48 protein-coding genes and 1 pseudogene (2 of these 49 cut by a window edge) are annotated in these 57,671 nt (G+C 69.8%); 33 read left to right on the top strand and 16 right to left on the bottom strand.

The genetic code is table 11. The annotated features are described in order from the left end of the window. The 5 genes from HWX55_RS04240 to HWX55_RS04260 form a co-directional block, all read right to left on the bottom strand. Positions 1-32, bottom strand: partial view of a hypothetical protein gene (locus tag HWX55_RS04240; protein ID WP_175974225.1) — the 5' end (the start) only. 2,116 nt of this gene lie to the left of the window's left edge; the window shows 32 of its 2,148 coding nt (coding positions 1-32); the start codon lies at positions 30-32; its stop codon lies off the left edge, out of view. Positions 33-366: 334 nt separating this feature from the next. Continuing rightward, positions 367-1,137 (bottom strand): hypothetical protein, encoded by a 771-nt coding sequence (locus tag HWX55_RS04245; protein ID WP_175974227.1) that lies wholly within the window; start codon positions 1,135-1,137, stop codon positions 367-369. A 13-nt stretch (positions 1,138-1,150) separates the two neighbouring features. Next, positions 1,151-2,161, bottom strand: a complete 1,011-nt coding sequence (locus tag HWX55_RS04250; protein ID WP_175974229.1) for a YaiO family outer membrane beta-barrel protein — start codon at positions 2,159-2,161, stop codon at positions 1,151-1,153. A gap of 10 nt (positions 2,162-2,171) precedes the next feature. Further along, entirely contained in the window at positions 2,172-3,167 is a 996-nt protein-coding gene (locus tag HWX55_RS04255; RefSeq protein WP_175974231.1) for a polymer-forming cytoskeletal protein, read from the bottom strand. A gap of 3 nt (positions 3,168-3,170) precedes the next feature. Next, positions 3,171-4,703, bottom strand: coding sequence for a glycosyltransferase (locus HWX55_RS04260; protein WP_175974233.1), 1,533 nt, complete (start codon positions 4,701-4,703; stop codon positions 3,171-3,173). Between the two features lie 1,171 nt (positions 4,704-5,874). Here HWX55_RS04260 and wecB point away from each other — a divergent pair. The 5 genes from wecB (at position 5,875) to HWX55_RS04285 (ending at position 13,452) form a co-directional block, all read left to right on the top strand. After that, positions 5,875-7,092 carry a UDP-N-acetylglucosamine 2-epimerase (non-hydrolyzing) gene (gene wecB, locus HWX55_RS04265; protein ID WP_050013729.1) on the top strand — a complete coding sequence of 406 codons (1,218 nt, stop codon included), beginning with the start codon at positions 5,875-5,877 and terminating at the stop codon, positions 7,090-7,092. Between the two features lie 451 nt (positions 7,093-7,543). After that, positions 7,544-8,005 carry a (2Fe-2S)-binding protein gene (locus HWX55_RS04270; RefSeq protein WP_050013730.1) on the top strand — a complete coding sequence of 154 codons (462 nt, stop codon included), beginning with the start codon at positions 7,544-7,546 and terminating at the stop codon, positions 8,003-8,005. Then, positions 8,002-10,326 carry a xanthine dehydrogenase family protein molybdopterin-binding subunit gene (locus HWX55_RS04275; RefSeq protein WP_175974235.1) on the top strand — a complete coding sequence of 775 codons (2,325 nt, stop codon included), beginning with the start codon at positions 8,002-8,004 and terminating at the stop codon, positions 10,324-10,326. Before HWX55_RS04270 ends, HWX55_RS04275 begins: the two co-directional genes overlap by 4 nt. 176 nt (positions 10,327-10,502) lie before the next feature. Further along, a complete protein-coding gene (locus HWX55_RS04280; protein ID WP_175974237.1) occupies positions 10,503-12,329 on the top strand; it encodes an acyl-CoA dehydrogenase in 1,827 nt (608 codons plus the stop codon). Positions 12,330-12,471: 142 nt separating this feature from the next. After that, entirely contained in the window at positions 12,472-13,452 is a 981-nt protein-coding gene (locus HWX55_RS04285; protein ID WP_175974239.1) for an NADPH:quinone oxidoreductase family protein, read from the top strand. Between the two features lie 159 nt (positions 13,453-13,611). On the opposite strand, the gene HWX55_RS04290 is transcribed toward HWX55_RS04285, so the two are convergent. Beyond that, positions 13,612-14,163 (bottom strand): PadR family transcriptional regulator, encoded by a 552-nt coding sequence (locus HWX55_RS04290; protein ID WP_175974241.1) that lies wholly within the window; start codon positions 14,161-14,163, stop codon positions 13,612-13,614. 153 nt (positions 14,164-14,316) lie between these two features. Between HWX55_RS04290 and HWX55_RS04295 the strand changes: the two genes are divergently transcribed. The 6 genes from HWX55_RS04295 to HWX55_RS04320 all read left to right on the top strand — a co-directional run bounded on the left by HWX55_RS04295 (position 14,317) and on the right by HWX55_RS04320 (position 22,026). After that, on the top strand, positions 14,317-16,341 hold the full coding sequence (locus HWX55_RS04295) for an NADPH-dependent 2,4-dienoyl-CoA reductase (protein WP_175974243.1): 2,025 nt from the start codon (positions 14,317-14,319) through the stop codon (positions 16,339-16,341). 50 nt (positions 16,342-16,391) lie between these two features. Further along, positions 16,392-16,832 (top strand): nuclear transport factor 2 family protein, encoded by a 441-nt coding sequence (locus HWX55_RS04300; protein WP_175974245.1) that lies wholly within the window; start codon positions 16,392-16,394, stop codon positions 16,830-16,832. Between the two features lie 280 nt (positions 16,833-17,112). Then, complete coding sequence (locus HWX55_RS04305; RefSeq protein WP_175974730.1) at positions 17,113-19,203, top strand: TonB-dependent siderophore receptor; 2,091 nt, start codon at positions 17,113-17,115, stop codon at positions 19,201-19,203. Positions 19,204-19,223: 20 nt separating this feature from the next. After that, complete coding sequence (locus HWX55_RS04310; protein WP_175974732.1) at positions 19,224-20,000, top strand: ABC transporter ATP-binding protein; 777 nt, start codon at positions 19,224-19,226, stop codon at positions 19,998-20,000. Then, positions 19,997-20,989 carry an ABC transporter substrate-binding protein gene (locus HWX55_RS04315; protein WP_175974247.1) on the top strand — a complete coding sequence of 331 codons (993 nt, stop codon included), beginning with the start codon at positions 19,997-19,999 and terminating at the stop codon, positions 20,987-20,989. Before HWX55_RS04310 ends, HWX55_RS04315 begins: the two co-directional genes overlap by 4 nt. After that, entirely contained in the window at positions 20,986-22,026 is a 1,041-nt protein-coding gene (locus HWX55_RS04320) for an iron ABC transporter permease (protein ID WP_175974249.1), read from the top strand. The genes HWX55_RS04315 and HWX55_RS04320 overlap by 4 nt, the downstream gene beginning before the upstream one ends. A gap of 45 nt (positions 22,027-22,071) precedes the next feature. Here HWX55_RS04320 and HWX55_RS04325 read toward each other — a convergent pair whose 3' ends face one another. Both HWX55_RS04325 and HWX55_RS04330 read right to left on the bottom strand, forming a co-directional pair. Further along, the gene (locus tag HWX55_RS04325; RefSeq protein WP_175974251.1) at positions 22,072-23,454 is read right to left on the bottom strand and encodes an ATP-binding protein; all 1,383 of its coding nucleotides are present in this window, start codon (positions 23,452-23,454) and stop codon (positions 22,072-22,074) included. Further along, positions 23,455-24,180, bottom strand: a complete 726-nt coding sequence (locus HWX55_RS04330) for a response regulator (RefSeq protein WP_175974253.1) — start codon at positions 24,178-24,180, stop codon at positions 23,455-23,457. A gap of 244 nt (positions 24,181-24,424) precedes the next feature. Between HWX55_RS04330 and HWX55_RS04335 the strand changes: the two genes are divergently transcribed. Together HWX55_RS04335 and HWX55_RS04340 are read left to right on the top strand one after the other, a co-directional pair. Beyond that, complete coding sequence (locus HWX55_RS04335) at positions 24,425-25,171, top strand: MipA/OmpV family protein (RefSeq protein ID WP_175974255.1); 747 nt, start codon at positions 24,425-24,427, stop codon at positions 25,169-25,171. Between the two features lie 281 nt (positions 25,172-25,452). Further along, a complete protein-coding gene (locus HWX55_RS04340; protein ID WP_175974257.1) occupies positions 25,453-25,788 on the top strand; it encodes a hypothetical protein in 336 nt (111 codons plus the stop codon). Positions 25,789-25,931: 143 nt separating this feature from the next. On the opposite strand, the gene HWX55_RS04345 is transcribed toward HWX55_RS04340, so the two are convergent. After that, positions 25,932-27,143: a transglycosylase SLT domain-containing protein gene (locus tag HWX55_RS04345; protein WP_175974259.1), complete on the bottom strand. Its 1,212-nt coding sequence runs from the start codon at positions 27,141-27,143 to the stop codon at positions 25,932-25,934. Between the two features lie 406 nt (positions 27,144-27,549). Continuing rightward, positions 27,550-28,710 carry a porin gene (locus HWX55_RS04350; protein ID WP_175974261.1) on the bottom strand — a complete coding sequence of 387 codons (1,161 nt, stop codon included), beginning with the start codon at positions 28,708-28,710 and terminating at the stop codon, positions 27,550-27,552. 426 nt (positions 28,711-29,136) lie between these two features. Between HWX55_RS04350 and HWX55_RS36000 the strand changes: the two are divergent. Continuing rightward, a pseudogene (locus HWX55_RS36000) lies at positions 29,137-29,346 on the top strand (hypothetical protein); the annotation flags it as partial. Here the strand turns inward: HWX55_RS36000 and HWX55_RS04355 are convergent. Further along, the gene (locus HWX55_RS04355) at positions 29,319-30,209 is read right to left on the bottom strand and encodes a LysR family transcriptional regulator (protein ID WP_175974263.1); all 891 of its coding nucleotides are present in this window, start codon (positions 30,207-30,209) and stop codon (positions 29,319-29,321) included. The pseudogene HWX55_RS36000 and the gene HWX55_RS04355 overlap by 28 nt on opposite strands. Before the next feature lie 119 nt (positions 30,210-30,328). Here HWX55_RS04355 and HWX55_RS04360 point away from each other — a divergent pair, with 119 nt between their 5' ends. Beyond that, a complete protein-coding gene (locus tag HWX55_RS04360; RefSeq protein WP_175974265.1) occupies positions 30,329-30,754 on the top strand; it encodes a VOC family protein in 426 nt (141 codons plus the stop codon). A 132-nt stretch (positions 30,755-30,886) separates the two neighbouring features. Beyond that, positions 30,887-31,468 (top strand): flavin reductase family protein, encoded by a 582-nt coding sequence (locus tag HWX55_RS04365; RefSeq protein WP_175974267.1) that lies wholly within the window; start codon positions 30,887-30,889, stop codon positions 31,466-31,468. 36 nt (positions 31,469-31,504) lie between these two features. Here HWX55_RS04365 and HWX55_RS04370 read toward each other — a convergent pair whose 3' ends face one another. After that, entirely contained in the window at positions 31,505-32,401 is an 897-nt protein-coding gene (locus HWX55_RS04370) for a LysR family transcriptional regulator (protein ID WP_175974269.1), read from the bottom strand. A 97-nt stretch (positions 32,402-32,498) separates the two neighbouring features. On the opposite strand from HWX55_RS04370, the gene HWX55_RS04375 reads away from it, so the two are divergent. Genes HWX55_RS04375 through HWX55_RS04385 form a run of 3 tightly spaced genes read left to right on the top strand, consistent with a single transcriptional unit; the run spans position 32,499 to position 35,510 of the window. Then, positions 32,499-33,797, top strand: coding sequence for a citrate:proton symporter (locus HWX55_RS04375; protein WP_175974271.1), 1,299 nt, complete (start codon positions 32,499-32,501; stop codon positions 33,795-33,797). Between the two features lie 40 nt (positions 33,798-33,837). Beyond that, complete coding sequence (locus HWX55_RS04380; RefSeq protein WP_175974273.1) at positions 33,838-35,199, top strand: acyclic terpene utilization AtuA family protein; 1,362 nt, start codon at positions 33,838-33,840, stop codon at positions 35,197-35,199. After that, positions 35,199-35,510 (top strand): hypothetical protein, encoded by a 312-nt coding sequence (locus HWX55_RS04385; RefSeq protein ID WP_175974275.1) that lies wholly within the window; start codon positions 35,199-35,201, stop codon positions 35,508-35,510. Before HWX55_RS04380 ends, HWX55_RS04385 begins: the two co-directional genes overlap by 1 nt. Positions 35,511-35,564: 54 nt before the next feature. On the opposite strand, the gene HWX55_RS04390 is transcribed toward HWX55_RS04385, so the two are convergent. After that, a complete protein-coding gene (locus tag HWX55_RS04390) occupies positions 35,565-35,726 on the bottom strand; it encodes a hypothetical protein (RefSeq protein WP_175974277.1) in 162 nt (53 codons plus the stop codon). An 89-nt stretch (positions 35,727-35,815) separates the two neighbouring features. Here HWX55_RS04390 and HWX55_RS04395 point away from each other — a divergent pair, with 89 nt between their 5' ends. Both HWX55_RS04395 and HWX55_RS04400 read left to right on the top strand, forming a co-directional pair. Then, on the top strand, positions 35,816-36,547 hold the full coding sequence (locus HWX55_RS04395; RefSeq protein ID WP_244140484.1) for a hypothetical protein: 732 nt from the start codon (positions 35,816-35,818) through the stop codon (positions 36,545-36,547). 51 nt (positions 36,548-36,598) lie between these two features. Then, positions 36,599-37,423: a topoisomerase IV gene (locus tag HWX55_RS04400; RefSeq protein WP_175974279.1), complete on the top strand. Its 825-nt coding sequence runs from the start codon at positions 36,599-36,601 to the stop codon at positions 37,421-37,423. Between the two features lie 40 nt (positions 37,424-37,463). Here HWX55_RS04400 and HWX55_RS04405 read toward each other — a convergent pair whose 3' ends face one another. The 3 genes from HWX55_RS04405 to HWX55_RS36005 all read right to left on the bottom strand — a co-directional run bounded on the left by HWX55_RS04405 (position 37,464) and on the right by HWX55_RS36005 (position 39,411). Further along, the gene (locus tag HWX55_RS04405) at positions 37,464-38,393 is read right to left on the bottom strand and encodes a phosphatidate cytidylyltransferase (RefSeq protein WP_175974281.1); all 930 of its coding nucleotides are present in this window, start codon (positions 38,391-38,393) and stop codon (positions 37,464-37,466) included. 39 nt (positions 38,394-38,432) lie between these two features. Continuing rightward, positions 38,433-39,065, bottom strand: coding sequence for a lysophospholipid acyltransferase family protein (locus HWX55_RS04410; RefSeq protein ID WP_175974283.1), 633 nt, complete (start codon positions 39,063-39,065; stop codon positions 38,433-38,435). A gap of 112 nt (positions 39,066-39,177) precedes the next feature. After that, positions 39,178-39,411: a hypothetical protein gene (locus tag HWX55_RS36005; RefSeq protein WP_244140485.1), complete on the bottom strand. Its 234-nt coding sequence runs from the start codon at positions 39,409-39,411 to the stop codon at positions 39,178-39,180. Positions 39,412-39,534: 123 nt separating this feature from the next. On the opposite strand from HWX55_RS36005, the gene HWX55_RS04420 reads away from it, so the two are divergent. The 12 genes from HWX55_RS04420 to bcsG form a co-directional block, all read left to right on the top strand. Then, positions 39,535-40,140 carry a CDP-alcohol phosphatidyltransferase family protein gene (locus HWX55_RS04420; RefSeq protein ID WP_175974285.1) on the top strand — a complete coding sequence of 202 codons (606 nt, stop codon included), beginning with the start codon at positions 39,535-39,537 and terminating at the stop codon, positions 40,138-40,140. A gap of 57 nt (positions 40,141-40,197) precedes the next feature. Beyond that, positions 40,198-41,967: a bifunctional alpha/beta hydrolase/class I SAM-dependent methyltransferase gene (locus HWX55_RS04425; RefSeq protein WP_175974287.1), complete on the top strand. Its 1,770-nt coding sequence runs from the start codon at positions 40,198-40,200 to the stop codon at positions 41,965-41,967. Then, positions 41,964-43,376 (top strand): phosphatase PAP2/dual specificity phosphatase family protein, encoded by a 1,413-nt coding sequence (locus HWX55_RS04430; RefSeq protein ID WP_175974289.1) that lies wholly within the window; start codon positions 41,964-41,966, stop codon positions 43,374-43,376. The genes HWX55_RS04425 and HWX55_RS04430 overlap by 4 nt, the downstream gene beginning before the upstream one ends. Then, complete coding sequence (locus HWX55_RS04435) at positions 43,376-43,828, top strand: hypothetical protein (protein ID WP_175974291.1); 453 nt, start codon at positions 43,376-43,378, stop codon at positions 43,826-43,828. Before HWX55_RS04430 ends, HWX55_RS04435 begins: the two co-directional genes overlap by 1 nt. Positions 43,829-44,506: 678 nt before the next feature. Then, the gene (gene bcsB, locus HWX55_RS04440) at positions 44,507-46,828 is read left to right on the top strand and encodes a cellulose biosynthesis cyclic di-GMP-binding regulatory protein BcsB (protein ID WP_175974293.1); all 2,322 of its coding nucleotides are present in this window, start codon (positions 44,507-44,509) and stop codon (positions 46,826-46,828) included. A 3-nt stretch (positions 46,829-46,831) separates the two neighbouring features. After that, a complete protein-coding gene (gene bcsZ / locus HWX55_RS04445) occupies positions 46,832-48,061 on the top strand; it encodes a cellulose synthase complex periplasmic endoglucanase BcsZ (protein WP_175974295.1) in 1,230 nt (409 codons plus the stop codon). Beyond that, positions 48,046-51,963 carry a cellulose synthase subunit BcsC-related outer membrane protein gene (locus tag HWX55_RS04450; protein ID WP_175974297.1) on the top strand — a complete coding sequence of 1,306 codons (3,918 nt, stop codon included), beginning with the start codon at positions 48,046-48,048 and terminating at the stop codon, positions 51,961-51,963. Before bcsZ ends, HWX55_RS04450 begins: the two co-directional genes overlap by 16 nt. Positions 51,964-51,972: 9 nt before the next feature. Further along, positions 51,973-53,952: a cellulose biosynthesis protein BcsE gene (bcsE, locus tag HWX55_RS04455; protein ID WP_175974299.1), complete on the top strand. Its 1,980-nt coding sequence runs from the start codon at positions 51,973-51,975 to the stop codon at positions 53,950-53,952. Next, positions 53,949-54,194 (top strand): hypothetical protein, encoded by a 246-nt coding sequence (locus HWX55_RS04460; RefSeq protein WP_089488344.1) that lies wholly within the window; start codon positions 53,949-53,951, stop codon positions 54,192-54,194. Before bcsE ends, HWX55_RS04460 begins: the two co-directional genes overlap by 4 nt. After that, complete coding sequence (gene bcsQ, locus HWX55_RS04465) at positions 54,191-54,970, top strand: cellulose biosynthesis protein BcsQ (RefSeq protein ID WP_175974301.1); 780 nt, start codon at positions 54,191-54,193, stop codon at positions 54,968-54,970. Before HWX55_RS04460 ends, bcsQ begins: the two co-directional genes overlap by 4 nt. Next, entirely contained in the window at positions 54,967-57,504 is a 2,538-nt protein-coding gene (bcsA, locus tag HWX55_RS04470; RefSeq protein WP_175974304.1) for a UDP-forming cellulose synthase catalytic subunit, read from the top strand. Before bcsQ ends, bcsA begins: the two co-directional genes overlap by 4 nt. Before the next feature lie 27 nt (positions 57,505-57,531). After that, positions 57,532-57,671, top strand: partial view of a cellulose biosynthesis protein BcsG gene (gene bcsG, locus HWX55_RS04475; protein ID WP_050018049.1) — the start only. The gene runs 1,417 nt beyond the window's last position; only the first 140 of its 1,557 coding nucleotides appear in the window; the start codon lies at positions 57,532-57,534; its stop codon lies off the right edge, out of view.

Consider the following 57,671-nt stretch of genomic DNA (forward strand, 5'->3'; position numbering starts at 1 on the left):
ATCCGCAAGAACTTGCCTGACTTTGCCAACATGGTGTGCTCCTCGCTCAAGGAATGGGGGCGTGCGGCAGTCGGGATACGCGTGCCGCCAGATCGAGCATTCCAGCCCCGTAGGTGTGTTGCGGCTGTCCGGTTCGTCGGGTATCGAGCGGCGTGTGTCACGGCGGTCCGACGGCGCCAATGCGCCGGTGCGCCGCGCTGCCTTCGCCGGTGAGAGGACTCGATGCGACGCATGGAAAGAAGCGAACAACGTGCCATTGGCGCAGGAGGCGCGGTCCTGCTGGCTTCCTGCACTGCCGGTCGCGCGGCACGGTCGCAAACCCGACGGATTCGTTTCATCGCTGATACGGCGCGTTGGGACGCGCTATCAGCAGACGGAATCGCGATCGCGCGTCAGCGCGCCGGGCCAGCTCGCGCAGTAGGTATAGAGCGTGACCAGCAGGGCGATCAGCAGCGGGCCGCCGAGCAGGAAATAGCAGAACGGCAAAAACAGCAGCGAGCCGTGATGGACGATCGTCGCGTGCAGCAGCATCACGAACGGCAGCGCGAACACGAAGTAGCCGAGCACCAGCAGCGACGCGAAGGCCTTTTGCGGCAGCGAAAAATCGAGCGGGTAGTACAGCGCGGCCATGACCAGCGGAATCAGCGCGATCGCCGCGCCGTGCAGCACGAACATGTCGCGCAGATGCAGTTGCGGGACGTACGGGAACGTGCCGGGCGCGAGCCAGAAGTACGCGCAAATCAGCAGCTGGGTGAAGCTCGCGATACGTAACAGATATGCAACGGGCAGCCAGCGCGCGCGCCGGATGAACGATGCGGCGAAGCCGATCGTGCAGAGCGCGGCGGTGGCGACCAGCAGCGTGCCGCCAGGCATGCGGGCCGCGACGTCGATCGACAACAGCGGCACGCGCGGTGCGTCGGGCGGATAGCCGATCACGATCACGTGAAGCGCCGGATCGATCTGGCGCGCGCCCCACGCCATGACCGCGCGCCAGTAGCGCCACGCCATCGGCAATCCGAACCACAGCGACGCGTACAGCGCGGGCGTCAGCAGCGCGATCGACGAAAGCCAGCGCTGCGGGTGCGCGTGGGTGCGCAGCGAACGGTCGACGGGAGGACGGACGGGATGCGTCTGCATGGCGCCCGTCCGCTTACCAGCGATAGAAGACGCTGAGCTCGCCGCCGATTCGTGAGTAATACGGGTTGTGGTAGTACGCGAATTCGAGTTGCGTCCCCCACTTGCGCGTGACCCAGTAGCGCCATTTCGCGGTGATCTCGTGGCTGCGGAAATCCGCGATCTGCGAGCCCGAGCCGGTGACCTGATACGCCTCGCGGCCGACGCCGCCGCGCAGCACGATCACGCTCTTGCCGACTTCGCCGTAGGTGACGGCGCCGTAGTAGGCGGGCGCCTTCACCGATCCGGGCGAATCGACCGTATAGTTCGCGCCCGCCTCGAAAATCCACTTCGGCAATGCGTACCAGATCACGCCGGCGTGATAGAGCTGGTCGCGGTGGCCGCTGCGGTTCCACGCGTAGCCGGCGCCGAGCGACACGACCAGCGAACGATCGGACAATAGCTTGCGGTTGATCGATACGTCGACGCGCGCACTCGGCAGGATCGTGCCTGACGTGGTGCCGGAAAAGCCGATCCCGCCGAACCAGTCGGGGCCGAGGTTCTGCACGTAGGTCAGCGCGCCGAGCTGCGTGTTCTCGCCGAAGCGGTGCAGTTGCGCCAGTTCGCCGAGCACGGTGCGGCTGCCGTCCTGATAGACGCCGCGCAAATGCACGCCGTACCAGTCGCCGTAGCCGTGCGTCAGATGTGCGCTCGAATAGCCGAGCGACAGCTCGGTGTGCGATTCCTGCGGCGCCTGCACATGGGTGACGACCGCATCGGGCAGCGGCGGCCGGTTCGTATCCTCGGGCGTGAACTCGGCGAGCGGCACGCCGTCCGGCAGGCCTTCGGCGTCCACGCGCACGAACATCGATTCGTCGCGCATCCGCGGCGTGATGACGGTCGCGGGCGGCGGCTGCACGGCGGGCGCGGCGGCGGCATCGTCCGGTTGCTCCGCCAGCGCCGCGGGCGCGCCGAAGGCGACGCCGCACAGCATCGCGAGGGTGGCAACCGGCACGCGGGGGCCGCGATGGCTGGGGCGATCGGACATGAGGCGCTCCTTAACGGGATGTGTGGAACCAGCCGCTGCGCCACGCGACGAGATCGCCATGCACGCAGGCATGATTGACGATCGATACGTCGCGCGCGCACGCGCTGACCGGATGACCGGCGACGCCGATGCGCGCACCCGTCAGTCGCAACAGGCCGCCGGCCGACACGACGCCGTCGATGCAGCTCGCGTGGGCGAGCAACACGTCGTCGCGCGCGAATACCGCGCCGTGCAGCAATGCGTGACGTTCGAGTTCGACGCGATGCGCCTTGACGCTGCCGCGCAGCACGCAGCCTTCGCCGAGGACGAGCGTCCCTTCGACGATCAGGTTGCCTTGCACGACCGTGTGCGCGGGCAGGCGAACGTCGCACGGCAGCAGGTAACGACCGTGCAGGAAGCGGTGCGGCAGCGACGCGAAGTGGCGGGTGAGCGTGATCGCGCGGCGCGGAGCGGCCGGTGTGTCCGCGGGCCGTGGGCCGGGCGCCGCGCCGAAGACGAGCGGCTCGCCATACAGGCACGCGAAGCCGCCGGCGCCGCGCAGGCGCACCGTGTCGCCGACCACGACGCCGCGCAGCACCGCATCGTCGACGTCGATCAGCGGCGCATGCGCGAGCGTGCCGATCGTCGCGCCGGCATGGATGTCGATGCGCTGGTCGGCGAACGCGTACGCGGCCCGCGCGCCGTCGTCGAGCGTGATCGAACGATCGGCGTAGAGCACGTCGTCGCGATGCGCGTCGCGTGCGACCTGGATCGCATCCGCATGCTCGACGGCGAGCCCGAGCGCTTGCCACGGCGGCGCGCCCGATAGATCCGCCGGCGGCGTGCCGGCCACGTGCGCGCGCAGCGCGTCGTGCCAGCGCGCGGCGAGCAGCGCCTGGTCGACGAACGGCCCGTCGCCGATCGGCAGCGCCGCGACGTCGCTGCGCCGGATCAGTTCATGCAGCATCGGCAGGAACGGCAGCGTGAGCACGCCGGCCACCGGCACCATCACGTTGAAGGTCGTCATCGCTCATCGCTCCGGTTTCAATTGCCGGCGAAAACGCTCGGTCTTGTCCCACTTCAGTTCGCGGCGGAACGCCGCGTCGAGCGCGAGTCCCCACAGCGCGGAGACGACCGCCGCGATCGTCACGCAAAAGCCGACGACGTTGACCGGCACGAGCCGCAGCCGCGTCGCGCGGCCGTCGAGCCGCGCGGCGACGACGATCTCGAAGAACACGCCGAAGTTGCCGAAGGTGCTGAACGAGAACAGCGCGAACAGCGACAGCAGCAGGCCGAGCGCGGTCGAGTTGACGCCGTTGAACAGGTAGAGCGCGAGCGCGGCGCTCCACGCGATCGCGAGCAGCGCGGGCATCGTGAACACGCCGAGCAGCAGCGCACCGTCGAGCCGGCAGCGGCGCGAGATCAGCGGGTTGCGCAGCACCGGAACCAGATAGCGCAGCATCGTCTGGTTGTGGCCCTTCGCCCAGCGCGTCAGTTGCCGCGCGCGGACGGCCCAGCGCTCCGGCACTTCCTCGTAACATTCGGCGTGGTTCAGATAGACCGTGCGCCAGTCGCTCAGCAGCAGGCGGTAGGTCATGTCGGTATCTTCGGCGAGCGTGTCGTCGCACCAGCCGCCCACGGCGTCGAGCGCGCCCTTGCGGATGCCGCCGACCGTGCCGCCGTATTGCGGCACCAGGTTCAGATTGTTGCGGGCTTGCTGGTTGACCTGATAGCCGCCCGCGCGCTCGAGATCGAGTAGCCGTGCGAGCAGGTTGCTGTCGGCGTTCTGCGGCACGACACGGCCCATCACCGCGCCGACTTCCGGGTCGAAGAATGGCGCGACCAGTTCCTTCAGCAGCCCCGGGCGCGGCAGGTAGTCGGCATCGAATACCACCATGATGTCGCCGCGGATGAGGCGCAGCGCATCCTTCAGCGCGGCTGCCTTGCCCGGCTTGCCGGTCTCGCGGTGAAACGGCTGAATCAGCTCGGGCGCGAGTGCGCGGACTTCGTCGATCAATGCGCGCGTGTTGTCGGTCGAGCGGTCGTTGACCGGAATGATCGTCAGCCGGTCGCGCGGGTAGGTCGTCGCCAGCAGCGCCATCAGGCAATCGACGATGACGGTTTCCTCGTTGTGGGCGGCGACGAAGACGGTGAGCCGCGGCCAGTCGCCGTGGGTCATCGTCCGGTAGGGCGCGTGCTGCGGCTTGAACAGGCGGTCGAGGCTGAATACGTAATGCCGGGCGGCATACGCGCACGTCAACAGCGTGAACAGCCACAGGTACGTGACGCACGGTATCAGCAGCAGCTCGGGGTCGAATGCGACGCCCGGCGTGGCGGCGGGCGGCGGCTCGAGCGACGCGTCCGGATCGGGCGAGGCCGGCGCGACGAGCGCGGTGCGCTCCATCGCGATCCCGGTGGTTGAGGCCGTTGCGGCGGGCACGCCGAACCGGGCCGGTTCGGCGATCGCCTGCGAGGCGGTGTCGCGCACGATCAGCGAGCACGCAAGCACGATCAGCAGCAGGATGCCTTGCTCGCAGAATGACGCCGCCCGCGTTTTCTTCATGTCCCCATCCCCGTGCCCGCAACGACGACCGATGCGCGCTGAAGGCGCTCCGTGGATCGCGCGGACGTCAATGGGAAACGGTGGCGCGTTCGTCGCGGGGCGGTTGTCGGCTGCCCCGGACGGATGCGTCGCATCGTCTCCCGGCTTCGTTGCTTTGGCGTCCCCATCTGTCTGCTGCGATGCGAGTGCTTCGGGACGCACGTGTCCGACATCAAGCAAGGGGTGAGCCATCTGCCGCGATGCCCCGCGCAGCAAGGAGGCCCGCGCGGGAAGCGGATGCGGCATGCGTGCAGCCGGCGTGTTTTGATTCACTGACGAATCAGCATGCGCGCGTCGCATCCGACCCCGCACGGTCGGCCGCGCGGCTCGAGCGCGTCGCGCGGCGCCCGGACCGTTTCAGCTGCCGATGCCGCGTGGCCGGGTGCGGCTTGGCATGGCTGGCCGTCGCGTGTCGCTCTCGGCGTACACGCGTCGGCCCGCGATCGCTGCTTTCATATGAGATGAATCGACCGGACTCCGATGTATTCGCCGGTTTCGAATCCGCGTTACACGTTCGCAACATTTCCCGAGCCCCGATTCGTGTGATGCAACGCGCCGTCGGATGTGGCGAAATCCTGCGCGCGCGATGGGGGTCGACGCTCGCGTGCGCGCTGCGCACTGCACAGACGAAAGGGGCGAATCGAGGCGACGCAACGCGCGTCGAAAGGTCCGTGCGATTCGCTTCGTCACGCGTGCTCGACATGCATGCGCGATTCGTCGGACGACGTCGTCAGACGGATCGCGCGAGCGTCCGGCTGTTTATCGTTGTCGCGTCGATCCGGCGATGCGGGTGTCCGTAGCAGTTGTGAAACATTCCATGACGCACCGTTCGCGGGCAATGGCCGCGGAGCGAAGCGGGCCGCGACGCGAGCCGGCTGGTTTGAATATTGCTGGTGTGGAGGACGTGACGCTCGACACAGCGAGGAACGACTCATGACGTGATTGATTGAGTGCAACGGGACGCCGGTAGTACGACGATTCGCGCGGCCTGGACCGCGCGGACGCGGCAGCGCGCTCGCCCCGCCACACCGCCGCATGTCGATCGCGTGCGCGTACGGGATGCGCCGCCCGAATACATGCTTCGCGCCGCGTGCAGGATCGCCGGGCGCGAAGCGGCTAAACGAGGATAACGATGAAGAAGATCTTGCTTGTGTTCGGGACTCGGCCGGAGGCCATCAAGATGGCGCCGCTGGTGCGTGCGCTGAAGGCGCAGACGGATGTCGACGCCCGCGTGTGCGTGACCGCGCAGCATCGGCAAATGCTCGATCAGGTGCTGACGCTGTTCGACATCAAGCCCGACTACGATCTCAACCTGATGCGGCAAGGCCAGACGCTGACCGACGTGACGACCGGCATTCTTCATGCGATCGGCGTCGTCTTCGACGATTTTCGGCCGGACGTCGTGCTGGTCCACGGCGATACGACGACCACGCTCGCGGTGAGCCTGGCGGCATTCTATCGCTATCTGCCGGTCGGTCACGTGGAGGCCGGCCTGCGCAGCGGCGACATCTGGTCGCCGTGGCCGGAAGAGCTGAATCGCCGCGTGACCGATGCGGTATCGTCATGGCATTTCGCGCCGACCGGGCAGGCCCGCGACAACCTGCTGAGCGAGGGCGTGCCGGGCGGGGGCGTCTCGCTGACCGGCAATACCGTGATCGATGCGTTGCACGAGGTCAAGCGCATGCTGGATCGCACCGCCGCGCTGTCGGACAAGATCGCCGCGTACTTCCCGTTTCTCGAACCGTCGCGGCGCGTCGTGCTGATCACCGGCCATCGCCGCGAAAGTTTCGGCGAACCGTTCCGGCATTTCTGCGACGCGCTGTGCACGCTGGCGAACCGCTATCGCGATGCGCAGTTCGTCTATCCGCTGCACCTGAACCCGAACGTGCAGGAGCCGGCGCGCGCGCGGCTCGGCGGCGTGCCCAACATCTACCTGATCGAGCCGCAGGAATACCTTTCGTTCGTATTCCTGATGTCGCGCGCGCATTTCATCATCACGGATTCGGGCGGCATTCAGGAAGAAGGGCCCGCGCTCGGCAAGCCGGTGCTCGTCACGCGCGAGACGACCGAGCGGCCCGAGGCGATTCAGGCCGGCACCGCGCGGCTCGTCGGCACCGATCAGGACCGGATCGTGTGGGAGGCGTCGCGGCTGTTCGACAGCGAGAGCGCGTACGAGGAAATGTCGCGCGCGAGCAATCCTTACGGCGACGGCCATGCGAGCGAGCGGATCGTCCACGCGCTGATGCGTACGCCCGGCGTGCCCACGAAGACGACCAGCTTCTCGATGGGCGCCGCGGAGATGCCGTTCAATGCGCTCACGCTCGGGTTGCAGGCGCTGCGCTCGCCGTGAGGAAGACCGTGCGGTAGTGCGTTGCGTCGCGTTCGGCGCAACCATCAAGCATCCGGTCCGGCCGCGAGGTCGGCCGGATGTTTGCCTATGTGCGACCCGGAACGCGCGCTCGCGATGCACGCTAAAGCCCCGCCAATGACACGGCCATCCCCGGCCGTGCGTTCTCCCCGCTTGCCTAAAACTCCCGAATCGCCGCGACCCGACGTCAAATCCGAAATGGTTCGATAATGCGGGCGGCGATCCATGCGGACGAGCGCCGGCCGGGCAGAGGCGAAAGGTTGCGCAGGCAACCGGCCGACGGCATCGTTCGCAGCATTCGCCCGACCGTGCGTGCACGCGACACGGTCGACGAAACGGCGCCACGCCTGCCTGATCGTTCGGAATGTGCGCCGCGCCGTTCGAATCCCCACTCGATGCCTGCCCGGCGGGCATCGCAACCAGGAGGTGAACGATGATCACGCTGACCGTCAACGGTAGCGAGCAGCACTTCGACGGCAATCCCGACATGCCGTTGCTCTGGTATCTGCGCGATGTGCTCGGCCACACCGGCACCAAGTTCGGCTGCGGGATGGCGCTGTGCGGTGCGTGCACCGTGCATCTCGACGGCGTCGCGATCCGCGCGTGCATCACGCCGGTCGCGGCGGCGGCGTCCAGGCGCGTGACGACGATCGAGGGGCTGTCGACGGATCTCACGCACCCGCTGCAGCAGGCGTGGCAGGAACTGAACGTCGCGCAATGCGGCTACTGCCAGTCCGGGCAGATCATGCAGGCCGCGTCGCTGCTGAAGACGAATCCCCATCCGACCGATGCCGACATCGACGATGCGATGTCCGGCAACATCTGCCGCTGCGGCACCTATACGCGCATTCGCGCGGCGATCCGGCTGGCCGTGCGCCGCGGAGGTGACGCATGAGCGCGCCCGAACTCTCCGTCCACAACGAAAGCCGTCGCGCGCTGCTGCTCGGCTTCGCGTCGGGCGGGCTGCTGCTCGCGTTCGGCGTGCCGTCGCTCGCGCAGGCGGCCGCGCCGGCGCAGCCGCCCGTCAGCGCGAATCCGCAGTACGGCGGCGCGGGGATGCCGCACGGCTTGCGCGACGATCCGAACCTGTTCGTTGCGATCGCACCGGACGGCACCGTCACGGTGACCTGCATCCGCTCCGAGATGGGCCAGGGCGTACGCACGAGCGTCGCGCTCGTGGTCGCCGACGAACTGGGCGCGGACTGGGCGCGCGTGAAGGTCGCGCAAGCGGTCGGCGACGAGCCGCGCTACGGCAACCAGAACACCGACGGTTCGCGCAGCCTGCGCCAGAGCTTCGCCGCGCTGCGCCGCGCGGGGGCGGCCGCGCGCACGATGCTCGCGCAGGCGGCCGCCGCCGTGTGGGGCGTCGACGTGCGCCAGGTGAAGGTGACGGTGCACGAGGTCGTCGACACGAAAACCGGACGCAAGCTCGGCTTCGGCGAACTGGCCGAGAAGGCAGCCGCGCTGCCGGTGCCGGATACGAAAAGCGTGGCGTTGAAGGCGCCGGCCGAATTTCGCTATATCGGCAAGGGCAAGACGGCGCTGATCGACGGACGCGACATCGTCGGCGGCCGCGCGCGGTACGGGATCGATACGCGCCTCGACGGCATGCTGTATGCGGTCGTTGCGCGACCGCCGGCCTACGGCGACACGGTCGCGTCGTTCGATGCATCGGCCGCCGAGAAGCTGCCGGGTGTCGTCAAGGTCGTCCAACTGGCGTCGACGCCGCTGCCGTCCGGCTTCCAGCCGCTCGGCGGCGTGGCCATCATCGCGCGCGATACGTGGACGGCGATCCAGGCACGCGCGCAGTTGAAGATCGACTGGAAGCGCGGCCCGCATGCGGGCTACGACTCGGCCGCGTATCGCAAGACGCTCGAAGCGGCCGCCGCGCAGCCGGGCGACGTGATCCGCAACGACGGCGATGCGGCGGCCGCACTCGCCGGCGCCGCGAAACGCGTGCGCGCGACGTACTACGTTCCGCATCTCGCGCACGCGACGATGGAGCCGCCCGCGGCCGTCGCGCGGGTGGCCGACGGCCGCTGCGAAGTGTGGACCTGCACGCAGGCGCCGCAGACCACGCGCGACGAGATCGCGAAGGCGCTCGGCGTGCCGGCCGAGCGCGTGACGGTCAACGTGACGTTGCTCGGCGGCGGCTTCGGCCGCAAGTCGAAGCCCGATTACGTGGTGGAAGCCGCGCTGCTGTCGAAGGCGGTCGGCGCGCCCGTGAAGCTGACGTTCACGCGCGAGGACGACATCGCGCACGACCACTTCCACGCGGTGTCGCTCGAAGCGTTCGACGGCGGGATCGATGCGGCGGGGAAGGTGGTCGCGTGGCAGCATCGCACGGTCGCGCCGTCGATCCAGTCGACGTTCCGCGCCGGCGTCGTGCACGAGCAGCCGGGCGAGCTCGCGCAAGGCATCGCGGATCTGCCGTTCGCGATCCCGAACGTGCGGATCGAGAATCCGGCCGCGCAAGCGCATACGCGGATCGGCTGGTTCCGCTCGGTGTACAACATTCCGCATGCGTTCGGCATTCAGAGCTTCGTGTCGGAACTCGCGCATGCGGCCGGCCGCGATCCGAAGGATTTCCTGCTCGACCTGATCGGGCCCGCGCAGCGTTTCGAGCCGCACATCACGGTGAAAAACACGAACTACGGCGAGGATCCCGCGCTGTATCCGGTCGATACGGGCCGGCTGCGGCGCGTGGTCGAGACGGTCGCGCGCGAAGCCGGCTGGGGACGCAAGCTGCCGAAGGGGCACGGGCTCGGGATCGCCGCGCATCGGAGCTTCGTGTCGTACACGGCAGCGGTGTGCGAGGTGCAGGTCGATGCGGACGGCAGGATCTCGGTGCCGCGCGTCGACATCGCGATCGATTGCGGGCCGCAGGTCAATCCGGAACGGGTGCGCTCGCAACTGGAGGGCGCGGTGGTGATGGGGCTCGGCATCGCGCTGCATGGCGAGATCACGTTCAAGGACGGCCGTCCTGAGCAGAGCAACTTCAACGGCTTCCAGGTGCTGCGGATGAACGAGGCGCCGCGCGACATCCGCGTGCATCTCGTCGCGCCGGACGACTACGCGACGCCGCTCGGCGGCGTCGGCGAACCGGGCCTGCCGCCCGTCGCGCCGGCGCTGACCAACGCGATCTTCGCGGCGACCGGCACGCGCATTCGCAGCCTGCCGGTTGCCGATCAACTCGCGAAGCCGCAGGCGGGTTGACGCGATAGCTGTCCCGCGCCGGGCCGCCTCGTGCGGCCCGGTCCACTTCCCGGATACGCGGACGGAGCAGCCGCGTCGTTGTCGTTTGCGAACGACCGTGCTAAATTCCTGCCAGCACTTGGCGCCACGCAACCCTTCATTCGGCCGACACGGCCGGCACCCCGGGAGGCAGCACGATGAGCCTGTTGATGTCGCGACGCGATCTCGCGTTCCTGCTGTATGACTGGCTCGACGCCGAAGCGCTCGTCGCGCTCCCGCGCTATGCGGAGCACAGTCGCGAAACCTTCGACGCGGTGCTCGACACCAGCGAGCGCATTGCCGAAGACCTGTTCGCGCCGCACGCGGCGCGCGGCGATCGCGAGGAGCCGCGGTTCGACGGCGAACGCGTGACGCTGATCCCGGAGGTCGAGCCGGCCGTGCGCGCGTTCGCGGACGCCGGGCTGATCGCCGCGGGCCACGACGAAGCGCTCGGCGGCATGCGCTTGCCGAAACTGGTCGAAGCCGCGTCGTTCCTGTTCTTCCAGGCCGCGAACATCGCGACGGCCGCGTATCCGTTCCTGACCGTCGCCAATGCGAACCTGCTCGTCGCGCACGGCAGCGCCGCGCAGATCGACGCGTTTGCGCGCCCGGAGCTGGAGGGGCGCTTCCTCGGCACGATGTGTCTGTCCGAACCGCAGGCCGGCTCGTCGCTGTCCGACATCGCGACGCGCGCCGATTTCGAATGCGATTCGCCGCTCGGCCCGCGCTACCGGCTGACCGGCAACAAGATGTGGATTTCCGGCGGCGAGCACGAGCTGGCGGAGAATATCGTCCATCTCGTGCTCGCGAAGATCCCCGACGAACACGGCCGGCTGCAGCCCGGCACGCACGGCATCTCGCTGTTCATCGTGCCGAAGTTCCTGACCGGCGCCGACGGCGCGAACGGCGAGCACAACGACGTCGTGCTCGCCGGGCTGAACCACAAGATGGGTTATCGCGGCACGACCAATTGCCTGCTGAATTTCGGCGAAGGGACGCGGTATCGGCCGGAAGGGCGCGCGGGCGCGATCGGTTATCTGGTCGGCCAGCCGAATCACGGGCTGGCGTACATGTTCCACATGATGAACGAAGCGCGCATCGGCGTCGGCGCGGGCGCGGTGGCGCTCGGCTACACCGGCTATCTGCATGCGCTGGACTACGCGCGCAACCGTCCGCAAGGGCGTCCGCTCGGGCCGGCCGGCAAGGACGCGGCCGCGCCGCAGGCGCCGATCGTCGACCATCCGGACGTGCGGCGCATGCTGCTTGCGCAGAAGGCGTATGTCGAAGGCGGCCTCGCGCTGATCCTGTATTGCGCGAAACGCGTTGACGAAGCGCATGCGCACGACGATGCGGCGGTGCGCGCCGATGCTGCGCGGCTGCTCGACATCCTGACGCCGATCGCGAAAAGCTGGCCGTCGCAGTGGTGTCTTGCCGCGAACGATCTCGCGATCCAGGTGCACGGCGGTTACGGCTATACGCGCGACTACGCGGTCGAGCGGCTTTATCGCGACAATCGCCTGAACCCGATTCACGAAGGCACGCACGGCATCCAGGCGCTCGACCTGCTCGGCCGCAAGGTCGTGCAGGACGACGGTGCGTCGCTGCGCGCGCTCGATGCGCGCGTCGGCGCGACCGTCGAGCGCGCGCGAGCGCTGGATGCCGGCACGCGCGAGCACGCCGATGCGTTGGCGCGGCGCTGGGCGCGGCTGGGCGACGTCACGCGCCAGTTGAGCGCGATCGGCGATCCGCAGACGCGGCTCGCGAACGCGAGCGTGTATCTCGAAGCGTTCGGCCATCTCGTCGTCGCCTGGCTGTGGCTCGACGTGACGCTCGCCGCGCACGGGCGCGACGGCGATTTCCACGACGGCAAGCGCGCGGCGGCCCGCTACTTTTTCCGTTGGGAACTGCCGAAGGTGGATGCGCAGCTCGACCTGCTGTCGAGCGTCGACACGACGACGCTCGACATGCGCGACGCGTGGTTCTGACCGTGGCTTCAACGACATTCCGGAATGCTGACGATGTTGCCGATGCCGTAGGGCATCGCATATGCGTCGTGAACCGGCCACGCGGGGATGTCCCGCACACCGTACCGATGCCCGGCCACGCCGCGCAAGGAGACAGAAGCGAATGAAAGCCCTGTTGTGTACCGCATTCGGCCCGATCGACCGCTTGCGCATCGAGGACGTCGCGATTCCCGAACCGGCTGCCGGGCAGGTCCGGATCCAGGTGAAGGCGGCGTCGCTCAACTTCCCCGACGCGCTGATCGTCCAGGGGCTGTATCAGGTGAAACCGGCGCTGCCGTTTTCGCCGGGCGCCGAGTTTGCCGGCGTGATCGACGCGGTCGGCGACGGCGTCACCGCGTGGCGGCCCGGCGATTCGGTGATGGCGTTTACCGGCCACGGCGGGTTCGCGCAGCAGTGCGTGGCCGACGCGCACCAGCTCGCCGCGCTGCCGCCGGGCATGACGTTCGAGCAGGGCGCCGCGCTCGTGCTTGCGTACGGCACGTCGCTGCATGCGTTGCAGCAGCGTGCGCGCCTGCAGGCGGGCGAGACGCTGCTCGTGCTCGGGGCGGCCGGCGGCGTCGGCATCGCCGCGATCGAGATCGCGAAAGCGCTCGGTGCGCGCGTGATCGCGGCGGCGTCGAGCGCGGACAAGCTCGCGCTGTGCCGCGAAGCGGGCGCCGACGAGACGATCGACTATGCGACCGAAGACCTGCGCCGCCGCGTCGACGAACTGACCGGCGGGCGCGGCGCCGACGTCGTCTACGATCCGGTGGGCGGCGCATACAGCGAGGCGGCGTTGCGTGCGACCGCATGGCGCGGCCGGTTCCTCGTGGTCGGCTTCGCGGCCGGCGAGATCCCGAAGCTCGCGCTGAACCTAGCGCTGCTGAAGGAGCGCGACATTCTGGGCGTGTTCTGGGGCGATGCGGTGCGTCGCGATCCGGCGCAGCATGCGGCGAACATGCGGCTGCTCGCCGAATGGTTCGCGGCCGGTAAGGTGCGGCCGACGATCACCGAACGCGTGTCGCTGGACGGCGCGGCCGACGCGATCGCGCGAATGGCGAACCGGCAGGTGAAGGGCAAGGTGGTGATTTTTCCGGATGCGTGATCCGGGTTCGCCGCGCGGCGATTCAACGCAGGCTGCGCGGCCGGTGCTTTGCGAAAGCGGGCGCGGTGGGACCTGCTGTAAAGGCGTCGCGATTACGTAGTCGGGCGCACGAGGCCGAGCGGCGGTGAAACGACCGCCGGCCGGCCTTCGCCAGCGGCTTCAATCCTTCGGCAAACGCAGCGTGTCGAGCGCGTGCTGCGAAAACTCGACCCAGAACCGTTCGTTCGCGATCCCGGCCTGCAGCACCAGATGCTGCAGGCGCTTCGTGCGTGAATCGCCAGCCACCGAATCGCCGTCCGCCAAAAAATCACGCGCCTCGATCTGCAAATACAAGTCCAGTTTTTTCTGATGCAGCGCGATGCGCCGCCGGATCTCGTCCTCGAGGCCGGCCGGCCCCAGCACGGCTTCCGCGCGCAGGCGCACCATCAACGCCTCGCGCAGCGGCGTCGGATCTTCCGGTTCGGCGATCCAGCGGCGCAATTCCTTCTTGCCGGCCGGCAGGATCCGGTACGCGCGCTTGCGGCCGCGGCCGGACTCGGCGGGCAGCGATTCGACCCAGCCCATTTCCTCGAGACGCCCGAGTTCGCGATAGATCTGCTGATGCGTCGCTTGCCAGAAATAGCCGATCGAGCGATCGAAACGGTCGGCAAGCTCGGACCCCGAACCAGGGCGTTCGGCGAGGGCGGTGAGAAGCGCGTGAGGCAGGGACATGTCGGATCGAGGAAGGCTGCGCAATGAACCGAATCTTGCCATATCGGGGCCGCAGCACAAACGGCGCGGGTATGTTTATGCAACATGTTGCACAAACGAAGTCGACGCGCTACCATCCGTGCAACTTGTTGCATAAAAGATGGAGACGCCCCGATGACCTCCCGTTATCCGCATTTGACGACCCCGCTCGAACTCGGCTTCACGTCGCTCAGGAACCGCGTGTTGATGGGCTCGATGCACGTCGGGCTCGAGGAAGCGCCGAACGGCTTCGAGCGGATGGCCGCGTTCTATGCGGAGCGCGCGCGGGGGGAGGCCGGCCTGATCGTCACGGGCGGATTCGCGCCGAACGAGCGCGGCCGTCCGGCGCTGGGCGGCGCGATGCTGACGACCGAAGCGGAAGCCGAACGTCACCGCGTCGTGACGCGTGCGGTGCACGCGGAGGGCGGCAGGATCGCGTTGCAGATCCTGCATTTCGGGCGCTATGCGTATCACCCGGCGCTCGCGGCGCCCAGCGCGCTGCAGGCGCCGATCAACCGGTTCACGCCGCATGCGTTGACGAGTGACGAGGTCGACGAGACGATCGCCGATTTCGTGCGATGCGCGGCGCTCGCGCAGCATGCGGGCTACGACGGCGTCGAGATCATGGGGTCCGAGGGCTACCTGATCAACGAATTCATCGCCGCGCGCACGAACCATCGCGACGATGCGTGGGGCGGCGCGTACGACAACCGCATTCGCTTCGCGGTCGAGATCGTGCGGCGCGTGCGCGAGCGTGTCGGCGCGAACTTCATCGTCATCTACCGGCTGTCGATGCTCGATCTCGTCGAAGGCGGCTCGACGCTCGACGAGGTGATCCGGCTCGCGCAGGCGATCGAGGCGGCCGGCGCGACGATCCTCAATACCGGCATCGGCTGGCACGAAGCGCGCATTCCGACCATCGCGACCAAGGTGCCGCGTGCAGCATACGCGTGGGTGACGCGGGAACTGATGGGCAAGGTCGGCATCCCGCTCGTCGCGACCAACCGGATCAATACGCCGGAAGTCGCCGAACAACTGCTCGCCGACGGCTATTGCGACATGGTGTCGATGGCGCGGCCGTTCCTCGCCGATGCCGAGTTCGTCCGCAAGGCGCGGGAAGGGCGCGCGGACGAAATCAACACGTGTATCGGCTGCAACCAGGCATGCCTCGACCATACGTTCAGCGGCCGGATCACGTCGTGCCTCGTGAATCCGCGTGCGTGTCATGAAACCGAGCTCGTGATCCAGCCGGCGCCGCGCCGCAAGCGGATCGCGGTGGTCGGTGCCGGGCCGGCGGGCCTCGGCTTCGCGGTCACGGCGGCCGAGCGCGGCCATGCGGTCACGCTATACGAAGCCGGCGCCGAGATCGGCGGCCAGTTCAATATCGCGAAGAAGGTGCCCGGCAAGGAAGAGTTCAACGAGACGCTGCGCTATTTCCGCCGGCAGATCGAACTGCGCGGCATCGTGTTGCACGTCAATACGCGTGCGACCGCCGAGATGCTGTTGCAGGAAGCATTCGATGAAGTGGTGATCGCGACGGGCATCGTGCCGCGCACGCCGCCGATCGACGGCATCGGGCATCCGAAGGCGCTCGGCTATCTCGACGTGCTGCGCGACGACAAGGCCGTCGGTCGCAACGTCGCGATCGTCGGCGCGGGCGGCATCGGCTTCGACGTCGCCGAGTATCTCGTTCATCGCGACGGCGCCAAGCGTGTCGATGCGGACCGGTTCTTCAGCGAATGGGGCGTCGACCGGTCTTATGCGAATGCCGGCGGCCTGGGCGAAGCGCGGCCCGAACCGGCGGCGCGGCACGTGCATCTGCTGCAGCGCAAGGCGTCGAAGGTGGGCGACGGGCTCGGCAAGACCACCGGATGGATACACCGTACCGCGCTGAAGGCGCGCGGCGTCGGGATGTCGTCGTCGGTCACGTACCGGCGCATCGACGACGACGGCTTCCACGTGACGATCGACGGCGTCGACCGGACGTTGCCGGTGGACAACGTGGTGATCTGCGCGGGGCAGGAGCCGTCGCGCGAGCTGGCGGAACAACTGCAGGCCGCCGGATGCCGCGTGCACCTGATCGGCGGCGCGGACGAGGCCGCCGAACTCGATGCGAAGCGCGCGATTCACCAGGGCACGACGCTGGCCGCGACCCTTTGATTGATACCGATTCGTTTCTGTTCCGTCCCACCCCGATGCTGGAGACTTCGATGACACATTCCCCGCTGCATCTTCATCCCGCCGTCGCGAAATCGCTCGACGCATGGCATGCGATGGTCGAACGCAAGGATTTCGGCGCGCTGGAATCGATCGTCCATCCGGACGCCGTGTTCCGCTCGCCGATGGCGTTCAAGCCGTACGGGCCGGCGCCCGCGCTGCTGATGGCGCTGCGCACGGTGATCACGATCCTCGAGAATTTCACGTATCACCGCCAGTTCGCGGACGACGACGGCAAGAGCGTCGTGCTGGAGTTCGGCGCGACCATCGGCGACAAGGCGCTGAAGGGGATCGACATGATCCGTTTCGACGACGACGGGCGAATCGTCGAGTTCGAGGTGATGATCCGGCCGTTCAATGCGCTGCAGGCGCTCGGCGCGGAAATGGGCGCGCGGCTCGGGCAGCAGTTGCCGGCGTTCAAGACCGGCGGTTGAGCGGGGTGGGCGCTAGCGTGCAACCGGCTTGCGGCCCCGCAAGCTGTCAAAATCCTGACGGACCAAGTTGATATATTGTATCATCTGACGTTTTCGTCGCCGGTCGGCCGGCTGCCCGGGCCGGTCGCGTGCGACGACATTCAACGAAGATCGATACGACGTGACGAGAATCGGACCCACCCCGGCGCGCGGGGAGCGGCGCCATGCCGCGCCGCGCCGGCACGCGAGCGCTTGGCGCACGCGCGCGGCACGCAGTTGCACGACCCTGGTCGGCTGCGCGATCGCGACCACCGGCGCGCTGGCCGCCGAAGCCGTTGCATCGTCACCGGACGACCGGCACGCGCTGCCGGCGATCAACGTCACGGCTTCGTCCGCACCGACCGACCCGCTGACGCAACCGCTCGAAACCGGCTCGCGGCTCGGGCTCGCGAGCCTCGACACGCCCGCGAGCGTCGAAGCCGTCACGGCCGATACGATAGACGCACGCGGCGATCGCACGGTGCTCGATGCGGTCACGCGCACCGCCGGCTTCGCGAGCGCGATCGCGCCGGGCACCGGCGGCACCGCGTTGAGCGTGCGCGGCTTCAGCGGGCAGGAATCGGTGATGACGCTGCTCGACGGCGTGCGGCTGATGCCGGCGGCCGGCACGAGCACGTTTCCGTTCGACACGTGGTCGGTCGAGCGCATCGAGGTGTTGCGCGGCCCGGCATCGGTGTTGTACGGCGAAGGGGCGATCGGCGGGGTCGTAAACGTGGTGCCGAAGCGGCCGCAGCGCACGCGCGGGACGACGCTGCAGGCCGGCATCGGCCCCGACGGCGCGAAGCGCTTCGCGTTCGATACGACGGGCGCGTTCGGCCCGCGGCTGTCGTATCGCTTCTACGCGAGCGATGCGCGCGCGAACGGTCTCGCCGAGCGGGCCGATACGCATACGACGGCCATCGGCGGCGCGCTGACATTCGACGTGAGCCCGCAGCTCACGCTGACGCTCGACTACGACTACGGGCGCCAGATGCCCGCGACGTACTATGGCGTGCCGGCGCCGAACGGCGTGCTCGATTCGTCGCTGCGCAAGCTGAACTACACGGTCGGCGACGCGACGATTTCGTACTACGACCAGTGGACGCGCCTGTCGGCCACCTACCGGCCCGCGCCCGGCGTGACGATCGACAATCAGCTCTACTACCTGACGTCGAACCGCCACTGGCGCAACGCGGAATCGTATGCGCTCGACGCGGCGACCGGGCGTGTCACGCGCGGCGACTATCTCGACATCGGCCACCATCAGCGGCAGATCGGCGATCGGCTGAGCGCGCGCCTCGACGGGATGCTGTTCGGTCGCGCGAACCGTTTCGTCATCGGCACGGAATTCAGCCAGACCACGTTCAGCGGCATCAACAATTCGCCGTACGGCGGCGAAACGACGGTACCGGCGCATGGCTTCGATCCCGGCGTCTTCACGAGCCCCGACCCGACCGTGCCGCAGTTCAGCACGCGCGCGCGGCAGGTGGCGGTGTTCGCGGAGAACCGGCTCGACGTGCTGCCGCGGCTCGCGTGGGTGAGCGGCCTGCGCTACGACCACGTCGCGTTCAGCCGCGAGCATGCGGCGACCGGCGCGGGCTTCGACAAGCGGTTCGCGAACGTCGGCTGGCGCACCGGTTTCGTGTTCGACATCGCGCCGACGTTCAGCGCGTATGCGCAGTACACGACGGGCGCGGAGGGCGTCGGCTCGCTCGTGACGCTGTCCGCGTCGCAGGCGGGCTACCGGCTCGCGACGGGCGAACAGTGGGAAGCCGGGCTCAAGCAGACGCTGCTCGACGGTCGCGCGTACTGGACGTTCGCGGTGTACGACATCACGAAGCGCAACCTGCTCAGCACCGACCCGTTCAATCCGGCGCTGCGCCAGCAGGTCGGCCGGCAGTCGTCGCGCGGCGTCGAGCTGACCGGCGGCGCGCGGCTGCCGCACGGCTGGACGATCGATGCGAACGTCGCGCTGCTGCGCGCACGCTACGACGCGTTCAACCAGACGGTCGGCGGCGCGACGGTGTCGCGGGCCGGCAACGTGCCGACCGGCGTGCCGCAGCAGACGGCAAACCTGTGGCTCGGCTGGGCGTTCGCCGAGCGCTGGCACGCGAATGCGGGCGTGCGCTACGTCGGCGCGACGTACGGCGACGACGCGAATCGCGTGCAGGTGCCGTCGTACACGGTGTTCGATGCGTCGCTGCGCTGGCAGCCGACGTCGCGCACCGAGCTCGCGCTGTATCTGCGCAATCTCGCGAACCGCACGTACGCGGTGACGACGTCGAACGGCGGCGAACAATGGCTGCTCGGCCCGTCGCGCTCGGCGGAGCTCGTCGCGACGATGCGCTTCTAGGGCGAGACGAAGTGCGCTCCATCACCCACATGCTCGACATCGAACGCGTGAGCTGGTCTCCCGGCGGCGCGATCGACGTGCTCGATTCGGTGACGCTGACGGTGGCCGAAGGCGAATTCGTCGGGCTGGTCGGCCCGAACGGCAGCGGCAAGACGAGCCTGCTGCGCTGCGTATTCCGCTACGCGCGGCCCGACGCCGGCCGCGTCGCGCTCGACGCGCAGGATGTGTGGCGCATGCGGCCGCGCGCGGTCGCGCAGCGCATCGCGGTGCTGCAGCAGGAAACGCCGGACGATTTCGGGCTGACCGTCGACGAACTGGTCGGCATGGGCCGCACGCCGCACAAGCGGCCGTTCGATGCGGAGTCGGCCGACGATCGTCGGATCGTCGAAGCCGCGCTGCACGATGTCGGCCTCGTCGAGCGTCGCGCCCAGCGCTTCGCGTCGCTGTCGGGCGGCGAGAAACAGCGCGCGTTGCTGGCGCGTGCGCTCGCGCAGCAGCCCGAACTGTTGTTGCTCGACGAACCGACCAACCATCTCGACCTGCGTCACCAGCTCGAACTGCTCGCGCGCGTGCGCCGCCTCGGCATCGCGACGCTCGCGACGATTCACGATCTCAATCTCGCGGCCGCATATTGCGACCGGCTTCATGTGCTCGCGCACGGCCGCGTCGTCGCGTCCGGCGCGCCGGACGACGTGCTGACCGAAGCGCTGCTGCGCGACGTGTTCGGCGTCGCCGCGCTCGTCGACCGCCATCCCGTCACGGGGCGCCCGCGCATCACGCCGCTTCATCCGGAATGACCGCCATGCCATTTGCTGTTCTGTCCTTCATCGTTCGCCGCCTGGTCGCCGCCGCCGTGCTCGGCGGCGCGGCCGTTCACGCGCTCGCCTATCCCGTCACCGTGCGCAGTTGCGATCGCGACGTGACGTTCGAACGCGCGCCGACGCGCGCGGTCAGCAACGACGTAAACCTCACCGAGATGATGCTCGCGCTCGGCCTGAAAGACCGGCTCGTCGGCTATACGGGCATCGGTGGCTGGAAGACGGGCACCGCGCGCGTGCGCGACGCATTGCGCGGCGTGCCCGAACTGGCGAGCCAGTATCCGTCGCTGGAAGTGCTGGCCGCCGCGCGCGCCGACTTCTATCTCGCGGGCTGGAACTACGGAATGCACGTCGGCGGGCCGGTGACGCCGGCGACGCTCGCGCCGTTCGGCATCCGCACCTACGAACTGACCGAATCGTGTTCGCACGTGATGAAGCAGTCGGCCGCGTCGTTCGACGACGTGTTTCGCGACCTGACCAATCTCGGCCGGATCTTCGGCGTCGATGCGCGCGCCGCGCAGGCCGTCGCCGGGATGCGCGCGCGGCTGGCGGCGGTGTCGCGCGCGATCGGGCGGCCGGCGCCGCTGCGCGTGTTCGTGTACGACAGCGGCACCGACAAGCCGATGACGGCGGGCGGCCTCGCGATGCCGACCGCGCTGCTCGCGGCGGCGGGCGCGCGCAACGTGATGGACGACCTGCCGCGCAGCTGGACGCAGGTGAGCTGGGAAAGCGTGGTCGCGCGCGATCCGCAGGTGATCGTGATCGTCGACTATTCGGCGGTCACGGCCGAGCAGAAGCGGCAGTTCCTGTCGAGCCAGCCGGCGCTCGCGCGCGTGGCCGCGATCCGCGACCGGCGCTTCGTCGTGATTCCGTACGATGCGGCGACGCCCGGGCCCGAGAACGTCGCGGCCGTCGAGACGCTCGCCCGCGCGCTGTATCCGGCCGCATTCGCGGCAGCGGTACGATGAGCGTGCGCGGGCAGGCGGCGCGGCCCGGCATGCGCGTGGTGCTGCCGGGGCTGGCCGTGCTGCTGATCGTGTCGATCGTCGCATCGGCCGCGTTCGGCCCCGCGCCGATCGCGATGCCGGCCGCGGTGCGGATCGTTGCCGCGCACGTCGCGTCGGCGGTCGGCGGCGGCGATGCGTTCGCGGCGGCCGCCGGCGACGACAGCATCGTATGGCTGATCCGGATGCCGCGTGCGCTGCTGGCCGCGATCGTCGGCGCGACGCTGGCGGCGGTCGGTGTCGCATTGCAGGCGGCAACCGCGAACCGCCTGGCCGATCCGCACCTGCTCGGCGTGAGCGCGGGCGCGATGCTCGGCGCGATCGCGGTCACGGTGGTGGCGGGCGCGGCATTCGGCCCGTTCACGCTGTCGGCCGCCGCGTTCGCGGGCGCGCTTGCGGCGACCGCATGCGTGGTCGCGCTCGCTTACCGGAGCGGCCGGCTCGAATCGGACCGGCTGCTGCTCGCGGGCGTGTCGGTGTCGTTCATGATGGCCGCGTTCGGCAACCTGCTGCTGTATCTCGGCGACCAGCGCGCCGCGTCGTCGGTGCTGTTCTGGATGCTCGGCGGCGTCGGGCTCGCGCGCTGGGATCTGCTGCCGGTGCCGGCCGTGTGCGCGGTGCTTGCCGGCTGCGCGCTCCATGCGCGCCGGCGCGAACTGAATGCGCTGATGTCGGGCGACGTCGCCGCCGCATCGCTCGGCGTGCCGAGCGCGCGGATGCGGCGCGAGGTGTTCGTCGTCGCGTCGTTTGCGACGGGCGCGATGGTCGCGGTCAGCGGCGCGATCGGCTTCGTCGGACTCGTGACGCCGCATCTGTGCCGTCGCGTCGTCGGCGCCGAGCACGGCCGGCTGCTGCCGGTCGCCGCGCTGGCGGGCGCGATCCTGCTCGTGTGGGCCGATGTCGCCGCGCGCACGCTCGCGGCGCCGGAGGATCTGCCGATCGGCATCGTGACCGCGCTGTTCGGCAGCCTGTTCTTCGTCGCGCTGCTGCGCCGGCGCTGACGACGCGCGGCCGGCGACGGCGGGCGGGGCCCGCCGCCCGTTTCATCAAAGCGGGACGACGCTAGTCATGCCGCTGCGGCGGCGCGTATCGGCGTGCCGGTTCGCGACGTGCTGCGCGACGTCGAAGAGGCTGTCCGGCAGCGCGCGCACGGGCAGCGTGATCACGAAGCGCGCGCCGCCGAGCGGCGAATCCTCGAGCCGCACGTCGCCGCCGTGCACCTGCGCGACGCGCCGCACGATCGCGAGCCCGAGCCCGAAGCCGCCGGTCTGCCGGTCGCGGCTCGAGTCGAGTCGCTGGAACGGCTCGAACACGCGGGCGCGCTCGGCGGGCGGAATGCCGGGGCCATCGTCGTCGACGCTCAGCACGAGCGCGCCGGAGCGGTCACGGGCGGCGGCCAGCACGACCTTGCGCGACGCATAGCGCGCGCCGTTGCGGATCAGGTTCAGCAGCGCGCGGGCGACGAGCTTCGGATCGCAGACGTGGGCGGCGGGCGCGTCGAGCGTCGACACGTCGAGCGCGATGCCGCGATCGGCGATGTCGTCCGCGACGTTGCCGGCGACGCTGTCGATCAGCGCGTCGACGACGACCTCCATCGGCGCGAGCTCGCTTGCCCCCTGTTCGAGCCGGCCGATCGTCAGCAGCTCGGTGACGAGCTCGTCGAGTTCGCGCACGTCGCGCCGCAGCGCGTCGCGGCGCTCGCGCATCCGGCCCGTTTCGTCCGCGTCGGCGAGCAGCGCGAGCCCGAACTCCAGCCGGGCGAGCGGCGTTTTCAGTTCATGCGAGATACCGTGCATCATTTCGCGCTGCTGCTTGATCGACGCCTCGATGCGCGCGGCCATGTCGTTGAACTGCTGCGACAGCTCGTAGATGTTCGACTTGCCCGACACCTTCACGCGTGTCGACAGCATCCCGGCGCCGAACGCGCGCGCGGCGTCCTGCAATCGGCGAATGTCGCGCCAGTGATAGTGAATCCACAGCACCACCGCGAACAGCGTCGCGAGCGCGAGCAGCATGTACGCATAGATGCGGATGTCGAGGTCCGGCGCTTCGATCGGGCGCGCATGCAGCACCGAACCGTCCCCGAGCGGCATGTAGTAATCCTTGCCGTTGTAGCTGATCGCGATCCGGCCGGCATCGAGATCGCGCAGCGGCGCGCCGCTCAGTTGCGCGCGTGCGTCGGCCATCGACATGAAGCCGAACCCTTCGCGGCCATGCAGCGCGAGTTCGCGCAGTGCGAGCTCGCGCTGCGCGCCCGGATGGCGTTCGAGGTAGTCGTTCAGCACGAACGAGTAGGTCGTCAGCGAGTCGCGTTGCGCCTGCGCGCCGCGCTCGTAGAAGATCCGGTCGAACGACAACTGGATGAACATGATCGACGCGCCGACGAACAGGATCACGACGAGGTACAACCGAAGCAACGGGCGCAGCATTTATTCGTCCCACGCAGAAGGGCTGAAGAGGTAGCCGCGACCCCAGATCGTCTTGATCTTGTGCGGCTCCGATGACGCATCCTCGAAGCGGCGGCGCAGCTTCGAGATGCCTGAATCGACCGAGCGGTCGAGTCCGTCGAATTCGATCCCGCGCAACTGCTTCAGGATGTCGTCGCGGCTCAGCACGGTGCCGGCCGCGCGCGCGAGAATCAGCAGCAGATTGAATTCGGCGGTTTTCAGTTCGACCGGCTCGCCGCGCCACGTGACGGTGCGGTTCGGCGGCGAAATGGCGAGCTCGCCGAATACGAGCGCGTCGGGCGCGACCGCGGGCGCTTCCGCCGCGGCCGGCTGCGCGCGGCGCAACAGCGCGCGGGCGCGCGCGACGAGCACGCGCGGCTCGATCGGCTTGGTAACGTAGTCGTCGGCGCCCGTCTCGAGCCCGGCGACCTGGTCGTACACGTCCGCCCGCGCGGTCAGGATCAGCACGGGGACGTTGGTGAACGCGCGGATGCGCCGGCAAACCTCCATGCCGTCGAGATTCGGCAGCATCAGATCGAGTATCACGAGGGCCGGCTGGTGCGCGCGCACCGCCGCGACGGCAAGGTCGCCGCGCCGCACGACCGTCACCGCGAATTCATAGCCGTCGAGGTATTCGCGCACGAGCTGCGCGAGGCGGTCGTCGTCCTCGATCAGCAGCACGCGGTATTTGAGTGGAACTTCGTTCATGGTCTCCTCGGGTGCACACGCCATCTCGCACCCGGCAGACCGATGCGCGGCGCGGCACGCGAATTCTATCCGGCGGATCGACCGCCGGGGCAGCGGGGCGACAATCGCGAACAATCGAACACAATTGGGCACACATTTGCCGCACATTCAGGACAGTCTCGGTGCGGGGCGGCACCTAGACTGCGGGCTTCGTCACTCATATCTCAATATTGTGCGCCCATCCCTTCGCCGCTACCGCTATTGCATGCCGCTCGCCGGCCTGACCCTCGCCGCCGCCGCCCACGCGGAAAACCAGTATTCGTTGTCGCTCGGCGGCGGCGTCGCACCGCGCTACCCGGGCAGCAAACAGTATCGCGGCGTCGTTGCGCCGTCGTTTTCCGCCACGTTCGGCAATGGCTTCTTCGTCGACAGCACGCAGGGCGCGGGCTACCGGCTGGACCTGCCGCACGGGGCGTTCGTGTCGGCGGCGGTGAACTACGACGCGGGCCGCGCGGACGAGAACCGCTTCGACCTGCCGGGCTCCGACTACCTGAAAGGCATGGGCCGGATTCCGGGCTCGGTGCTCGTCGGCGTGCGCGCCGGCGTGACATTCTTCGACACGGCGGAGCTGAGCGTCACGATCGATACGCCGGTGACGCATACGTCGCGCGGCGTGTCGGGGCACGTGGATCTCGCGGTGCCGGTGCTCAAGACGTCGCAGCACGAGATCATCGTGACGGGCACCGTGCACGCGGGTTCGGGACGCTACATGCAGACCTTCTACGGCGTGACCGACGCACAGTCGATGACGAGCCGGTTCCGGCCGTATTCGGTGAGCGGCGGGATCGACAGCGCGTCGATGGCGGTTGCATGGAACTGGACGCTGTCGCGGCACTGGTCGGTGCTCGCGACCGGCGGCGTGACGCGGCTGCTCGGCCGCGCGGGCGACAGCCCGATCGTGCAGTCGCGCAGCAACTACTACGGCATCGCGGGCGTGACGTACAAGTTCTGAGCGGATGGCCGACGCGGGGCGGCGCGCGCGGCGCGCACACGATGCGTCGGCGTCGCGCCGTCGCCGCGAACCGCGTGCGGTAACATGCGGGCGGGTTCGGCGTCAGGCCGGCCTCCGACGCGGCGGCGCCGACGCGGCTCGGCCGGGTCGCAAAAGGCCGCCATGCGCGGGCCGGCTCCGGCAGGAAACGGCCGGCAGCGTACGGAATCGATCATGCATGCGATGCCCGGTCGTGCACGAATGCCGCACATGGACCGCCGGGCCGCGACAGGGAGAAACCGATGAAGAACACGATCGCGATACTCGTTGCACTCGTTGCGGGCGCAACCTTTGCAGGATGTGCGGACATGGACACGAAGCACCGCAACGCCACTGCCGGCGGCGCGGCCCGGGCCCCGTTGCAGTCGGGCGCCGCGCAGGCATGCAAGGCGGACGCCGCGCCGGACGATGCGCTGGTCGGCAAGACCGAGGCCGATGCGACCGCGCTGCTCGACGGCTGCCTGTGGCGCGTGCTCGAGCGCGACGGCAAGTCGTTGCCGGGCACGATGGATTACCGGGAGGAGCGCCGCAATCTCGGCATTCGCGACGGGAAAGTGATCTGGGTGCGGCGCGGGTGACGGCGGTGTGACGATTCCGCCACCGGCATCGTCGACGTCGCGCTATCTGCGCGCGTATTTCACGAAGCGCGGCACGGCCGCGCGCGAACTGCCGACGACCGCACGGAAATAATCGCCGCGATGCGCATGCGTTCGGACGCGCGTTACTTCGAGATGTACCACAGCGCGTCCGCGCTCGCGCGCGACGGCTGAGCGGCCGGTGCCTGAGCCGGCGCGGGCGGCGGCGTGTTCGACGTGATGGCCGTCGGCAGCGTGGCGGGAATATTCGCGGTCGACGGCGAGGCCGTCGCCGTGCCCGACGTCGACGGCGTATTCACGTACCACAACGCATCGGCCGACGCGGTGCGTTTCGCTGCCGTATTGGCCGCCGTGTTCGTCGCCGCGTTCATTGCGGTTCCGGCCGACTTCTTCGATGCCGAGGCCGTTGCCCCGGCCGTCGCCGTCCCCGCCTGCGCGGTCATGCCCGCGGCCGCCGCACTGCGCTGCGCGCGCGCTTCGAACGGCCCGAGCTGGAAGATCAACGTTTGCGCGGGGCGCGTCACGACGGCATACGGAAACTGCAGCTCCCACGACATCAGCACGCGCCCGGCCGACGTCTCGGTGAAGATCGCCGGCACATGCTTCATGTCGCTGAACTGCACGTAGACCCGCGCGCCGTCGTCGAACACCTGGGTCGGCTTGGCCTGGTCGGCACCGGTGACCGTCCAGCCGAAGTTGTACGTGCCGGCCGGGCCGGCGGGGCCGCCCTGCGGCGACGCAGGCGGCGAGCCAGGCGATATCGTGCGGGCGCGCGTGACGGGCGGCGCCGACACGCTCAGGCTCGCGAACGGGTTGTACGTCTGTGCCTGTTGCGGCGGCGTAAAGGACGGTGGAAGGATGGGCATGGGAGTATCCGGCGAATCCGGCATGGTCCGGATTGCATCATAGACCTTGCGCGCATACGCGAGGCGCTTGTCGGGCGATGCGGAGTTGTACGCGCCGATCGCGTTCCAGTTGGGGCCGAGCTGGCGGATGTTCTGCGACAGGATCCACGCGCCGACATACGCGTTCGTGCAGGCATCGAACAGGCTTTCCCGCGTGATCCCTTCGCGCGCGAGCGTCGGCAGCCACGTGCTGTTGATCTGCATCAGCCCGATGTCGACCGTGCCGTTGGTATTCGTGTTGACCGCGTTCGGATTCATCCCCGACTCGACCTGCGCGATGCCGCGCATCAGGGCGACGCTGACGTGCTGGAACGCGGCCGCGTCGTCCAGGCAGTCGGCCCGCGCGACGCCACAGAGCGCGCACGACAGCGCGATCGTCGAGGCGATGGTCAGCGCGTGGCGGCTGAGCGGGCGAGTGGTATGACGCGACATGGCAGGATGGGGCGGAATCCGACCGCCCGGTGCAAGGAAATTACGCAGACGCGAAGTGTGCCATAGCAGGCGGGCAAATGGCTCGCGTCAAACTTTCCTTTGCATTTGCCCGTGCGCGCACCGCGCATTTTTATCGCGCCGGATCACGGCCCCACGTGCTACGGAATCGGTAAAAATGGCCGAGATTAGTGCGAAGGCGGATGCAATGGCGATGACCCGAAAGCTGACGTATTACGTCATTCGAGCGGCGAAGCTGGCGATAAGCGGAGCGGAAGGGAAAATTCCCCGCCAACCATTGGCGGGGCGAAAGAAAACGATAAAAAAATTGGCGGCCGAAGCCGCCGTCTGCGCAATGCGGATTCGGCCGGCCGCGCGGCGCGCGGCCGGCCATCCCCCGGAATCGCCGTCAGAAACGGTGGCGCAGCCCGAGGTTGACCATCGTCTGCGAGCTCGTGCCCGCGTAACCGTACGAACCGATCGATGCCTGCGCGGCCATCGAGCCGCCGTTGCCGTCGCCGGTCTGGCCGCTCGCGTGCTGGTACGCGGCGGTCAGGTAGACGTCGGTGCGCTTGGACAGGTTGTAGTCGGCGCCGGCCGATACCTGGTGATAGGTCGCCGACGTGTCGCCGCCCGAGCGCGTGTAGCTGTAGCCGACGCCGACGAGCAGCGCGTTCGTCGCCTGGTAGTTCACGAAGCCTTGCCCCGTGTTGTAGTGCTCGTTCGAGCCGAACACCGAGCTTGCGTCGCGGCGGTACTGCGCGTTGCTGTAGCCGACGCCGAACGTGAATGGCCCGGCGACGTACTGGCCAGCGATGCGTGCGATGCCGAACGAATGCGCGCTCGCATAGCCGCTGTTGATCGGGCCGTCGAACGTGCCGTCCGACGAGCTGGTCCAGCCGTTGCGCACGCCGTTCGACGCGGGGCCGTTGGTCGCGTGGAAGTAGCCGCCCGCGACGCTGAACGGCCCGTTGTTGTACGACACGGCGGCCGAGTACGACTGCGCGGCGCCGGTGCTGCCGGCGATGCCGCCGAACGAATACATCGCCGCGAACTGCAGGCCCGCATAGACGGCCGACGTGTACTTGACCGCGTTGTCGACGCGGAAGCTGTTGTCGTAGTTGTCGACGTCGCCCGGCGTCGCGAACGCGCTGCCCAGATAGTTGTCGGCGGTGATGCCCTGCACGAGATCGATGAGCGGGTCGTACTGGCGGCCGAACGTAAGCGTGCCGTAGCGGTCGCTCGTCAGGCCGACGAAGGCCTGACGGCCGAACAGGCGGCCGCCCTGGCCTTGCCGGCCGTTGCTCGGGTCGAAGCCGTTCTCCAACTGGAACAGCGCCTTGAGCCCGCCGCCGAGATCCTCGGTACCTTTCACGCCCCAGCGGCTGCCGGCGAGATTGCCCGCGCTGCTGTTGCCGAGCATCCACGCGTTGTCCTTGCCTTGGGCATGGTTCACATAGGTGATCGACGTGTCGATCACGCCGTACAGCGTGACGCTCGACTGCGCATGCGCGACGGACGTCGCCGCCAACGACGCGAGGGCAATCATCGAGAGGGCCGTGCGTTTCATTTCATCTCCTGTGCGCGTGAGTGTGGGTTCGTGATCCGGAAGGGCAGGAGACTACAGAGCCGCACTGAAACGGCAAAAATGGAATTCTTCGTTGTGGCCAGATGTAGACAGCGATGTTTCCCGGAATTCACCGTTGAGGGATCGGGATTATTGATAAACGCGTATCAATGGGTTGCCATTCCACCGGTTTTTCAGTGGGCTTTGCGCATGTCGTGATAATTCGGCGTGTTTTGCGGGTGAACTACCGCGATCTCAATATTGTTTTCGATCCGTCAAATCGTTATTTAACGAATTGAATCGGCTGCGCTGAAATGAATGTGATAAATGCGCGTCGCGCGTGAGCGGTGACGGCCTCATCTCGCCACGTCACGAACCGTCGGTGCGTCGTAGCCGCCGCACGTTGAAACTCGGGCCGCGACCTCGCCTTGGCTCGTCAACGCGCCGCATCCGATCGCGGCCGGGCTGCCGGCCGGCGCGACGAACGCGTACGGCAAGCAGGGGCCGATGAGCCGGGGCAAGCCGGGGCTCGGCGCGATCACGATCGCGACCGTGTACGGGCACCCCGACAACGCCGCGATCTTCGCGTACGAGAAAGGCGCGACGATGGACTACGAAACGCTCGCGCCCGCGCGCCGCCGCGACGCCGCCTCGATCAGTTGCGCCAGCGCTTGCGCGGGCTCCGACATCGTGCGCCGCGCACGATGCACGAGCCCGATGTCGCGGTGAAACGTGTGATGCCCGAGGTCGATCGCGCGCACGCCGGCCGGCCAGCGGCGATACACGGCGGTCTGCGGCACGATCGCGACGCCGAGGCCGTTCTCGACCAGCTTGACGATCGCGTCGAGCTCGTCGAGTTCGCAGGTGTCGCGCACCGCGATGTGCATCTTGCGCAGAAAGCGGTCGACCTGGCGGCCGCCGAACGACGCGCGGTCGTAGCGCACGAACGGTTCGTTCGCGAGCAGCGCGGCCCAGTCCTTGCCCTTCACGCCGCGCGGCACGATCAGCCGGAACGGTTCCTGTGCGAGCGTGGTCCAGTGCAGGTCGCTCTGCAGCGCGAACGGCGGCCGGATGATCGCGGCCATATCGATTTCGCCCGCGTCGACGCGGTTGACCAGCTCGATCGACAGCCCGGGTATCACGCGCGTGCGGCACCCGGGTTGGCGGCGATGGAAATCGGCCAGCGCGGCCGGCAGCAGCGCGCTCTGCACCGATGCGATCGCGCCGATCGTCACGCGCACGGCGGCGGGCGAGCCGGGCGCGGCCGAGCTCAGGTTCTCGTACAGGGCGATCAGCGCCTGCGCCTGGTCGAGCACGTGATGGCCCCGCTCGTTGAGCCGCGCCGATCGCCCTTGCCGGTCGAACAGCGCGAAGCCGAGTTCGGCTTCGAGGCGCTGCATCTGGGCGCTGACGGCCGCCTGCGTGAGCCCGATACGGTTGCCGGCCGCGGCAAAGGTGCCTTCGCGGGCGACGGCGACGAGGGTTTTCAGTTCGCGGATCATTCATCAATTCTGTTTGTGAATCAGCCAATTTTATATTGATTTAATTTTTGCTCGGCGTTGTCTACCATGGTGCCGTCCTCGCGCCACGCGAGCGTTTCTTCACGAGGCCATCATCCATCATGAGTCTTTCCCCGTTTCACCTGGCGATTCCCGTCTACGACCTGTCGGCCGCGCGCGATTTCTACGGCCGCGTGTTCGGGCTGGAAGAGGGGCGTTCGAGTGCGCAGTGGGTCGACTTCAACTTTTACGGGCATCAGCTCGTGATCCACGCGCATCCGAAAACCGCGTCGCAGGAAGGCGCGCATACGAATGCGGTCGACGGTCATGACGTACCGGTGCCGCATTTCGGGATCGTGCTCGACTGGGCGAGCTGGGAAGCGCTGGCCGAGCGGCTGCGCGGGTTCGGCGTGACTTTCGTGATCGAGCCGTACGTGCGGTTCCAGGGGCAGGTCGGCGAACAGGCGACGATGTTCCTGTTCGATCCGTGCGGCAATGCGCTCGAATTCAAGGCGTTCCGCGACATCGGCCAGCTGTTTGCGAAGTGACCGGCCGGGGCGCCGGCGCCGATTGACGTTGGGTGCGAGAATGCGGCCTTCGGCCCGGCTGCGCGCAGGCGCGACGGCCGGCGCCGCGCCGCACGGCATCCGTCCGTGCGCGCCCTTCTTCAAGGAACCCGTATGGACAGTCACATCGCGCCGGTGGCGCTGAACAAGGCCTACCGTCTGCTCAATCACGGCCCGACCGTGCTCGTGTCGGCCCGCCACGACGGCGTCGACAACGTGATGGCCGCCGCGTGGGCGTGCGCGCTCGATTTCCTGCCGCCGAAGCTGACGGTCGTGCTCGACAAATCCGCGAAGACGCGCGAGCTCGTCGAGCGCAGCGGCACGTTCGTGATCCAGGTGCCGACGGCCGCGCAATTGCAGCTCACGCATGCGGTCGGCAGCCACAGCCTCGCGCAGCGGCCCGACAAGCTGCGCGAAGCGGGCGTCACGCTGTTCGACGTCGACGGTCACGACTTGCCGTTCGTCGCCGGCTGCTCGGGCTGGCTCGCGTGCAGGCTGATTCCGGAACCGCACAACCAGCAGACCTACGACCTGTTCATCGGCGAGGTGATCGGCGCATGGTCGGACACGCGCGTGTTTCGCGACGGCCACTGGTATTTCGAATCGGCCGATCCCGCGCTGCGCAGCCTGCACTACATCGCGGGCGGTAATTTCTATGCGATCGGCGAATCGCTGCACGTCGATCCGGACGCGTAGTAAGCGCCGCACGCTCTTTCCCGAATCGGGCGCGCTTCATGCGCGCTTTTTCAATTCCGCCAGCATGAGATCGGCGAACGCCTGCGCGACGCGCGGCAGCGTGCGCCCGCGCTTCGCGACGAGCGCGATCGGCCGCACGAACGCGGGATCGTCGATCGGCTTCGCGACCAGTTCGGGTTCGGCGCGCACCTCGCGGGCGGTCGCGGGCAGGATCGTCACGCCGAGGCCGCCGCGCACCATCGCGACGGCCGTCATCATGTAGGTCGGCTCGCACGCGATGTCGGGCGTGCAGCCGGCCGCGTCCAGCGCGGCATCGACGACGCTGCGCACGCTCGTGCCCTGCGCGGTCAGCACGAGCGGCACGCCGGCGACGTCGGCGGTGGTGACGCGGCGCTTGCGCGCGAGCGGATGATCCTGCGGGCACACGGCGACGAGCCGGTCGGCGCCCGCATACAGCACCTCCAGCGACGCATCGAACGTATCGCCGCCGGTCAGCCCGAGATCGGCATCCTCGTTGCGCACCAGCGCCGTGACGAGGCTCGCGACGCCGTCGCGGATCTCGAAGCCCGCGCGCGGCACGTCGCGCCGGAATGACTGGATCAGCTCCGGCAGCACGCTCGACGCGAAGGTCGGCAGGCACGCGAGCCGCACCGTGCCGCTCGCGCCTTCGCCGAGCGCACGCGCATCGCGCAGCACGCGCTCCATGTCGTCGAGCGAGCGCTGCAACAGCGGCAGCAGTTCGCGCCCCGTCTGCGTGAGCGCGACGCTGCGGCTGTTGCGGTCGAACAGGCGCGCGCCGACGATGTCCTCGAGCCGGCGGATCTGCACGGTCAGCGCCGGCTGCGACAGGTGCAGCCGCGCGGCCGCGCGCGTGAAGTTGCCGGCGTGCGCGACGGTGACGAACGCGCGAATGTCGCGAAGATTCAGATCCATAACGATTCGTGATTGCTGCGATCAAATCATTTCAATTGTGCTATCGCTGCGCCGACCTTACGCTCGTCTCCAACAAAAGACAAGGTAGGAGACACGGATGCTGCCGTTACTCGGGCTGGGCACGATCGTCGTGCTGCTGGCCGCCATTCTGTCGAAGCGGATGTCGCCGCTCGTCGCGTTGATCATCGTGCCGATCGCCGCGTCGCTGATCGGCGGCTTCGGACTGCACACCAGCAAGTTCGTCATCGACGGGCTGAAGGGGCTCGCGCCCGTCGTCGGGATGTTCGTGTTCGCGATCCTGTACTTCGGGACGATCACCGACGCCGGCACGCTCGACCCGATCATCGACCGGATCCTGCGCGCGGTCGGCACGCGGCCCACGCGCATCGTGATGGGCACGACGCTGCTCGCGCTGCTGATCCACCTCGACGGCTCGGGCGCCGTGTGCTTTCTCGTGACGATTCCTGCGGTGCTGCCGCTGTACGACCGGCTGAAGATGGACCGGCGCGTGCTGGCCGCCGCGGTATCGATGGCCGCGGGCATCAACTTCCTGCCGTGGACGGGGCCGATGATCCGCGCGTCGGCGTCGCTGCACCTGCCGGTGTCGGCGCTGTTCAATCCGCTGATTCCGGTACAGGCGATCGGGCTCGTGTTCGTGTTCGGCGTCGCGTACTGGCTCGGGCGGCGCGAGGAGAAGCGGCTCGGCCTGTCGCGCGACGATGCATCGATCCCGCTGCCCAAACGCGAACTGACGCCCGACGAGCAGGCGCTGCGCCGGCCGCACCTGTTCTGGTTCAACCTCGTGCTGACGCTCGTCGTGCTCGGCACGATGGTCGTGATGGGCGAGAAGATTCCGCCCGCGATCATGTTCATGGTCGGGCTGTGCATCGCGCTGATGGTGAATTACCCCGACGTCGACATGCAGAGGAAGCGCATCGACGCGCATGCGCGTGCCGCGCTGATGATGGCCGGCATCCTGCTCGCGGCCGGCGTGTTCACCGGGATCATGCAGGGCAGCGGGATGCTGAAGGCGATGGCGCAGGCGGCGGTCGGCTTCGTGCCGCCGTCGATGGCCGGCCATATCCCGGTCGCGCTCGGCGTCGCGTCGATGCCGCTCAGCATGCTGTTCGATCCCGATTCGTTCTACTTCGGCGTGCTGCCCGTGATTGCGGAAGTGGCCGGCCAGCTCGGCGTGTCGGCCGTGCAGGTCGGGCAGGCGGCGCTGCTCGGCCAGATGACGACGGGCTTTCCGGTCAGCCCGCTCACGCCGGCGACGTTCCTCGTCGTCGGGCTGTGCGGAATCGAGCTGGCCGAGCATCAGAAATTCACGTTTCCGCTGCTGTTCGGCGCGTCGATCGTGATGACGATCGCGTGCGTCGTGCTCGGCGTTTTTTGATTCTTTCCGGCGGCGTACGCCGCCGGACGACGGTACGGACATGACAGCAAAGCCATCACACGAACGGCGCGTGCGCATCGGCGCGGGCGCCGGCTACTCGGGCGACCGGATCGAGCCCGCGGTCGAGCTGGCCGAACACGGGCAACTCGACTATCTGGTCTTCGAATGCCTGGCCGAGCGCACGATCGCGATCGCGCAGCAGGCACGCCGCAAGGATCCGGCGCTCGGCTACGATCCGCTGCTCGACGCGCGGATGCACGCGGTGCTGCCGATTGCGGCGGCGAAGCGCGTGCGCATCGTGTCGAACATGGGCGCGGCGAACCCGCGCGCGGCCGCCCGACGTACCGCGCAGATCGCGCAGTCGCTCGGCATCGCGGGGCTGAAAGTCGCGGCGGTCGAAGGCGACGACGTGCTCGACGTCGTGCTGCGCGGCGCGTTCCGCTTCGAGGAGTCGGGCGACGACGTCGCCGCGTATCGCGACCGCATCGTGTCCGCGAACGCGTATCTCGGCGCCGCGCCGATCGTCGACGCGCTCGCGGCCGGCGCGGACGTCGTGTTGACCGGGCGCGTCGCCGATCCGTCGCTGTTCGCCGCGCCGCTGATCCATGCGTTCGGCTGGCGGATGGACGACTGGGACACGCTGGGGGCGGCGACCGTCGTCGGCCATCTGCTCGAATGCGCGGGGCAGGTGACGGGCGGCTATTTCGCCGATCCCGGCTACAAGGACGTGCCGAATATGGCGCGGCTCGGCTTCCCGATCGGCGAGGTCGCGGCCGACGGCTCGGTCGTGATCACGAAGGTGCCGCACGCGGGCGGCCGCGTGAGCGCGGCGAGCTGCAAGGAACAGCTGCTCTACGAGATTCACGACCCGGCGCGGTATCTGCAGCCGGACGTCGTGGCGGATTTCACGCGCGTGGCGGTCGCCGAGGAAGCGGCCGATCGCGTGCGCGTGACGGGCGGGCGCGGCACCGCGCGGCCCGATACGCTGAAGGTATCGGTGGCTTACGTCGACGGCTGGATCGGCGAAGGCCAGATCTCGTACGGCGGCCCCGGCGCGCTCGCGCGTGCGCGTCTCGCGCTCGACATCGTGCGCGAGCGGCTCGCGCTGACCGGCGTCGCGGCGAGCGAGCTGCGCTTCGACCTGATCGGCGTCGACGCGCTGTATGGCGACGCGACGCCGGCCGTGCGCGGCGAGCCGGCCGAGGTGCGCGTGCGGGTGGCCGGCCGCACGGCGAATGCCGCCGAAGCCGCGCGGATCGGCAACGAAGTCGAGACGCTCTATACGAACGGGCCGGCCGGCGGCGGCGGCGCGTTCAAGTCGACGCGCGAGGTGATCGCCGTGCAATCGGTGCTGCTGCCGCGCGCGGCAGTGACGCCGTCGTTTTCATTCGTGGAGGCTTGATGCAACTGCGTGAACTCGCGCATGCGCGCACCGGCGACAAGGGCAATACGCTGAACGTGTCGATCATCTGCCGCGATCCGCGTCACTACGACCATCTGCGCACGCATCTGGATGCGCAAGCGGTGAAGAGATGGCTCGCGGGCATCGTGCACGGCGACGTCGTGCGCTACGAATTGCCGGCGCTCGGCGCGTTCAACTTCGTGCTGCGCGATGCGCTCGGCGGCGGGGTGACGCGCTCGCTCGCGCTCGACGCGCACGGCAAGTCGGTCAGTTCGGCGCTGCTGGCGATCGAGGTGCCCGATCCGGTGTGACGGCGTGACGGTGTGCGTGGCCAACCGGGTGCGCGCTCACGCTCACATTCGGACTCACGGGATCGGCAGGTCGCGATGCCCGTCCGCGTGCTCGATGCGCGCGCCGGCGACGTGCACGCGCTGATCCCGACGATAGTCGTGGATCGCGCGCTGCAGGTTGTCGTGCGTGTCGCCGTCGCGACCGGCGCGCTGGGCGATGTCGAGCTTCAGTGTCACGGGCGGTGTCGGTGGATGTGCTTCGTCGCGCGTGCGTGTACGCTACGGCCTCGCGGGCCGATGCCCGCGCGTACCGAACGGAGCCAGGAGTGAAGAACGAGATCGTAGCGCCGACCGGCGCGAAGGGCGCGGCCATCGCGATGCGCGTCGCGCTCGCATGTGTCGGCGCGCTGACCGTGCACGCCGCCGCCGCCGCCGCGCCGGCGTCGTGCAACGAACGCCTGACGGCGCTCATCGTCCCTGCACTGCGGCAGACCGCGTTTGCCCGGCGCGACATCCATGCCGACGTGGACGAGCGCAACGGCGACGTCTACCGGATCCGCCTGTTCACGACGCCTGACCATCCGGGCACGCCGAATCGCGAAGCGACGCTCGGGTGGGTGACGCTCGATACGCGGACGATGCAGGTGCTCGACGTCACACGCGACCCCGACCGGCCGGACGTGCTGACGGTCGACCGGCGCGCGCTGTCGCGTTTCGTGGCGACGTGCGCGGTATCGGCGACGCCGGTACACAGTGCCGTCGATTGCGATGCGCTGAACCGCCGTGCGCAGGCGCAAGGCGATTATGTGATGGGCAGCGACGCCGGGCGCGTCGTCATCGGCAACGGGCGGTTGCCGTTCTTTTCCGCACCGGACGACGCATGCAGGATCGACGGGCTCTTCATCGTCGAGCACGACCACGTCGACGCGCGGACTGAGTACGGCCGCTTCACGTCGGTCGTCTACTTGAATCCGCGTACGCGCGGTATCGCCGAAGGGTGGGTGCGAACCGCGCGGCTGAAGCCCGATGGCACCGGCATCGCGCCCCGGCAACCTTGATCCGTCGAGTTTGCAACAATCCGCCACACATCCATCCGACCGAACCTCGTCATGACTGTCCAGAACCGGAACCGACGTCTCAAGCCGCTCGCGGCTTCGCTCGCCGCCCTCGGCGCGTTCGCGGCACTCACGGCGCTCGCCGCGCTGTCGCCCGTTCATGCCGCCGAGCCGGCCCAACCCGACCGTCAACTGAAAACCTTCATCCACGACACGTACGGCGACTGGCGTGCGGACCGCAAGGGCTGGCAGGCGGAAGAGGGCGATTTCATCCATTCGCCGTGCGGCGTGCTGCGCGTGGCGACCGCGGACGGCCCGCGCATGCTGCTTGCGATGTGCGGCGAGACCGACGCGGCGGTGCAGAACGGGATGCCGGGCATGGATTCGGATGCGACGCCGGGCGCGATCGACCTGTACGTGCTGCAGCCTGCGCCGGACGGCAGGACGCTCGAGCCGGTCGCGAAGAAAACGGAGATCGCATCGGGCGAGCGCGGCGAACCGGGCACGGTGCGCATCGAGCGGCTCGGGCCGCACCTGTTCGGGTTCGTGATCGGCGAAAGCGATACGCGGCAGGGCTACACGCAACGCTTTCGTTCGATCTGGCTGCCGTACGGCAATGCGCTGGTGCATGCGGCGGCGCGCATCGACGAGGCGCTCGACAATGCCGAGTCGACGGAATGCGCGCATGCTCGCGCGCGTTGCGAGGAACGCCGCTTCGAGATCGCGCCGGACACGACCGGCTCGGGCGACGTCTACCCGCTGACCGTCACGGAAACCGGTACGCGCGGCGACAAGGCGATCCACGCACGCTACACGGTGAAGTTCGACGCCGCGCGCGGCCGCTACGTCGTGCCGAAGGCGCTGCGCGACGGGTACTGATCCGCCGCGCGGGAACGGGCGGCATGGCGCCGCCCGCGCATCACACGTACAGGTAGCGCACCAGGTGGAAGAACACCGGCGCGGCGAAGCAGATCGAATCGACGCGATCGAGCATCCCGCCGTGGCCGGAGATCATCGAGCCCCAGTCCTTCGTGCCGAGCGAGCGCTTGACGGCCGACAGCACGAGCCCGCCGACGAAGCCCGCGATCACGATCGCGAGCGAGATCCCGAACGCGGCGCCGAAGCTGAACGGCGTCACGCGATACAGCGACGCGCCGCACAGCGTGGCGAGCAGGCCGCCGCCGACGAAGCCCTCGATCGTCTTCGACGGCGACAGCTGCGGCGCGATCTTGCGGCGTCCGAACAGCTTGCCGACCACGTATTGCAGCACATCGCTGATCTGCACGACGAACAGGAAGAAGAACAGCAGCAGCGCGTTCTGCCCGGCGTAGCGCGGGATGTCGAGGATCAGCACGGCCGGCGCGTGGCTCAGCCCGTACACGCACACCATCAGCGCCCAGTTGATCTTCGCGTTGCGGCTCAGGAACTCGCGCGTGTCCTGCGTGAGCGCCGACACGAGCGACATCGCGAAGAACAGGTGCACGGGCACGAAGATCGAGTACATCCCGTACCAGTTGATCCCGAGCAGCAGGTACTGCACGGGGATCGCGATAAAGAATGCGATGAAGAGCGTCGTATGGTCGCTCGCGGTGGTCGGCGTGAGCGTGATGAATTCGCGCAGCGTCAGGTACGACAGCAGCGCGAACACCAAATATGTGACGTTGTTGCCGAGGCCGATCGCGACGGCCATGATCGCGATCATCGCCCACCACGCGCGGATGCGCTGGTTCAGGTTGACGATGGTCGCGCTCGTGCCGCCGCTGCGCGCGCCGAGGATCGCGCCGATCACGGTCGCGACGACGAGCACGCCCGTGACGCCCGCGACCAGTTCCCAGAAGAGGGTTCGCATGGTTGGTATCCGGAAAAGGGAGAAGGGGGCGCGCCGCGTTCAGCCGGCCGGCCGCTGCGGCGGCGCGAGCGCGATGACCGCGTCGCGCATGCGGGCGAGGAAGGTCGGCTTGTCTTCCTGGGCGCCGAGCGCTTCGTTCGCGCCGAAATGCACCTTGCAGATCAGCGGCACGGGCCAGATCGCGCCCTTCGGCATGATGCGCTGCAGGTTCTCGAGGTACACGGGCGCGAGCGCGACGTCCGGGAACTCGGTCGCGAGATGGAACAGCCCGCTCTTGAACGGCTGCGGCAGCACGTCGGCGCCGCGCGTGCCTTCGGGGAAGATGATGATCGAATGACCCTGGCGCAACGCGTCGCGCACCGGGTCGAGCGGATCGCCGCCCGATTCGCGATGACGGTCGATCAGCACGACGTTCAGCAGCTTCTGCGCGATGTGGCGCTTCAGGTCGCTGCTGTCCCAGTAGTCGCGCGCGGCGACCGGCCGCACGACCGCGCGCACGTCGCGCGGCAGCGCGGCGAGGATCGCGAGCGTGTCGATGTGGCTCGTATGGTTCGAGAAATAGATCTTCTGCGTCGGGGACGGCGGCGCCTGATGCCAGACCGGATACGCGCCGGCGACGAGCCGCACGATGGACAGCAGGAAGTCGCGCTGCCAGACGTTGACGATGTTCATCGGCGCGCGGCCTCCTGCGTGCATGCCCGGCCCGCCGCGCACGCGCGGCGGACGGAACCCCGGAATGCCGGCGCGGCAGGATGCGCGCCGAACGGCTCTTGTTTAAATTTTTTCAAAGTTCGTGGCTGCCTGTCGCAGGTCCGCGATAATCGGACGATTCGCCGTCGCACGCGGTCGCGTCGCGGCGAATGCGCCGGTCGGCGGTGTGATAATCGGCTGTTGCACGAGTGCCCGTCTGCAGTTCGAATGGATCTCGCGGCGATCGGGCCAGCGGATTATCGCGAGTTTCGCCGAAAAACGCCAGATTGGCGCCACGCGGGCCGGCCGGGCCGCCTGCTTGACGCATCGGGGCGGCTCGGCGACGATGGGGGCCGTTCAATCCTGGCCGACGACGGCCGTTTCGCCGCCCGGGGCATGGCGGCGGGAAACGCATCCAACCGTGCCGCGCGAATAATACGAATACGAAACGATGAGCCTCTACGCACTCAAACCCAAATTCCAGAACCGTCTGCGCCCGTTCGCGAATTCGCTGGCCGAACGCGGCGTTACGGCCAACCAGGTCACGCTGTTCGCGGCCGGCGGCTCGATCGTCGTCGGCGCGCTCGCCGGGCTCGGCGTATTCGCCCGCGCGCTGTTCCTGCTGATTCCGCTGTGGCTGTTCGCGCGGATGGCGCTCAACGCGATCGACGGGATGCTCGCGCGCGAGCACGGGCAGAAGAGCACGCTCGGCGCGTACCTGAACGAGCTGGGCGACATCGTGTCCGACGTCGCGCTCGTGCTGCCGTTCCTCGCGATTCCCGCGTTCGCGCCGGCGGACGTCTGGCTGTTCGCGCTGACGGCGGTGATCGTCGAATGCGCGGGGCTGATCGGCCCGCTCGTCGGCGCGACGCGCCGCTACGACGGCCCGTTCGGCAAGAGCGACCGGGCGCTGGCCCTCGGCGCGTTCGCGCTGTGGATCGGCCTCGGCTTCCCGGTCGGCGGTGTCGCCGCGTGGCTGTGGCGGCTGTTGATCGTGCTGTCGATCGTGACGACGGTGCGGCGCGTGCAGGCCGGCGTCGCCGAAGCGGGCCGCTGACGGGCCGCGCCGGAGGGCGGCGCCACATGATTCGAATAACGAAACGAGAGAGATCGCATGAACGCACGCACGGCCCGTGAGGCCGACTTCATCACGCACGACGGCGCAACGCTGTTCTATCGCCACTGGCCCGCGACGGGCCCACGCTGCCGCGGCGCGATCGTGCTGTTGCATCGCGGCCACGAACACTCGGCGCGCGTCGCGCACCTCGTCGACGAGCTCGACCTGCCGGATTTCGCGTTTTTTGCATGGGACGCACGCGGCCACGGCCGCTCGCCGGGCGCGCGCGGCTACAGCCCGAGCGCGGCCGCGTCGGTGCGCGACCTGCAGACCTTCGTCGAGCATATCCGCGACACGCACGGCATCGCGATCGAGGATATCGCGGTGATTGGCCAGAGCGTCGGCGCGGTGCTTGCGGCGACCTGGGCGCACGACTACGCGCCGCCGATCCGCGCGCTCGTCGTCGCGTCGCCGGCATTCCACATCAAGCTCTACGTGCCGTTCGCGCGGCCGGGGCTGCGGCTGATGCACAAGCTGCGCGGGCTGTTCTACGTGAACAGCTACGTGAAGCCGAAATTCCTCACGCACGACCCGGAACGGATCGCGAGCTACGCGTCCGATCCGCTGATCACGCGGCCGATCGCGGTCAACATGCTGCTCGACCTGCACGATGCCGCGCAGCGGATCGTCGCCGACGCGGCCGCGATCACCGTGCCGACGCAGTTGCTGATCTCGGGCGCCGACTGGGTCGTGCATCGCGGCCCGCAGGACCGCTTCTTCGAACGGCTCGGCTCGGCGCGCAAGGAGCGCATCGTGCTGCCGGGCTTCTACCACGACACGCTCGGCGAGCGCGACCGCGCGCAGGCGCTCGCGCCGCTGCGTGCGTTCGTGCTGCGCGAGTTCGATGCGCCGAGCCCGCGCGTGTCGCTCGCCGATGCCGACCGCCGCGGCGCGTTCCACGACGAATACGCGGCGCTCGGCCGGCCGCCGGCCAACGTGTTCGCGCGGGCGTACTGGGCGCTCACGCGCGCCGGCCTGAAAGCCGGCGGCGCGCTGTCCGACGGCATCGCGCTCGGGCTGCGGCTCGGCTTCGATTCGGGCTCGACGCTCGACTACGTGTACCGCAATCGCGCGCAGGGACGGTTCGGCATCGGCGCGCTGATCGACCGCACGTATCTCGATTCGCCGGGCTGGGTCGGCATCCGCCAGCGCAAGGTGCATCTGCAGGAACTGATCGGCACGGCGATCGGCCGCCTGCGCGGGAACGGCACGCCGGTGCGGATCGTCGACATCGCGGCCGGCCACGGGCGCTACGTGCTCGACGCGATCGCGATGGCCGCCGAGCGCGACGGCGCGGCGCCCGACGACATCACGCTGCGCGACTACAGCCCGCCGAACGTCGAGGCCGGCCGCGTGCTGATCGCACAGCGCGGCCTCGAGCCGATCGCGCGCTTCGAGCGCGGCGATGCGTTTGACGAGGCGTCGCTCGCGACGCTCGAGCCGCGGCCGACGCTCGCGATCGTGTCGGGCCTGTACGAGCTGTTCGGCGAGAACGCGCTGATCGAGCGCTCGCTGCGCGGGCTCGCGCAGGCCGTGCCGCCGGGCGGCTATCTCGTCTATACGGGGCAGCCGTGGCATCCGCAGCTCGAATTCATCGCGCGTGCGCTGAACAATCACCGCGGCGAGTCGACCTGGGTGATGCGCCGTCGTTCGCAAGCCGAAATGGACGAGCTCGTTGCGCGGGCGGGTTTCCGCAAGCTCGACCAGCGGATCGACGAGATGGGCATCTTCACGGTCAGCCTCGCGCAGCGGGTCGACGCGTCATGAGCGCGCTCGGCGGCGGCGCGGGTGTGGATGCGGACGCGAGCGGCGCTCTGGCCGAGCCGGCGGCCGGCGCGCGCGACGCGTCGTTCGCGCTGCGCTTCGGCTGGCTCGCGGCGATGGGCGCCGTGTTCTTCTCGACGTACGGCTTCGCGAACTGGCTCGCCGCGCGCCGCGCCGCGGTGCCGACGTTCGCGTTCGGCTGGGAGCACGCGATCCCGTTCGTGCCATGGACGATCGTGCCGTACTGGTCGATCGACCTGCTGTATGCGCTGTCGTTCTTCTTCTGGACGCGCCGCGACGATCTGCTCGATCACGTGAAGCGGCTGCTGACCGTGCAGCTGGTGTCGGTCGCGTGCTTCATCGCGTGGCCGCTGCGCTTCGGCTTCGAGCGGCCCGACGCGGGCGGCGTGGCCGGCGCGCTGTTCACGCTGCTGATGGGTTTCGACAAGCCGTTCAACCAGGCGCCGTCGCTGCATATCGGGTTGCTCGTCGTGCTGTGGGCCGTCTATGCGAAGCATCTGCGCGGCACGTTCGCGCGCGTCGTGCTGCATCCGTGGTTCGCGGCGATCGGCGTGTCGGTGCTGACGACTTACCAGCATCACGCGATCGACGTGCCGACCGGCGCAGCCGTCGGCTGTCTCGCGCTGTTCCTGTTTCCGCTGCGCGATGCCGCGGGCCGGTTGCCGGGCGCCGATGCGTCGCCGTCCGCGGCCGGCCGCGCGCTCGCGCGCCGCTATGCGTTCGGCGCCGCGCTCGCGGCGCTGGCGTGCGTGCCGCGCGCGCCGGGCTGGGCGCTGGCGGCAGGGTGGGTCGCGCTGGCGCTCGCCTGTGTCGCATGGGCGTACCGGTGCGGCGCGCCTGGCGCGTTCCAGAAGGATGCGGATGGGCGATTTCCGGTCTTCGTCGGCTGGCTGCTCGCGCCGACGATCGCCGGCGCGTTCGTCAATTCGCGGCTGTGGACGTTCCGGCAGCCGGCGCCGGTGCGGATCGACGAGCGCGTGTCGATCGGCCGGACACCGACGACGCGCGAGATCCGGCGCCACGGCTTCACCGCGCTGGTCGACCTGACCGCCGAGATGCCGCGCTGGGCCGCGGCCGATGCGTCGCTCGCGTATGCGTGCGTGCCGCAGCTCGACCTCGTCGCGCCGACGGCGGCGCAGCTCGCGCAGGCCGTCGCGGCGCTCGAACGGCTGCACGGCGACGGGCGCGACGTGCTGGTCTGCTGCGCGCTCGGCTACGGGCGCAGCGTGCTGTGCGCCGCCGCGTGGCTCGCGGTGCGGCGCGGGCTGACGGATGCGCGCGACGCGCTGGCCGCGGTGCGCGCGGTCCGGCCGTGTGCGGTATGGTCGGATGAAAGCGTGGCCGTGCTGCAGCAGTGGATCGATCGCCGTCGCGACGCGGAGCCGGTGTGATGCGCGATCGGTCCGGCCCGTTCAGGATCGCCGCCGCGCGCGGCGCGCTCGATGCGGGCGCGTGGGCGAGCGCGGTCGCGCTGGCCGCGGCCGGCGCGGGAGGATGGCTCGCGGCGGGCTGGCCGCCGGCGACACTCGGCCGCGTGCTGCTGGCGGTCGTCAGCACGGGATCGGGGATCGCGGCGCTGTGGTACGCGGTGCGCATCGAGATCGATCGGCGGCTGTTCGCCGCGCTGGCGCGGGCGGTGGATGGCGACGGGGCGGTCGACGACGGGCTCGCGGCCCTCGACCGTGCGCTCACCGATCTGGGCTGGATCGACGCGACAAAGGTCGGGCGCACGCTCGACGCGCGCGTGCGCGGCGCGGTCGGGCTGTGCCGGGCCGCCGTGCTCGTCGCGATCGTGCAGGGGCTCGTCGTCGGGATCGCGATCGCGGTGTCGCCGATCGGCTAGCTAGCGATGCAGGCGACGCGTCACGCGTTATGCGCGGGCGGTCTGTTGCGTCCGCGTGTGCTTGGCCTAGACCATCGCCTGGTCCGCGTGCTCGATCAGCGCATTCATGTCGGTACCGTCGTCCGGCAGCCTCGCGGCGATGATGCGGCGCAGCGTGTCGGCTCGGCGGACGGGGTGGCGGCGTCGGCGATTTGATCCAAGTCAGTTTTCCATGAAGAAAGTCCGTCGCGCGGCACGTACTTGCGGTAGCATACGCGCCGCTTGCGGCAGCGCATTCCGGGCGGTCCGCAACGGAACGCGGGCGATGCCCGGCCAGCCGTATCGCGCCGGCAGTATGCCGTTCCAGCCGTCCGGCTGGCAACGGCGCAATTCTTGCCATTCACTCTTCCTGCGCAGCATTTCCGACCGAATTGAGATTTTTTCGCTTCTCAGTCGCGAATCACGGTAAGTTTTGTTCTATTTTTGAGATAGTGTGACGAATGGGCGGACGCCGGTGCCAGGCGCCCCGCAGCGCGACGAACCGGTCATTGAAGCATCCGCCGCGTCGTACCGATAAATGCAATCAAGCCAGATATGAGGGGAAGCAGAGGGGATGTGCACTCACGGGCATAGCTGCTTTGCGCGCGTCGGTTGCGACGCGCAGGATAACCGGACGATCGTGACGACGCGGGGCCGCGCATGAAGCCGGCCGCGTCGCTGTTCGTCCTGGCGGCCGCGATGACCGGCGCTTTCCATACGGCCGCGCTGTCGGCCGCGCCGCTGCCGGCGGTGCCGGCCGCTGCGTCGACGGCCGCGGCGGCGCCCGATGCGGCGCCAACCGCGGTGCCCGCGGCCGCGCCGGTGGCGGCCAGCGTCCCGGCCGCCGGCCTGCCGGCGACGACCGTGCGTGTGCCGTTCGCGTCGCTCGGCGCGTTCGATCCGCTGCGCCTGCGCGGCGCCGATGACGCCCGCACGATCAACGCCGGCGTGCGGCTCGATCGCGTGATCACGGGCGCGCGCTTGCGCATGACCTACGCGTATTCGCCGTCGCTGATCTTTCCGCTGTCGCATCTGAAGGTGTCGGTGAACGGCGAGGTGGTCGCGACCGTCCCGTTCGACGCCGCGCGCGCGGGCCGCACGGTCACGCAAGAGATCCCGATCGATCCGCGCTACTTTTCCGATTTCAACCAGATCGGCCTGCGCCTGATCGCGCATTACACGCTCGACCATTGCGAGGACCCGGCGAACTCGGCGCTGTGGGCCGACGTGAGCCCGACGAGCGAGCTGATCCTCGACGAATCGCCGGTGCGCCTGCCGAACGATCTCGCGCTGCTGCCCGCGCCGTTCTTCGACCGGCGCGACAACGGCCGCGTGCGGCTGCCGTTCGTGCTGCCGGCCGCGCCCGATTCGGCGACGCTGCGCAGCGCGGGCGTGCTCGCGTCGTGGTTCGGCGCGCTGGCCGACTACCGGCATGCGCGCTTCCCGGTGTCGACCGCGCTGCCGGCCGACGACCAGGCCGTCGTGGTCGGCACGGTCGCGACGCTGCCGGCCGGTCTCGCGCTGCCGCCCGTGAACGGCCCGCTGCTCGCGGTCGCCGACAACCCGGCCGCGCCGGGCCGCAAGCTGCTGGTCGTCACGGGCCGCACGGCGGCCGAGGTCGACGACGCGGTCGCGACGCTCGTGCTCGGCCGCGCGGCGCTGTCGGGGCCGGCGGCGACGGTCGCGCACGTCGATCTCGGCGCGCCGCGCAAGCCGTACGACGCGCCGCGCTGGCTGCCGGTGAACCGGCCGATCGCGTTCCGCGAACTCGTGAACGACCCGCGCCAGCTGGAAGTGCGCGGCACGACGCCCGACGCGATCCGGCTGAACCTGCGCGTGCCGGCCGATCTGCACTCGTGGAACGGCGCGGGCGTACCGATCACGCTGCGCTACCGCTACACGGCGCCGACCGTGCAGGACAATTCGACGCTCGCGGTCGAGATCAACGATCAGCTCGTGAAGTCGTACCGGCTCGGGCCGGCCCAGGCGGAGGACGCGCACGGCCGCATGCAGCTGCCGCTGCTGTCGGTGCCGGAAGGGCGCGTGACGAGCGACGTCGACATTCCCGCGTTCCGCGTCGGCAGCGGCAACCAGCTGCAGTTCCGCTTCACGCTCGATTCGCAGAAGACGGGCCTGTGTTCGAGCACGGCCACCGAGCCCCAGCGCGCGGCGATCGATCCCGATTCGACGATCGACTTCTCGCACTTCGTCCATTACGCGCAATTGCCGAACCTCGCGTTCTTCGCGAACAGCGGCTTTCCGTTCACGCGCTTCGCCGACCTGTCGCAGACGGCCGTCGTGATGCCGGATCGGCCGTCGCCGCAGGAGCTCGAGGCCTATCTGACGATGCTCGGCCACATGGGCGAATGGACCGGCTTCCCGGCGCTGCGCGTGCAGGTCGCGCGGCCCGGCGACGTCGCCGCGCTGTCCGGGCACAAGGACCTGCTCGTGATCGACGGCTCGCCCGCGTCGCCGCTGCTCGCGCAGTGGCGCACGGCGCTGCCGCTCGCGATCGGCGAGCAGGGCGCGGGCGGCGCGGGCACGACGCGCGTCGCGTTCACGGTGAAGGAGCGCTGGCGCAACGGCGTGGGCGTCGCCGACGGCGGTGCGCACATCGAACAGGCGGGCCCGCTCGCGGCGCTCGCCGGTTTCGAGCTGCCGGGCAGCCGCGGTCGCAGCGTCGTCGCGCTGACGGCGACCGGCCAGCCGCGCCTCGGCGATCTGCTCGACGTGTTCGAGAACGCCGGGCTCGTGTCGCAACTGCAGGGCGACCTCGCGCTGGTGCGGCCGGGGCAGGTCGACAGCCTGCGGGTCGGCGAGCCTTACGTGGTCGGCTTCGTGCCGTGGTATGCGCGCGTATGGACGGAGGCGGCGCGGCATCCGGTCGTGCTCGGCGCGGTCGGCGTCGTCGCGGGGCTCTTGCTCGCGCTCGGCGTGTTCAGCGTGCTGCAGCGAATCGCCGCGCGTCGACGGGGGATGTAACGGATGGCGCGGGCAATGACGAAGCGACGGGCAACGCAGCCGGCGCGGCGTGTCGGCGCGATGCTCGCGCTGGCGGTTGCGGTGACGTGCGCGGCGGCCGGCATGGCCACGCGCGCGCACGCCGCGCCGGCCGGTGCGGCCGATGCGGCAGGCGCGGGATGCGGCGCGGCGTGGCCGCGCTGGGACGCGTTCAAGCGCGATTTCATCTCCGCCGACGGCCGCGTGATCGACGTCGGCTCGGCCGATTCGCGCACGGTATCGGAGGGGCAGGCGTATGGACTGTTCTTCGCGCTGGTCGCGAACGACCGGCGCATGTTCGACACGATCCTCGCATGGACCGAGAACAACCTCGCGCAGGGCGACCTGAGCGCGCACCTGCCGGCGTGGCTGTGGGGCCGCGCGCCCGACGGTGCGTGGCGCGTGCTCGACGCGAACGCGGCGTCGGACGCCGACCTGTGGATCGCGTATGCGCTCGTCGAGGCCGGCCGGCTGTGGGGCGAACGCAGCTATACGGCGCGCGGTGCGCTGCTCGCGAAGCGCGTGCTCGACGACGAGACGGCGACCGTGCCGGGCCTCGGCCTCACGCTGCTGCCGGGGCCGACCGGGTTCAAGCTCGCGAACGGCCAATGGCGCGTGAATCCGAGCTATTCGCCGCCGCAGGTGATTCGCGCGCTCGGCGCGCGGCTGCCCGACGACCGGCGCTGGGCCGCGCTCGCCTCCAGCACCGCTCGCGTGCTGCTCGACACCGCGCCGAAGGGCTTCTCGCCCGACTGGGCGCTGTATCGTGCGGGCAAGGGCTTCGGGCCCGATCCCGACACGTACGCGGAGAGTGCGTACAACGCGATCCGCGTGTACCTGTGGGCCGGCACGCTCGACCGCACCGATCCGCTCGCCGCGCCGCTGCTCGCGCGCTTCGCGCCGTTCGCCGACCATATCGCCGCGCATGGCGCGCCGCCGGAGAAGGTCGATACGACGACGGGCGTCGCGGGGCCGAACGACGGCAACGGCGGTTTCTCCGCGGCGGCCGTGCCGTTCCTCGACGCGCGCGGCCAGCACGCGCTCGCGGATGCACAGGCGGCCCGCGTCGATACGCTCGCGCGCCAGTCGGCGCCCGGCTATTACACGAGCGTGCTGACGCTGTTCGGCCTCGGCTGGCGCGACGGCCGCTACCGGTTTGGCGCGGACGGCACGCTCGACACCCGCTGGGGAGGCCGTTCGTGCGCCGCCCGCTGAAGCGCGCCGCGCCGCACGTCGCGGGATTCGCGTGGCTCGCGTCGTCGGTGTGCGCGGCGGCGCCGGGCGCAGCCACCGGCACGGCGATCGCGACACCCGCGACACCCGCGACACCGGCGACCTCGGCTGCCGCCGATGCGCGGCGCGAGCTCGACACCGCGCGGATGTGGGGCACCAAGCATCGCGACGACCTCGCCAGCGATGCGTTGCGCAAGGGCCTGCTGATCGCGCCGGGCGACGCCGACCTGCTGGCCGAACAGGTGCGCGTGCTGCTGCGGCTCGGCGACGCGAAAGGCGCGCAGGCGTCGCTCGCGCGGCTGCAGGCGCAATCGCCGAATGCGCCTGCCACGCGGCGGGTGGCCGACGAATACCGCGTCGCGACGAGCGGGCGCGGCGAGATGGCGCAGATTCGACTGCTCGCGCGCAGCGGCCGCGCCGACGAGGCGGCCCGGCGCATCGTCGCGCTGTTTCCGAACGGCGCGCCGTCGGGCGCGCTCGGCGCCGAGTATTACCAGATCGTGTCGAACGCGCCGGGCGGGCGGGAGCCGGCGATCGCCGCGCTGCGCCGCGCGATCGCCGCCGATCCGCGGGACACGAGCGCGTCGGTCGCGCTCGCGCGGCTGTTGAACCAGCGCGACGACACGCGCGCGGAAGCGAACCGGATCGCGTCATCGCTCGCGAAGCGCGCCGACGCGGACCATACGGAAGCGATGGCGCTGTGGCGGCGCGTGCTGCAGTCGGCCGGCAACGATCCCGCGTATCTCGATGCGCTGCATGCGTATCTCGCGCTCGCGCCGGACGACACCGAATTCCGCGATCGCGCCGCCGGTCTGGACCAGCAGCGCGACGCGCAGCGCCGGCTCGAACGCGATCCCGACTACATCGCGCAGCAGCGCGGGTTGCAGGCGCTCGCGCGCGGCGACCTGGCCGCCGCCGATCCGCTGCTCGTGCGCGCGGCCCGGGCGCGCTCGGACGACGCCGATGCGCTGGGCGGGCTCGGCCTGCTGCGTCTGCGCGAAGGGCGCCACGACGAAGCGCGCGCGCTGTTCGCGCGGGCGGCGGCGCGTGCGACCGACCAGCGCGGCAAATGGCAAGGCCTCGCGCGTACCGCGCAGTTCTGGGGGCTGCTCGCGCAAGGCCGCGAAGCGGCCAGTGCCGGCCGCCCGCAGGATGCCGAGCGCGCCGCGCGCGCGGCGCTCGCGATGCAGCCGGACAACCCCGACGCGAAGCTGCAGCTCGCCGATGCGCTGCTCGCACAGCGCGACTGGGCGGGGGCGGAACCGTTGCTGCGCGGCTTGCTGGCCGCGCGTTCGCCGAGCCTGTCGGCCGTGCGCGACACGGCCACGCTGTACGAAAACACCGGCCGCGCGGACCGGGTCGGCCCGCTTCTCGACGCGCTGCAAGGGCGCGTGACGGGCGCCGACGATCGCCGCGCGCTCGACGGCCTGCGCGGCGACGTGCTCGCGAACGAAGCGCGTGCGCTGGCCGACAAGGGCGCGCGCGGGCCGGCCGCGCAACGCTACGAGGCGGCCGTGCGCGCGGCGCCCGACGCGCCGTGGACGCGCTTCGCGCTCGCGCGCCTCTATCGCGACATGGGGCTGCCGCAGCTCGGCCGCACGGTGATGGACGACGGGCTCGCGCGCAGCGACACGCCCGAGATGCGCTACGCGAGCGCGCTGTACCGCAACTCGATCGACGATGTCGCGGGCGCGCAGGCCGCGCTGGCGCCGGTCGACGATGCGCACCGCTCGGACGGGATGCGGGCGCTGGCGCGCAAGCTCGATGCGGAAAGCGCGCTGGCCGACGCACGAAGCGCGCATGCACGCGGCGACCGCGCGGCCTTTGCGGCCACGCTCGCGCACGCGCAGGCGAGCGCGCCGGACGATCCCGACATGCTCGCGGCGATCGGCGCCCAGTGGATCGACGCGGGCGAACCGGAGCGCGGCCTCGCGCCGCTGCGCGACTGGATCGCCGCGCATCCGCGCGAAGCCGACGCGGACGTGCGCCTGCGCTACGGCGACCTGCTCGGCAGCGCGGGGCGCGACGAGGCGCTCGCCGCGTGGCTCGACATGCTGCGTCGCGACCCGTCGCTGACGCCCGCGCAGACGGCGCGACTGGAGGACCAGTCGCTGCGGCTCGTGCTGCGGCAGACCGACGACGCGATCGCACGACAGGACTATGCACGGGCGCGCACGCTGCTCGATCGCGCGAGCCCGGCCGGCCGCGCGGACAAGCGTTACGCGCTCGAACGCGCCGATCTCGAACGCGCGCAGGGCCATTACGACGCGGCGCGCGACGCGCTCGCGCCGGTCGTCGCGCGTACGCCGGACGATGCCGATACGCAGCTCGCGCTCGCCCGGATCGACGAGGACAGCGGCAATCGAGCCGCCGCACGCGAGCGCGTGCAGGCCGTGCTGGCGCGCACGCCGGACGACGATGTCGACACGCAACTGTCGGCCGTGCGCCGCCTGAACGCGCTGCGCCGCCCGGACGAAGCCGCGCAGGTGACCGACCGGCTGCAGGCCGCGTATCCGGCGCGCGCCGACGTGACGGTCGCGGCCGGGCGCGTGGCCGAAGCGCAAGGCCGCTACGACGATGCGGCGTCGCTGTACCGGCTGTCGCAGTCGCAGGAACGCGCGACGGGCGTGAGCCCGGGTCGCGACGGGCTCACGCCCGCACAGGCCGCGTTCGCGGACCTCGCGCAGCGACGCAATCCCGAGATCGAGACCGGCTGGATACCCGCGTACAAGTCGGGCGACGAAGGCATCTCGTCGTATCGCGCGCAGCAGGTGCCGATCTACATGCAGATGCCGATCCGCTACGACGGGCACGTGTTCGCGCAGATCGACACCGTGCATCTCGACCCGGGCACGCTCGATACGAGCGACCCGAACGCGTATTCGCTGAAGACGTTCGGCACGTACGCGGGGCTCAGGGCGCCGAACGGGCTGCCGCCGCCGTTCCAGCCGAATCCGCAGGCCGCCGCGCTGCTCGCGAATCCGTCGGGCTCGCTGCACCAGTCGACCACGGGCGTCGCGCTCGGCGCCGGTTACCTGTCCGATGCATGGCGCTTCGATCTCGGCACGTCGCCGCTCGGCTTCCCCGTGCATTACCTGGTCGGCGGCGTGCGCTACCGCTTCGACGCGGGCCCCGCGAGCTTCTCGGTGAATGCGTCGCGGCGGCCCGAAACGAGCAGCGTGCTGTCGTACGCGGGGATGCGCGACCCGTGGACCGGCGCGGTGTGGGGCGGCGTGCGCCGCGACGGCGTGAACCTGCGCGCGTCGGTCGACGTCGGCCGCACGAACCTGTTCGCGGAACTCGGCGCGGGCGTGCTGTCCGGCCGCAACGTCGAACGCAATGCGGAAGTCACGCTGCGCACCGGCTTCACGGTGCCCGTGTACGAGCGCGCGACGATGAAGGTCAGCACCGGGCTCGTCGGCAATGCGTGGCACTACGCGCAGAACCTGCGCTACTACACGTACGGGCAGGGCGGTTACTACAGCCCGCAGCGCTATCTGTCGCTCGGCGTGCCGATCGAATGGGCGGGGCGGCACGATGCGCTGTCGTGGGACCTGACCGTCACCGGCGGGATCTCGAACAGCTACGAGAAGGATTCGCTGTATTACCCGACGCTCTCCGGCCAGCGCGCCGCGCAGGTCGCGGCCGGGTTCGTGTACGCGGGCAGTTCGACGCGCGGCGTGTCGTTCTCGTACGGCGTGAACGGCATCGTCGAGTATCGCGTGAACCCGCACCTGAGCGTCGGCGCGCAGTTGCAGATCGACCGGTCGCACGACTATGCGCCGAGCTCGGCGCTCGTGTACCTGCGCTATGCGTTCGATGCGCGCGCGCCGCGCAACTGGCTCGTGACGCCGACGCCCGTGCGGCTTTATTCGGATTACTAGGGGACTGCCGTGAATACGGAATTCGATGCCACCCGCTCCGCGCCCGGCGCCGTCAGCCTGGTCGATCGCCTGCGCGCGCTGCTGCGCGTGGGGTCGGCGCGCGGCCGCGCCGGCGCATTGAGCCGGCTCGCGATCGACGGCCTGCCCGATACCTGGACGCAACTGGAGGCCGGCGGTCTTTACGCGATCTACGCGGCCGGCGGCACGCCGGGATGCGACGCGCTGGTGTGGGAAAGCGCGCGCCAGGCGCGCACGCGCGACGTCACGATCGTGCTCGCGCGCGATCCGGCGCGCGTCGCCGCGCAGATGGCATCGCTCGGCTTCGCGGGCGGCGCGCAGCCGGCCGGCTGGCCGCGCAACCTGAACGTGCTGGCGATGCCGCCGGCGGCCGAGCCGGCCGACGCCGGTGCCGACGCCGGCGTGACCGCCGCTGCGCCGCGCGGCGCGGCGCCGGGCCCATTCGCGCGGCTGACCGGCGGCTTGCGCGCGATGAAGCGCTACGGGCTGCATGCCCGTTCGCTGTATTTCGTTGAAGGCGCGCAGCGCTGGTTCAGCTGGGACGATCCGGTCGCGCTCGCGGATGAAGCGCACGCGCTGGCCGACTGGTGCCGCACGCGCCGGATCGCGCTCGTGCTGCTGCTCGACCCCGAAGCGACCCGGGCGGGCGACGACGCGCGCGCCGACGATGCGCCGCTCGTGCGCGACGCGGATCGTACGCCGCGCAGCGGCTTCCACGGGATCTGCTCGGGCGTCGCGCAGTTGCAGCGCACGCACGGCGAGCTGCTGTGGGTCGTCGATTTCTGGCGCGCGGGCGACACGCTCGCGGCCGGCGAGGTGCGGCCGCTGCGCTTTGCGCCGGGCGGCCGGCTGTCGGCGAGCGTCGATGGCGGCGCGACCGAGCCGGCGCGCCGGATGAAGCTCGCGAGCGACGAGGATCGCGTGGTGGTCAGCCGCACGGTGCTCGACGGCGCGAGCCGCGTGCCGGACGGCTGGGAGATCGTCGACGACAACGCGGCCGTCGTCGCCGCGTGCGCGAACGCGCAGGCCGCGACCGCGGTGCTCGTGTTCCGCTCGCATGCGCAGCTCGAAGCGCTGTGCGCGGACGTGCACGCGCTGCGCCGGCAGTGCGGCGGCGCGCTGAAGATCGCGGTCGTCGAGCGCGGCGAGGTGCTGCGTCAGCAGTTCGAGGTGCTCGTGCTGAGCGTCGGCGCGAACCGGGTCGTCGCGCGCGACCTGCCCGTCTCGCGGATGCAGGCGGCCGTGCACGCGCTGCACGGCCAGCTCTACGCGCGGCCCGTCGCGGCCGACTATCGCGCGGCGCTCGCGGCCGCGCTCGGCGATTCGGTGCTCGGCTATCTGCCGGTCGGCGCGTTCTGCCTGCGGATTCGCGCGGTGCTCGACCGCGGCGCGGTGCTCGCGCTGCCGCACACGCTCGCGAAGCTCACGCTGTTGCCGGGCGTGTCGCACGTCGACGCGCTGCGGCACTGCCGGCCGCGCCGCGCGGGCGACGTCGTGACGGCCGATGCCGCCCACCTGTTCGTGTTCCTGTTCGCGTGCGAGCCGGTCGACGCCGACGATGCGCTCGCGCGAATCTTCGACGTGCCGGTCGATACGCTGTCCGATCGCGTCGTGTGCCTCGGCCAGGGCAGCATCGACACCGAGCTCGATGCGCTGAAGGCCGAGAACCGGCGCGCGCCGATCGCCGACTACAGCGACCTGTTCGCGGCGACGCAACCGGCCGCCGCCGCGCGCACAGCGCCTGCGCCGGCTGGTCCGGGCACGGCGTTGCCCGACGCGAGCGAGGTGAGCGACGCGATCGAGGCGATCGATACCGTCGTCGCGCTCGACGCGATCGGCGTGCCGCAGGCATCCGCGTCCGGCGCCATCGACGCCGTCGACGCGTCGCCGCCGCAACCCGTCATTCCCGCCGCGCGTGCGCGCGGCGCCGTCCGCAGCGCGATGCCGCTGCGCAAGCAGGAGGACGCATGATCGCCGAACTCGTCATCGGCTTCATCGTCGGTGTCGCGATCGCGGTGCCGGTGTGGATCGTCGCGCAGCACCTCGGCATCGGCCGCGGCTTCCACGCGCCGCGCGGCATCGACCGGCGCGACGCGGTGCCGTGCGAGCTCGTGCCGGTCGCGCTGCGCGGCCGCCTGCTGCCGGATGTCGGCGGCGAAGAGGCCGACGAACGCCACGAACGCCACGAACGCGACAGCAAGGCGGCACGATGAAGACGATCGCCCTCACGTCGACGACGGGCGGCGCGGGCCGCACGACGCTGGCCGCCGCGCTCGCGGTGCTGCTCGCGCGCCGCGGCCGGCCGGTCGTCGCCGTCGAATTCGATGCACAGAACCTGATGGGCGCGACGCTCGGCCTCGATACGCTGGCCGAACACGGTCTCGCGCACGGCCTGCTCGGCGGCGCCGAACCGTGGCACGCGCACACGTGGCGCAACGCCGACGGCGTGCTGTTCGTGCCGTACGGGCAGGTCGATGCGGCCGGCGCCGCCGCGTGCGATGCGCGGCTCGCCGCCGATCCGGCGTGGCTCGCGCGCGCGCTCGACGAGATCGCGCTGCCGGCCGACGGCGTCGTGCTGATCGACACCGCGCGCTATCCGTCGCCGCAGGCCGAGCAGGCGATTCGCCGCGCGGACCTGACGCTCGTCGTCGTGCCGCCGGAGCCGGTCGCGTGCGCGACGACGGCCGCGCGGCTCGGCGCGCTGCGGGCCGGCCGCGGCGAACTGCAGATCGTCGTGAACCGGCTGAATCCGGCGCGCGACATGCAGCGCGACGCGCTGGCGATGCTGCGCGCGATCGCGGGGCCGGCGTCGATGCTCGAGCAGCGCGTCCACGTCGACGCGGCGATGCCTGAAGCGCTCGCGCGCGGCAGCTGGATCTTCGACGATGCGCCGTATTCGCAGGCGTCGCACGACCTGAACGGCGTCGCGAACTGGGTCGACACGTGGCTGAAGGCGGCCGTCGCCGGCCGCGCGGGAGCCGCGCGATGAAGGCCGCGCTCGCGTCGCGACTGCGCGCGTTCGGCCGTCGCGCGGCCGACTGGTGCGCGCGCGGCATCGGGCTGCCGGCGGAACGCACGCGGGTGGACTGGTTCGTGCGGCTGTTCTTCCACGCACCGCCGCCCGGCCGCCCCGATCATGTGCGCCGCTGGGTGCGCATTGCGTTCCTGCGGCTCGCGCACGACTGGGGCGTGCTGCAACCGCTCAGCGTGCGCGAATGGCTGTGGCGCGCGATCGTGCGCGCGCCGCGTGCGGCCGACGGCCGGCCCGCGCGCGATCCGCTCGCGTGGTTCGACACGTTCGTCGTGCCCGTCTACGTGGCCGCGCGTGCGGTCGGCCGGCGCGTCAACGCGATGCTCGAGCGTCTGCCGTGGGCGCGCTGGGGCGGCTGGCTCGATGCGCGCGCGAACGGCGTCGGCCGGCGCCGCTGGCTCGCGCCGCTGCTGCTCGTCGCCGGCGCGGTGCTGTGGGCCGCGGCCGGGATGTCGCCGCTGATGCCCGGCGCGCAGTTCGCGTTCTTCGCGATCGTCGCGGTGCTCGCGCTCGCGCTGCGCCGCCTGCCGGGCCATCTGCCGACCCTCGCGCTCGCGTCGCTCGCGCTCCTGGCCACGCTGCGCTACGTGTGGTGGCGCACGACGCAGACGCTCGACTTCCGCAGCCCCGTCGAAGCCGTCGCCGGCTACCTGCTGTACGGCGCCGAAGCCTATACGTGGATGATCCTGCTGCTCGGCTTCGTGCAGACCGCGTGGCCGCTCGACCGGCCGATCGTGCCGCTGCCCGACGATCCGGACACCTGGCCGACCGTCGACGTCTATATCCCGACCTACAACGAGCCGCTGTCGGTCGTGAAGCCGACCGTGTTCGCCGCGCAGAGCATCGACTGGCCGAGCGCGAAGCTGCGCGTGTACCTGCTCGACGACGGCCGGCGCCCCGAGTTCGCGGCATTCGCGGCCGAGGCCGGCATCGACTACCTGACGCGCGACGACAACCTGCATGCGAAGGCCGGCAACATCAACCGCGCGCTGCCGAAGACGCACGGCGACTACATCGCGATCTTCGACTGCGATCACGTGCCGACGCGCTCGTTCCTGCAGACGACGATGGGCGTGTTTCTGCGCGACCCGAAATGCGCGCTCGTGCAGACGCCGCACCATTTCTTCTCGCCCGATCCGTTCGAGCGCAATCTCGGCACGTTCCGCGAGGTCCCGAACGAGGGCAACCTGTTCTACGGCCTCGTGCAGTCGGGCAACGACCTGTGGAACGCGACGTTCTTCTGCGGATCGTGCGCGGTGCTCAAGCGCAGCGCGCTGGAGGAGGTCGGCGGCGTCGCGGTCGAGACCGTGACCGAGGACGCGCACACCGCGCTCAAGCTGCATCGGCGCGGCTATACGTCGGCGTACCTGCCGACCGTGCAGGCGGCCGGCCTCGCGACCGAAAGCCTCGCCGGCCACGTGAAGCAGCGCACGCGCTGGGCGCGCGGGATGGCGCAGATCTTCCGGATCGACAACCCGTTCCTCGGGCGCGGGCTCGGCTTCATCCAGCGGATCTGCTACGGCAACGCGATGCTGCATTTCTTCTACGGGATTCCGCGGCTGATATTCCTGACGATCCCGCTCGCGTACCTGTTCTTCCACCTGTACTTCATCAACGCGTCGTCGTTCGCGCTCGCGAGCTACGTGATCCCGTATCTCGTGCTCGCGAACGTCGCGAACTCGCGGATGCAGGGGCGCTACCGTCATTCGTTCTGGGCCGAGGTCTACGAATCGGTGCTCGCGTGGTACATCGCGCTGCCGACCACCGTCGCGTTCTTCAGCCCGAAGCACGGCAAGTTCAACGTGACCGACAAGGGCGGCAAGATCGACGAAGGCTACGTCGACTGGTCGACCTCGAAGCCGTATCTCGTGCTGTTCGCGCTGAACGTGCTCGCGATCGTCGCGGGCCTGTGGCGGCTCGTGGCCGACCAGGGCGACGAGGCGTCGACGATCCTGATCACGCTCGGCTGGACCGTCTACAACCTCGCGATGCTCGGCGCGGCGCTGGCCGTCGCGCGCGAGACCAAGCAGGTGCGCGTCACGCACCGGATCGCGATGCGCGTGCCGGCGATGCTGCTGCTCGCCGACGGCTCGACCGCCGCGTGCTTCACGAGCGACTACTCGACCGGCGGCCTCGGGCTCGAGGCGGTGCCGGGGCTGTCGCTCGCCGTCGGCGATACGCTGACGGTGTGCGTGACGCGCGGCGACCGCGCGTTTCCGTTCCCGGTGCGCGTGACGCGTGCGACGCCGACCCATGTCGGCGTGAGCTTCGAGGAACTGACGCTCGAGCAGGAGCGGCAGCTCGTGCAATGCACGTTCGGCCGCGCGGATGCGTGGCTCGACTGGCACGAAAGCGCGCGGCCCGACACGCCGCTCGGCGGGCTCAAGGAAGTGCTGCGGATCGGGCTCGACGGTTATGTACGAATGTGGAAGGGTGCGGCGCGCGGCGTGCAGGCCATGCTCGCGCCGAAACTCGATCGCGCGCGCGACTGACGCGGCGCGCATCATGGAGTGGGTTAGATGACGTTCTGGAATCTGTATTTCATCCTGAAGTTCGCGCTGTTCGCGACCGGGCGCCTGCAGCCGTTCTGGCTCGCGAACCTTGCGTTCGCGGTGGCGCTGGTGGCGAGCGCGCCGATCCGGTCGCGTGCGTGGCGCAT

Origin of the sequence: Burkholderia sp. BCC1047 (assembly GCF_902833155.1) — a bacterium.
GTDB lineage: Bacteria > Pseudomonadota > Gammaproteobacteria > Burkholderiales > Burkholderiaceae > Burkholderia > Burkholderia sola.

Excerpts from the sequence above, each read along its gene's own strand:
- HWX55_RS04320 (WP_175974249.1), top strand. The coding sequence starts at position 20,986 with ATGAGCGTGCGCGGGCAGGCGGCGCGGCCCGGCATGCGCGTGGTGCTG.
- HWX55_RS04375 (WP_175974271.1), top strand. The coding sequence starts at position 32,499 with ATGCTGCCGTTACTCGGGCTGGGCACGATCGTCGTGCTGCTGGCCGCC.
- HWX55_RS04335 (WP_175974255.1), top strand. The coding sequence starts at position 24,425 with ATGCCGCTCGCCGGCCTGACCCTCGCCGCCGCCGCCCACGCGGAAAAC.
- HWX55_RS04275 (WP_175974235.1), top strand. The coding sequence starts at position 8,002 with ATGAGCGCGCCCGAACTCTCCGTCCACAACGAAAGCCGTCGCGCGCTG.
- HWX55_RS04350 (WP_175974261.1), bottom strand. The coding sequence starts at position 28,710 with ATGAAACGCACGGCCCTCTCGATGATTGCCCTCGCGTCGTTGGCGGCG.
- HWX55_RS04385 (WP_175974275.1), top strand. The coding sequence starts at position 35,199 with ATGCAACTGCGTGAACTCGCGCATGCGCGCACCGGCGACAAGGGCAAT.
- HWX55_RS04355 (WP_175974263.1), bottom strand. The coding sequence starts at position 30,209 with ATGATCCGCGAACTGAAAACCCTCGTCGCCGTCGCCCGCGAAGGCACC.
- HWX55_RS04290 (WP_175974241.1), bottom strand. The coding sequence starts at position 14,163 with ATGTCCCTGCCTCACGCGCTTCTCACCGCCCTCGCCGAACGCCCTGGT.
- HWX55_RS04400 (WP_175974279.1), top strand. The coding sequence starts at position 36,599 with ATGACTGTCCAGAACCGGAACCGACGTCTCAAGCCGCTCGCGGCTTCG.
- HWX55_RS04430 (WP_175974289.1), top strand. The coding sequence starts at position 41,964 with ATGAGCGCGCTCGGCGGCGGCGCGGGTGTGGATGCGGACGCGAGCGGC.
- HWX55_RS04435 (WP_175974291.1), top strand. The coding sequence starts at position 43,376 with ATGCGCGATCGGTCCGGCCCGTTCAGGATCGCCGCCGCGCGCGGCGCG.
- HWX55_RS04295 (WP_175974243.1), top strand. The coding sequence starts at position 14,317 with ATGACCTCCCGTTATCCGCATTTGACGACCCCGCTCGAACTCGGCTTC.
- HWX55_RS04410 (WP_175974283.1), bottom strand. The coding sequence starts at position 39,065 with ATGAACATCGTCAACGTCTGGCAGCGCGACTTCCTGCTGTCCATCGTG.
- HWX55_RS04405 (WP_175974281.1), bottom strand. The coding sequence starts at position 38,393 with ATGCGAACCCTCTTCTGGGAACTGGTCGCGGGCGTCACGGGCGTGCTC.
- HWX55_RS04245 (WP_175974227.1), bottom strand. The coding sequence starts at position 1,137 with ATGCAGACGCATCCCGTCCGTCCTCCCGTCGACCGTTCGCTGCGCACC.
- HWX55_RS04345 (WP_175974259.1), bottom strand. The coding sequence starts at position 27,143 with ATGTCGCGTCATACCACTCGCCCGCTCAGCCGCCACGCGCTGACCATC.
- HWX55_RS04280 (WP_175974237.1), top strand. The coding sequence starts at position 10,503 with ATGAGCCTGTTGATGTCGCGACGCGATCTCGCGTTCCTGCTGTATGAC.
- HWX55_RS04270 (WP_050013730.1), top strand. The coding sequence starts at position 7,544 with ATGATCACGCTGACCGTCAACGGTAGCGAGCAGCACTTCGACGGCAAT.
- HWX55_RS04330 (WP_175974253.1), bottom strand. The coding sequence starts at position 24,180 with ATGAACGAAGTTCCACTCAAATACCGCGTGCTGCTGATCGAGGACGAC.
- HWX55_RS04250 (WP_175974229.1), bottom strand. The coding sequence starts at position 2,161 with ATGTCCGATCGCCCCAGCCATCGCGGCCCCCGCGTGCCGGTTGCCACC.
- HWX55_RS04380 (WP_175974273.1), top strand. The coding sequence starts at position 33,838 with ATGACAGCAAAGCCATCACACGAACGGCGCGTGCGCATCGGCGCGGGC.
- bcsZ (WP_175974295.1), top strand. The coding sequence starts at position 46,832 with ATGGCGCGGGCAATGACGAAGCGACGGGCAACGCAGCCGGCGCGGCGT.
- HWX55_RS04360 (WP_175974265.1), top strand. The coding sequence starts at position 30,329 with ATGAGTCTTTCCCCGTTTCACCTGGCGATTCCCGTCTACGACCTGTCG.
- HWX55_RS04370 (WP_175974269.1), bottom strand. The coding sequence starts at position 32,401 with ATGGATCTGAATCTTCGCGACATTCGCGCGTTCGTCACCGTCGCGCAC.
- HWX55_RS04300 (WP_175974245.1), top strand. The coding sequence starts at position 16,392 with ATGACACATTCCCCGCTGCATCTTCATCCCGCCGTCGCGAAATCGCTC.
- HWX55_RS36005 (WP_244140485.1), bottom strand. The coding sequence starts at position 39,411 with ATGCGTCAAGCAGGCGGCCCGGCCGGCCCGCGTGGCGCCAATCTGGCG.
- wecB (WP_050013729.1), top strand. The coding sequence starts at position 5,875 with ATGAAGAAGATCTTGCTTGTGTTCGGGACTCGGCCGGAGGCCATCAAG.
- HWX55_RS04420 (WP_175974285.1), top strand. The coding sequence starts at position 39,535 with ATGAGCCTCTACGCACTCAAACCCAAATTCCAGAACCGTCTGCGCCCG.
- HWX55_RS04325 (WP_175974251.1), bottom strand. The coding sequence starts at position 23,454 with ATGCTGCGCCCGTTGCTTCGGTTGTACCTCGTCGTGATCCTGTTCGTC.
- HWX55_RS04255 (WP_175974231.1), bottom strand. The coding sequence starts at position 3,167 with ATGACGACCTTCAACGTGATGGTGCCGGTGGCCGGCGTGCTCACGCTG.
- HWX55_RS04365 (WP_175974267.1), top strand. The coding sequence starts at position 30,887 with ATGGACAGTCACATCGCGCCGGTGGCGCTGAACAAGGCCTACCGTCTG.
- HWX55_RS04315 (WP_175974247.1), top strand. The coding sequence starts at position 19,997 with ATGACCGCCATGCCATTTGCTGTTCTGTCCTTCATCGTTCGCCGCCTG.
- bcsB (WP_175974293.1), top strand. The coding sequence starts at position 44,507 with ATGAAGCCGGCCGCGTCGCTGTTCGTCCTGGCGGCCGCGATGACCGGC.
- HWX55_RS04285 (WP_175974239.1), top strand. The coding sequence starts at position 12,472 with ATGAAAGCCCTGTTGTGTACCGCATTCGGCCCGATCGACCGCTTGCGC.
- HWX55_RS04340 (WP_175974257.1), top strand. The coding sequence starts at position 25,453 with ATGAAGAACACGATCGCGATACTCGTTGCACTCGTTGCGGGCGCAACC.
- HWX55_RS04460 (WP_089488344.1), top strand. The coding sequence starts at position 53,949 with ATGATCGCCGAACTCGTCATCGGCTTCATCGTCGGTGTCGCGATCGCG.
- HWX55_RS04425 (WP_175974287.1), top strand. The coding sequence starts at position 40,198 with ATGAACGCACGCACGGCCCGTGAGGCCGACTTCATCACGCACGACGGC.
- bcsA (WP_175974304.1), top strand. The coding sequence starts at position 54,967 with ATGAAGGCCGCGCTCGCGTCGCGACTGCGCGCGTTCGGCCGTCGCGCG.
- HWX55_RS04260 (WP_175974233.1), bottom strand. The coding sequence starts at position 4,703 with ATGAAGAAAACGCGGGCGGCGTCATTCTGCGAGCAAGGCATCCTGCTG.
- bcsQ (WP_175974301.1), top strand. The coding sequence starts at position 54,191 with ATGAAGACGATCGCCCTCACGTCGACGACGGGCGGCGCGGGCCGCACG.